The sequence below is a fragment of the Klebsiella sp. JN_Kp122 genome (assembly GCF_040062085.1).
GTDB lineage: Bacteria > Pseudomonadota > Gammaproteobacteria > Enterobacterales > Enterobacteriaceae > Klebsiella > Klebsiella aerogenes.
Genome location: NZ_JBEAHW010000001.1, coordinates 1 through 56,199, shown reverse-complemented (window position 1 = coordinate 56,199; position 56,199 = coordinate 1). Strand labels below are relative to the sequence as shown.

The 56,199-nt window shown below is 54.3% G+C and carries 59 protein-coding genes and 1 tRNA gene (1 of these 60 only partly in view); 39 read left to right on the top strand and 21 right to left on the bottom strand.

The annotated features are described in order from the left end of the window. Positions 1–953: the 5' portion of a class I fumarate hydratase FumA gene (gene fumA, locus ABLU78_RS00300; protein WP_048228710.1), read on the bottom strand. It extends 694 nt beyond the left edge of the window; the window shows 953 of its 1,647 coding nt (coding positions 1–953); the start codon lies at positions 951–953; its stop codon lies beyond the left edge, outside the window. 196 nt (positions 954–1,149) lie between these two features. On the opposite strand from fumA, the gene manA reads away from it, so the two are divergent. Further along, entirely contained in the window at positions 1,150–2,328 is a 1,179-nt protein-coding gene (gene manA / locus ABLU78_RS00295) for a mannose-6-phosphate isomerase (protein ID WP_048228709.1), read from the top strand. Positions 2,329–2,425: 97 nt separating this feature from the next. Further along, complete coding sequence (locus ABLU78_RS00290) at positions 2,426–3,919, top strand: YdgA family protein (protein ID WP_048228708.1); 1,494 nt, start codon at positions 2,426–2,428, stop codon at positions 3,917–3,919. A 58-nt stretch (positions 3,920–3,977) separates the two neighbouring features. Here the strand turns inward: ABLU78_RS00290 and ABLU78_RS00285 are convergent, their stop codons facing one another. Then, positions 3,978–5,006 (bottom strand): Mal regulon transcriptional regulator MalI, encoded by a 1,029-nt coding sequence (locus tag ABLU78_RS00285; protein ID WP_015705245.1) that lies wholly within the window; start codon positions 5,004–5,006, stop codon positions 3,978–3,980. 173 nt (positions 5,007–5,179) lie between these two features. On the opposite strand from ABLU78_RS00285, the gene malX reads away from it, so the two are divergent. The 5 genes from malX (at position 5,180) to yedF (ending at position 9,907) form a co-directional block, all read left to right on the top strand. Beyond that, on the top strand, positions 5,180–6,772 hold the full coding sequence (malX, locus tag ABLU78_RS00280) for a maltose/glucose-specific PTS transporter subunit IIBC (protein WP_015705244.1): 1,593 nt from the start codon (positions 5,180–5,182) through the stop codon (positions 6,770–6,772). A 48-nt stretch (positions 6,773–6,820) separates the two neighbouring features. Next, a complete protein-coding gene (locus ABLU78_RS00275; RefSeq protein WP_348819910.1) occupies positions 6,821–8,005 on the top strand; it encodes a MalY/PatB family protein in 1,185 nt (394 codons plus the stop codon). 92 nt (positions 8,006–8,097) lie between these two features. Beyond that, positions 8,098–8,301 carry a putative selenium delivery protein YdfZ gene (gene ydfZ / locus ABLU78_RS00270; protein ID WP_015366838.1) on the top strand — a complete coding sequence of 68 codons (204 nt, stop codon included), beginning with the start codon at positions 8,098–8,100 and terminating at the stop codon, positions 8,299–8,301. A 164-nt stretch (positions 8,302–8,465) separates the two neighbouring features. Next, positions 8,466–9,677, top strand: a complete 1,212-nt coding sequence (yedE, locus tag ABLU78_RS00265; RefSeq protein ID WP_015366839.1) for a selenium metabolism membrane protein YedE/FdhT — start codon at positions 8,466–8,468, stop codon at positions 9,675–9,677. Continuing rightward, a complete protein-coding gene (gene yedF, locus ABLU78_RS00260) occupies positions 9,674–9,907 on the top strand; it encodes a sulfurtransferase-like selenium metabolism protein YedF (protein ID WP_015366840.1) in 234 nt (77 codons plus the stop codon). The genes yedE and yedF overlap by 4 nt, the downstream gene beginning before the upstream one ends. A gap of 33 nt (positions 9,908–9,940) precedes the next feature. Here yedF and ABLU78_RS00255 read toward each other — a convergent pair whose 3' ends face one another. Further along, positions 9,941–11,167 (bottom strand): NADH:flavin oxidoreductase/NADH oxidase family protein, encoded by a 1,227-nt coding sequence (locus tag ABLU78_RS00255; protein WP_032707914.1) that lies wholly within the window; start codon positions 11,165–11,167, stop codon positions 9,941–9,943. Positions 11,168–11,247: 80 nt separating this feature from the next. On the opposite strand from ABLU78_RS00255, the gene ABLU78_RS00250 reads away from it, so the two are divergent. Then, complete coding sequence (locus tag ABLU78_RS00250; protein ID WP_015366842.1) at positions 11,248–11,676, top strand: MerR family transcriptional regulator; 429 nt, start codon at positions 11,248–11,250, stop codon at positions 11,674–11,676. On the opposite strand, the gene metQ is transcribed toward ABLU78_RS00250, so the two are convergent. Beyond that, the gene (gene metQ / locus ABLU78_RS00245) at positions 11,677–12,492 is read right to left on the bottom strand and encodes a methionine ABC transporter substrate-binding lipoprotein MetQ (RefSeq protein ID WP_020078984.1); all 816 of its coding nucleotides are present in this window, start codon (positions 12,490–12,492) and stop codon (positions 11,677–11,679) included. A 345-nt stretch (positions 12,493–12,837) separates the two neighbouring features. Between metQ and ABLU78_RS00240 the strand changes: the two genes are divergently transcribed. Next, positions 12,838–13,233, top strand: coding sequence for a DUF1398 domain-containing protein (locus ABLU78_RS00240; RefSeq protein WP_020078985.1), 396 nt, complete (start codon positions 12,838–12,840; stop codon positions 13,231–13,233). Positions 13,234–13,468: 235 nt separating this feature from the next. Continuing rightward, a complete protein-coding gene (gene add, locus ABLU78_RS00235) occupies positions 13,469–14,473 on the top strand; it encodes an adenosine deaminase (RefSeq protein ID WP_045360690.1) in 1,005 nt (334 codons plus the stop codon). 33 nt (positions 14,474–14,506) lie between these two features. Here add and ABLU78_RS00230 read toward each other — a convergent pair whose 3' ends face one another. Next, entirely contained in the window at positions 14,507–15,547 is a 1,041-nt protein-coding gene (locus ABLU78_RS00230; RefSeq protein WP_048228706.1) for an oxidoreductase, read from the bottom strand. Positions 15,548–15,717: 170 nt separating this feature from the next. Between ABLU78_RS00230 and blr the strand changes: the two genes are divergently transcribed. From blr to gstA, 13 genes are all read left to right on the top strand, one after another. Continuing rightward, entirely contained in the window at positions 15,718–15,855 is a 138-nt protein-coding gene (blr, locus tag ABLU78_RS00225; RefSeq protein WP_015366847.1) for a division septum protein Blr, read from the top strand. Between the two features lie 110 nt (positions 15,856–15,965). Continuing rightward, positions 15,966–17,336, top strand: a complete 1,371-nt coding sequence (locus tag ABLU78_RS00220) for a GH1 family beta-glucosidase (RefSeq protein ID WP_047053776.1) — start codon at positions 15,966–15,968, stop codon at positions 17,334–17,336. Between the two features lie 214 nt (positions 17,337–17,550). Further along, the gene (gene ydgT, locus ABLU78_RS00215) at positions 17,551–17,766 is read left to right on the top strand and encodes a transcription modulator YdgT (RefSeq protein ID WP_015366849.1); all 216 of its coding nucleotides are present in this window, start codon (positions 17,551–17,553) and stop codon (positions 17,764–17,766) included. 78 nt (positions 17,767–17,844) lie between these two features. Beyond that, complete coding sequence (locus tag ABLU78_RS00210) at positions 17,845–18,285, top strand: DUF2569 domain-containing protein (protein ID WP_015366850.1); 441 nt, start codon at positions 17,845–17,847, stop codon at positions 18,283–18,285. A gap of 78 nt (positions 18,286–18,363) precedes the next feature. Next, positions 18,364–18,945, top strand: coding sequence for an electron transport complex subunit RsxA (gene rsxA, locus ABLU78_RS00205; protein WP_015366851.1), 582 nt, complete (start codon positions 18,364–18,366; stop codon positions 18,943–18,945). Next, a complete protein-coding gene (gene rsxB / locus ABLU78_RS00200) occupies positions 18,945–19,523 on the top strand; it encodes an electron transport complex subunit RsxB (RefSeq protein WP_020078990.1) in 579 nt (192 codons plus the stop codon). The genes rsxA and rsxB overlap by 1 nt, the downstream gene beginning before the upstream one ends. Beyond that, complete coding sequence (gene rsxC, locus ABLU78_RS00195; RefSeq protein ID WP_348819905.1) at positions 19,516–21,612, top strand: electron transport complex subunit RsxC; 2,097 nt, start codon at positions 19,516–19,518, stop codon at positions 21,610–21,612. Before rsxB ends, rsxC begins: the two co-directional genes overlap by 8 nt. Further along, positions 21,613–22,665, top strand: a complete 1,053-nt coding sequence (gene rsxD / locus ABLU78_RS00190; protein WP_015705232.1) for an electron transport complex subunit RsxD — start codon at positions 21,613–21,615, stop codon at positions 22,663–22,665. A 9-nt stretch (positions 22,666–22,674) separates the two neighbouring features. After that, positions 22,675–23,295, top strand: a complete 621-nt coding sequence (gene rsxG / locus ABLU78_RS00185) for an electron transport complex subunit RsxG (RefSeq protein WP_032714373.1) — start codon at positions 22,675–22,677, stop codon at positions 23,293–23,295. A gap of 3 nt (positions 23,296–23,298) precedes the next feature. Then, positions 23,299–23,997 (top strand): electron transport complex subunit E, encoded by a 699-nt coding sequence (locus ABLU78_RS00180; RefSeq protein WP_015366856.1) that lies wholly within the window; start codon positions 23,299–23,301, stop codon positions 23,995–23,997. Between the two features lies 1 nt (position 23,998). Beyond that, the gene (gene nth, locus ABLU78_RS00175; protein ID WP_015705230.1) at positions 23,999–24,634 is read left to right on the top strand and encodes an endonuclease III; all 636 of its coding nucleotides are present in this window, start codon (positions 23,999–24,001) and stop codon (positions 24,632–24,634) included. Positions 24,635–25,290: 656 nt separating this feature from the next. Beyond that, positions 25,291–26,796, top strand: a complete 1,506-nt coding sequence (gene dtpA / locus ABLU78_RS00170) for a dipeptide/tripeptide permease DtpA (RefSeq protein ID WP_348819903.1) — start codon at positions 25,291–25,293, stop codon at positions 26,794–26,796. Between the two features lie 108 nt (positions 26,797–26,904). Then, the gene (gene gstA, locus ABLU78_RS00165; protein ID WP_048228703.1) at positions 26,905–27,510 is read left to right on the top strand and encodes a glutathione transferase GstA; all 606 of its coding nucleotides are present in this window, start codon (positions 26,905–26,907) and stop codon (positions 27,508–27,510) included. 37 nt (positions 27,511–27,547) lie between these two features. Here the strand turns inward: gstA and pdxY are convergent, their stop codons facing one another. The 5 genes from pdxY to anmK form a co-directional block, all read right to left on the bottom strand. Continuing rightward, positions 27,548–28,408 carry a pyridoxal kinase PdxY gene (pdxY, locus tag ABLU78_RS00160; RefSeq protein WP_048228702.1) on the bottom strand — a complete coding sequence of 287 codons (861 nt, stop codon included), beginning with the start codon at positions 28,406–28,408 and terminating at the stop codon, positions 27,548–27,550. A 60-nt stretch (positions 28,409–28,468) separates the two neighbouring features. Continuing rightward, positions 28,469–29,743 (bottom strand): tyrosine--tRNA ligase, encoded by a 1,275-nt coding sequence (tyrS, locus tag ABLU78_RS00155; RefSeq protein ID WP_015366861.1) that lies wholly within the window; start codon positions 29,741–29,743, stop codon positions 28,469–28,471. A 125-nt stretch (positions 29,744–29,868) separates the two neighbouring features. Beyond that, a complete protein-coding gene (gene pdxH, locus ABLU78_RS00150) occupies positions 29,869–30,525 on the bottom strand; it encodes a pyridoxamine 5'-phosphate oxidase (RefSeq protein WP_032706215.1) in 657 nt (218 codons plus the stop codon). A 57-nt stretch (positions 30,526–30,582) separates the two neighbouring features. Continuing rightward, positions 30,583–30,906: a C-type lysozyme inhibitor gene (mliC, locus tag ABLU78_RS00145; protein WP_032711527.1), complete on the bottom strand. Its 324-nt coding sequence runs from the start codon at positions 30,904–30,906 to the stop codon at positions 30,583–30,585. Positions 30,907–30,997: 91 nt separating this feature from the next. Continuing rightward, positions 30,998–32,122 carry an anhydro-N-acetylmuramic acid kinase gene (gene anmK, locus ABLU78_RS00140; RefSeq protein ID WP_015366864.1) on the bottom strand — a complete coding sequence of 375 codons (1,125 nt, stop codon included), beginning with the start codon at positions 32,120–32,122 and terminating at the stop codon, positions 30,998–31,000. A 263-nt stretch (positions 32,123–32,385) separates the two neighbouring features. On the opposite strand from anmK, the gene slyB reads away from it, so the two are divergent. Both slyB and ABLU78_RS00130 read left to right on the top strand, forming a co-directional pair. Then, complete coding sequence (gene slyB / locus ABLU78_RS00135; protein ID WP_015366865.1) at positions 32,386–32,853, top strand: outer membrane lipoprotein SlyB; 468 nt, start codon at positions 32,386–32,388, stop codon at positions 32,851–32,853. Between the two features lie 221 nt (positions 32,854–33,074). After that, a complete protein-coding gene (locus ABLU78_RS00130) occupies positions 33,075–34,433 on the top strand; it encodes a GGDEF domain-containing protein (RefSeq protein ID WP_020078996.1) in 1,359 nt (452 codons plus the stop codon). A gap of 37 nt (positions 34,434–34,470) precedes the next feature. Here the strand turns inward: ABLU78_RS00130 and slyA are convergent, their stop codons facing one another. Then, positions 34,471–34,911: a transcriptional regulator SlyA gene (gene slyA / locus ABLU78_RS00125; RefSeq protein ID WP_020078997.1), complete on the bottom strand. Its 441-nt coding sequence runs from the start codon at positions 34,909–34,911 to the stop codon at positions 34,471–34,473. Between the two features lie 172 nt (positions 34,912–35,083). On the opposite strand from slyA, the gene ABLU78_RS00120 reads away from it, so the two are divergent. Genes ABLU78_RS00120 through ABLU78_RS00110 form a run of 3 tightly spaced genes read left to right on the top strand, consistent with a single transcriptional unit; the run spans position 35,084 to position 38,251 of the window. Next, on the top strand, positions 35,084–35,320 hold the full coding sequence (locus tag ABLU78_RS00120) for a DUF1656 domain-containing protein (RefSeq protein WP_015366868.1): 237 nt from the start codon (positions 35,084–35,086) through the stop codon (positions 35,318–35,320). 10 nt (positions 35,321–35,330) lie between these two features. Beyond that, the gene (locus ABLU78_RS00115) at positions 35,331–36,227 is read left to right on the top strand and encodes an HlyD family secretion protein (RefSeq protein ID WP_020078998.1); all 897 of its coding nucleotides are present in this window, start codon (positions 35,331–35,333) and stop codon (positions 36,225–36,227) included. Next, the gene (locus ABLU78_RS00110) at positions 36,227–38,251 is read left to right on the top strand and encodes an FUSC family protein (protein ID WP_042892339.1); all 2,025 of its coding nucleotides are present in this window, start codon (positions 36,227–36,229) and stop codon (positions 38,249–38,251) included. Before ABLU78_RS00115 ends, ABLU78_RS00110 begins: the two co-directional genes overlap by 1 nt. Here the strand turns inward: ABLU78_RS00110 and sodC are convergent. The 3 genes from sodC to ABLU78_RS00095 all read right to left on the bottom strand — a co-directional run bounded on the left by sodC (position 38,244) and on the right by ABLU78_RS00095 (position 40,023). Beyond that, positions 38,244–38,765 carry a superoxide dismutase [Cu-Zn] SodC gene (sodC, locus tag ABLU78_RS00105; RefSeq protein WP_015366871.1) on the bottom strand — a complete coding sequence of 174 codons (522 nt, stop codon included), beginning with the start codon at positions 38,763–38,765 and terminating at the stop codon, positions 38,244–38,246. The two genes, ABLU78_RS00110 and sodC, sit on opposite strands and share 8 nt — an antisense overlap. 70 nt (positions 38,766–38,835) lie before the next feature. Beyond that, on the bottom strand, positions 38,836–39,732 hold the full coding sequence (locus ABLU78_RS00100; RefSeq protein WP_020079000.1) for an aldo/keto reductase family oxidoreductase: 897 nt from the start codon (positions 39,730–39,732) through the stop codon (positions 38,836–38,838). Between the two features lie 48 nt (positions 39,733–39,780). Further along, positions 39,781–40,023, bottom strand: coding sequence for a DUF1289 domain-containing protein (locus tag ABLU78_RS00095; RefSeq protein WP_161799874.1), 243 nt, complete (start codon positions 40,021–40,023; stop codon positions 39,781–39,783). A gap of 133 nt (positions 40,024–40,156) precedes the next feature. Between ABLU78_RS00095 and ABLU78_RS00090 the strand changes: the two genes are divergently transcribed. The 4 genes from ABLU78_RS00090 to rnt all read left to right on the top strand — a co-directional run bounded on the left by ABLU78_RS00090 (position 40,157) and on the right by rnt (position 43,304). Continuing rightward, positions 40,157–40,756: a TetR/AcrR family transcriptional regulator gene (locus tag ABLU78_RS00090; RefSeq protein WP_015705222.1), complete on the top strand. Its 600-nt coding sequence runs from the start codon at positions 40,157–40,159 to the stop codon at positions 40,754–40,756. A 52-nt stretch (positions 40,757–40,808) separates the two neighbouring features. Continuing rightward, complete coding sequence (locus ABLU78_RS00085) at positions 40,809–41,906, top strand: alkene reductase (RefSeq protein WP_015366875.1); 1,098 nt, start codon at positions 40,809–40,811, stop codon at positions 41,904–41,906. Positions 41,907–41,985: 79 nt separating this feature from the next. Continuing rightward, entirely contained in the window at positions 41,986–42,393 is a 408-nt protein-coding gene (gene gloA / locus ABLU78_RS00080) for a lactoylglutathione lyase (RefSeq protein ID WP_015705221.1), read from the top strand. Between the two features lie 266 nt (positions 42,394–42,659). Further along, positions 42,660–43,304, top strand: a complete 645-nt coding sequence (rnt, locus tag ABLU78_RS00075; RefSeq protein ID WP_015366877.1) for a ribonuclease T — start codon at positions 42,660–42,662, stop codon at positions 43,302–43,304. A gap of 53 nt (positions 43,305–43,357) precedes the next feature. Here rnt and ABLU78_RS00070 read toward each other — a convergent pair whose 3' ends face one another. Continuing rightward, a complete protein-coding gene (locus tag ABLU78_RS00070) occupies positions 43,358–43,705 on the bottom strand; it encodes a Grx4 family monothiol glutaredoxin (RefSeq protein WP_015366878.1) in 348 nt (115 codons plus the stop codon). Between the two features lie 339 nt (positions 43,706–44,044). Between ABLU78_RS00070 and ABLU78_RS00065 the strand changes: the two genes are divergently transcribed. After that, on the top strand, positions 44,045–44,920 hold the full coding sequence (locus ABLU78_RS00065) for a C40 family peptidase (RefSeq protein ID WP_015705220.1): 876 nt from the start codon (positions 44,045–44,047) through the stop codon (positions 44,918–44,920). On the opposite strand, the gene ABLU78_RS00060 is transcribed toward ABLU78_RS00065, so the two are convergent. Next, positions 44,917–45,372, bottom strand: a complete 456-nt coding sequence (locus tag ABLU78_RS00060) for a helix-turn-helix domain-containing protein (RefSeq protein WP_047739827.1) — start codon at positions 45,370–45,372, stop codon at positions 44,917–44,919. The two genes, ABLU78_RS00065 and ABLU78_RS00060, sit on opposite strands and share 4 nt — an antisense overlap. A gap of 478 nt (positions 45,373–45,850) precedes the next feature. Here ABLU78_RS00060 and sodB point away from each other — a divergent pair, with 478 nt between their 5' ends. Continuing rightward, a complete protein-coding gene (sodB, locus tag ABLU78_RS00055) occupies positions 45,851–46,432 on the top strand; it encodes a superoxide dismutase [Fe] (RefSeq protein WP_348819897.1) in 582 nt (193 codons plus the stop codon). A gap of 49 nt (positions 46,433–46,481) precedes the next feature. Here the strand turns inward: sodB and ABLU78_RS00050 are convergent, their stop codons facing one another. Then, a complete protein-coding gene (locus ABLU78_RS00050; RefSeq protein WP_020079003.1) occupies positions 46,482–47,648 on the bottom strand; it encodes an MFS transporter in 1,167 nt (388 codons plus the stop codon). Between the two features lie 159 nt (positions 47,649–47,807). After that, positions 47,808–47,897 (bottom strand): YnhF family membrane protein, encoded by a 90-nt coding sequence (locus ABLU78_RS00045; protein WP_032705726.1) that lies wholly within the window; start codon positions 47,895–47,897, stop codon positions 47,808–47,810. Positions 47,898–48,192: 295 nt separating this feature from the next. Here ABLU78_RS00045 and purR point away from each other — a divergent pair, with 295 nt between their 5' ends. After that, positions 48,193–49,218, top strand: a complete 1,026-nt coding sequence (gene purR / locus ABLU78_RS00040; RefSeq protein ID WP_015366884.1) for an HTH-type transcriptional repressor PurR — start codon at positions 48,193–48,195, stop codon at positions 49,216–49,218. 19 nt (positions 49,219–49,237) lie between these two features. Here purR and punR read toward each other — a convergent pair whose 3' ends face one another. After that, positions 49,238–50,149 (bottom strand): DNA-binding transcriptional activator PunR, encoded by a 912-nt coding sequence (punR, locus tag ABLU78_RS00035; RefSeq protein ID WP_015366885.1) that lies wholly within the window; start codon positions 50,147–50,149, stop codon positions 49,238–49,240. 112 nt (positions 50,150–50,261) lie between these two features. On the opposite strand from punR, the gene punC reads away from it, so the two are divergent. Both punC and cfa read left to right on the top strand, forming a co-directional pair. Continuing rightward, positions 50,262–51,446, top strand: coding sequence for a purine nucleoside transporter PunC (punC, locus tag ABLU78_RS00030; protein ID WP_048228701.1), 1,185 nt, complete (start codon positions 50,262–50,264; stop codon positions 51,444–51,446). A gap of 298 nt (positions 51,447–51,744) precedes the next feature. After that, a complete protein-coding gene (gene cfa, locus ABLU78_RS00025) occupies positions 51,745–52,893 on the top strand; it encodes a cyclopropane fatty acyl phospholipid synthase (protein ID WP_015705219.1) in 1,149 nt (382 codons plus the stop codon). Positions 52,894–52,944: 51 nt separating this feature from the next. On the opposite strand, the gene ABLU78_RS00020 is transcribed toward cfa, so the two are convergent. Then, a complete protein-coding gene (locus ABLU78_RS00020) occupies positions 52,945–53,580 on the bottom strand; it encodes a riboflavin synthase (RefSeq protein WP_015366888.1) in 636 nt (211 codons plus the stop codon). 230 nt (positions 53,581–53,810) lie between these two features. On the opposite strand from ABLU78_RS00020, the gene mdtK reads away from it, so the two are divergent. Further along, positions 53,811–55,184: an MdtK family multidrug efflux MATE transporter gene (gene mdtK, locus ABLU78_RS00015; RefSeq protein ID WP_015366890.1), complete on the top strand. Its 1,374-nt coding sequence runs from the start codon at positions 53,811–53,813 to the stop codon at positions 55,182–55,184. A gap of 55 nt (positions 55,185–55,239) precedes the next feature. On the opposite strand, the gene ABLU78_RS00010 is transcribed toward mdtK, so the two are convergent. After that, positions 55,240–55,809 (bottom strand): TIGR00730 family Rossman fold protein, encoded by a 570-nt coding sequence (locus ABLU78_RS00010; protein WP_015366891.1) that lies wholly within the window; start codon positions 55,807–55,809, stop codon positions 55,240–55,242. Positions 55,810–56,058: 249 nt separating this feature from the next. Here ABLU78_RS00010 and ABLU78_RS00005 point away from each other — a divergent pair. Beyond that, positions 56,059–56,135: transfer RNA gene (locus ABLU78_RS00005), tRNA-Val, on the top strand. The last annotated feature ends 64 nt before the right edge of the window (positions 56,136–56,199 follow it).

Below are 56,199 nucleotides of genomic sequence, written 5' to 3'. Positions count from 1 at the left end.
CAGGAGACCCCCATCCCCACCGGACAAGACGCCCCATGACGCGGCAGGCGGACTACGCGGATATCGTGGGCGAAGTATTTCCCGCCAAACTGCGCGCCGAGGCCGAGGTTCTGCGCTTCCAGCAGCAGCTCTTGCTCCAGCTGCACATCGCGGAACGCCTGGCCATGTTCGTTACCTTCGGTCGGTAGGCCATCGTAGTATTTGGTCGAGGCCAGTTTTACCGTCTTCAGCGTCGCTTCCGCCGAGGTGCCGCCAATCACAAAGGCGATATGGTACGGCGGACAGGCCGCGGTGCCGAGGGTACGCATCTTCTCGACGAGGTAGTTTTTCAGCTTCGCCGGGGTGATTAACGCTTTCGTTTCCTGGTAGAGATACGTTTTGTTAGCGGAGCCGCCGCCCTTGGCGATACAGAGGAATTTATACTCATCGCCATCGGTAGCATAAAGATCGATCTGCGCCGGCAGGTTGGTACCGGTGTTAACCTCTTTATACATATCCAGCGGCGCGTTCTGCGAGTAACGCAGATTGTCCTGGATATAGGTGTTGTACACGCCCTGCGCCAGCGCGGCTTCATCGCCGCCGCCGGTCCATACGCGCTGTCCCTTTTTGCCCATGATGATCGCGGTGCCGGTATCCTGACAGGTCGGCAGAATGCCTTTAGCGGCGATATCGGAGTTACGCAGGAATTGCAGCGCGACGTATTTGTCGTTTTCGCTGGCTTCCGGGTCGTTGAGGATATCCGCAACCTGCTGCTGATGTGCCGGGCGGAGCATAAAGGAGGCATCGTGGAACGCGTGTTGGGCCAGTAAGGTTAGCGCCTGGGGTTCAACCTTCAGAACCTCCTGGCCGGCGAATTCGGCGACGGAGACGTAATCACTGCTGAGGAGATAATACTCGGTGTCATCCTTTTTAAGCGGAAAAGGATCCTGATAAACAAACGGTTTGTTCGACATTGTACTCTCACTTACTGCTTGGCTGATTATGTTTCAGGCAGACACTCCATTTGCCTGTAGAAAAGCGAGTCGATCAATTTTACACAATTTTTTAACAAAAACTGAGACAAGGACGACTTTTTCTTTCAACAGTTGCTTCTCGACGATTTGTTGGTTTAATAGAGCCAACATTTATATGTGGAAACAGGGATTGAGAATGCAGAAGCTCATTAACTCAGTGCAAAACTATGCATGGGGAAGTCACACCGCGTTAACCGACCTTTACGGTATCGCCAATCCGGACAACCTGCCGATGGCGGAACTGTGGATGGGCGCACACCCAAAAAGCAGTTCGCGGATCCTTAACGCCGACGGCCAGCCGCAGTCGCTGCGCGACGTCATTGAGGCCGATAAAAATGCCCTTCTCGGCACTAACGTCGCCGAGCGTTTCGGCGAACTGCCGTTCTTGTTCAAAGTACTGTGCGCCGCCCAGCCGCTCTCCATCCAGGTTCACCCGAATAAACGCGCATCGGAAATTGGCTTTGCCAAAGAGAACGCCGCGGGTATTCCGCTGGATGCCGCCGAGCGCAACTATAAAGATCCCAACCATAAGCCGGAGCTGGTCTTCGCTCTGACGCCGTTCCTCGCCATGAACGCGTTCCGCAAATTTAATGAAATTGTCGCGCTGCTGCAGCCGGTTGCCGGGGCGCATCCTGCCATCGGCGAATTCATCCAACAGCCGGACGCCGGGCGTTTAAGCCAGCTGTTTGCCAGCCTGCTGAATATGAAAGGCGAAGAAAAAGCGCATGCTCTCAGCGTGCTGCAAAAAGCCCTCGACCGCGAACAGGGCGAACCGTGGCAGACCATTCGTTTGATCGCTGAATTCTACCCGGACGACAGCGGCCTCTTCTCCCCGCTGCTGCTCAACGTGGTGAAACTGAACCCTGGCGAAGCGATGTTCCTGTTTGCCGAAACCCCGCACGCCTACCTGCAGGGCGTCGCGCTGGAAGTGATGGCCAACTCAGATAACGTACTGCGCGCCGGTCTGACGCCGAAGTACATCGATATTCCGGAACTGGTGGCAAACGTGAAGTTTGTCGCCAAACCGGCCGCTGAGTTGCTGACCCAGCCGGAACAACACGGCAGCGAGCTGGATTTCCCCATTCCGGTCGACGATTTCGCATTCTCGTTGCACGATCTGACCAGCAATGAAGCCTCTCTGGCGCAAGAGAGCGCCGCGATTCTGTTCTGCGTGGAAGGCGAAGCAACGCTGCGTAAAGGCGAGCAGCGTCTGACCCTGCAGCCGGGTGAATCGGCGTTTATCGCCTGCAACGAATCACCAGTGCAGGTCAGCGGCAACGGTCGTCTGGCGCGCGTGTTCAATAAGCTTAAGTAAGTTACTGAACTTTTAATCCGCAGTTGCTAGACTTCCCCCATCATGACAACACCACCAGGCGGCATGTTCCGCCTGGTTTCATTTATGGACAAATGCTATGAAAAAAACATTGGTCGCTGCGGGAGTTATCGTCGCGCTCGGCGTCGTCTGGACAGGCGGGGCCTGGTTTACCGGTAAGCAACTGGAAAACCGTATTGCCGAAATGGTGCAGCAGGCGAATGCCCAACTACAGAGCAACGCGCCGGAAGCTGGCGTAGAGCTGAGCTATCAGGACTACCAGCGCGGGTTATTCAGCAGCCACCTGCAATTGGTGGTGAAGCCGCAGGCCGGTAAAGAGCACAGCCTGTTGGCCGCCGGTCAGAGCCTGATTTTTGACGAAAAGGTCGATCATGGTCCCTTCCCGCTTGCCTCGTTAAAATCTTTTAACCTGGTACCGGCAATGGCCTCGGTCAACACCACTCTGGTGAATAACGATGCCAGCAAAGCGCTGTTTGATATCGCCAAAGGGCTGTCGCCGTTTAACATCGACACCCGTATTGCCTACAGCGGCGATACCCAGTCGGCCATCTTCCTTAACCCGCTGGATTACGCTAAAGACAATGAAAAAGTTATCTTTAGCGGCGGTCAGTTCCAGCTCAATGCCGATCGCGATGGCAAAACGATCAGCCTGAGCGGCGAAGCGGCCAGCGGGCAGATCAACGCGGTCAACGAATACAACCAGAAAGTCCAGCTCAGTTTCAGCAACCTGAAGGCTGACGGCGCCACCGAAATGACCGCCTTCGAAGAACGTATCGGCAAGCAGAAGATTTCCCTTGATAAACTGGCTATCGGCGTTGAAGGTAAAGAGCTGGCGCTGCTGGAAGGCATGAATATCGACGGCCGCTCGACGCTCTCCGATGACGGCAAACGTATCAATAGCCAGCTTGATTACAACCTTAACAGCCTGAAACTGCAAAACCAGGATATGGGCCGCGGCAAACTCACCGTTAAGCTGGATAATCTCGACGGTCAGGCGTGGCATCAATTCAGTCAGCAGTATAACGCCCAGGCGCAGGCGCTGATGGCGAAGCCCGAGCTGGCGCAGAATCCGGAGCTCTATCAGCAGGCGTTAACCGAGATCTTCTTTAGCTCGCTGCCGATTCTGTTGAAAGGTAATCCGTCGCTGACGATTTCCCCGCTGAGCTGGCAAAACGCTAAAGGCGAAAGCACCCTGAATCTGTCGGTGCTGATGCAGGACCCGGCGCAAACGACCGCTGCGCCGCAGACCGTCGCCGATGAACTGGACCGCAGCGTTAAATCGCTGGACGGCAAACTGGTGATCCCGGTGGATATGGCCACCGCTCTGATGACGCAGATTGTCGGGCTGGAAGGCTATCAGCCGGAGGATGCGGCGAAACTTGCCGATCAGCAGGTTAAAGGGCTGGCGGCGATGGGACAGATGTTCCGTCTGACCACGATGGAAGATAACGCGATTACCTCCAGCCTGCAGTACGCCGACGGCCAGGTAACGCTAAACGGGCAGAAAATGCCGCTGGCTGATTTCGCCGCCATGTTCGGCCTGACGCTCCCCACCGCCGAACCGCAGCAGTAAAAAAGCGTCCCGGGCTGCGGTCAGGTAGCCCGGGAATCACCTTAATCGATGGCGGCCCTTACTTTCTGATAACCAGCCGCGGCGGCATAATCTGATTACGCGCGCTGCCTTGCCCCTCCTCGAGGCGGCGTAAAATACACTCCGCCAGGCTGTTCCCCATCTCACGCGCGGGGGTAGTCACCCAGGTCAAGGGGACATCATCGAGCGCCGCTTCCGGCACTTCGGCAAAGGCCGCCAGCGCGATGCGTTGCTCAAAATAACTTTCCACGCTACCCTCGCCGCTCTGCCGCCCGGCGCGCAGCAGACCGAACCACGCACCGGTGGCGATGACGCTGTTATAGCAAAGTACCGCGCTGATGGTCGGGTTTTGTCGCAGCAGCGCGATCATGGCTTCCGCCGCCTGCTGCTGACTGGAGCCACACTCGACAACCCATTCACTATGAAACGGCAGGCCGTACTTCAATAATGTGGCGCAATAGCCGCCCACCCGTTCGGCGCGGGTCAGGGACGCGCTTTGCCCGCCAAGCCAGGCGATGCGCTGATGACCGCGGCGAATCAGATGTTCCGTTACCATTTGCGCCGCCTGCATGTTATCCGGGCGGATCAGGTCGATATCGTCCAGATAGCTGGCGCGGGAGGCAAAAACCAGCGGCATCCCCACTTCGGCGGCACGATCGCGCAGTTCGCCGCCCTTGTCGATAGCGCCAGCGATAATCACCCCGTCCACGCCCTGTGAGACCAGCGTTTCGAAGCGCTGGAGCATTTTCTCGCCGCGATGCCCGCCCTGGGTGAGAAATACCATTTTACCCTGTGATTCCAGCGCATCGGTCAACCCGGCGGTTAGCTCGGCATAAAACGGCTTCGACAGATCGCTAACGATAAGGCCAATTACCCCGCTTTGCCCGCCGCGTAGCGACGCCGCCTGGCGATTACGCACAAACCCGAGCTGCTCAATGGCCTGATTGACGCGCTCGCCGGTGGCCGAAGAGATGCGCCCTTTACCGCTGAGCACCAGCGATACCGTACTGACCGAGACGCCAGCCGCCAGCGCCACATCATTGATGGTTGTCTTTTTTGCGATAGCCATAACGACTGGCTGACTCCCTTTGCCTTTCGATAAAACGTTTTATCAGTATGTTATCTTTATAAACCTTATTATCGCTTGATTATGTGATTTTTATCGCACTAAAAAATGGTAAAACGTTTTATCTTGCCGCTACGTTACATCCTATCGACCCTTTTCAGAACCAGGATTCGTGTATGACGGCGAAAACAGCACCAAAAATTACCTTATGGGAGTTTTTCCAGCAGTTAGGAAAAACCTTTATGTTGCCCGTGGCGTTGCTCTCGTTTTGCGGGATCATGCTGGGGATCGGCAGCTCGTTAAGCAGCCACGATGTGATTACGCTGCTGCCGTGGCTGAACGTGCCGCTGCTGCAGGCGATTTTTGTCTGGATGAGTAAAGTCGGCTCCTTCGCTTTTAGCTTCCTGCCGGTCATGTTCTGTATCGCAATTCCGCTCGGCCTGGCGCGTGAAAACAAAGGCGTCGCCGCTTTCGCGGGTTTTGTCGGCTACGCGGTAATGAACCTCGCGGTCAACTTCTGGCTGACGGCGAAAGGCATCCTGCCGACTACCGACGCGGCGATCCTCAAGGCCAACAACATCCAGAATATTATCGGTATTCAGTCGATCGACACCGGGATCCTCGGGGCGGTGATCGCCGGGATTATCGTCTGGATGCTGCACGAACGCTTCCACAACATCCGTCTGCCGGATGCGCTGGCCTTCTTTGGCGGCACGCGCTTTGTGCCGATCGTTACCACCGTGGTGTTAGGCCTGGTCGGGCTGGTCATTCCGCTGGTGTGGCCGGTGTTCGCGATGGGTATCAACGGACTGGGCCACGTTATCAATAGCGCCGGCGATTTTGGCCCGATGATCTTCGGTACCGGAGAACGCCTGCTGCTGCCGTTCGGCCTGCATCATATTCTGGTGGCGCTGATCCGCTTTACCGAAGCGGGCGGCACCATGGACGTTTGCGGCCACAGCGTTAGCGGCGCGCTGACCATCTTCCAGGCGCAGCTGAGTTGCCCGACGACGCACGGCTTCTCTGAAAGTGCGACCCGCTTCCTGTCGCAGGGTAAAATGCCCGCCTTCCTCGGCGGCCTGCCCGGCGCGGCGCTGGCGATGTACCACTGCGCTCGTCCGGAAAACCGTCATAAAATTAAAGGGCTGCTCATTTCCGGCGTCATTGCCTGCGTGGTCGGCGGTACCACTGAGCCATTGGAATTCCTGTTCTTGTTCGTCGCGCCGGTACTGTACGTCATCCACGCCCTGCTGACCGGCCTTGGTTTCACTATCATGGCGGTACTTGGCGTCACCATCGGCAACACCGACGGCAACATTATCGACTTCGTGGTGTTTGGCATCCTGCACGGTCTGGCGACCAAGTGGTATATGGTGCCGGTTGTCGCTGCCATCTGGTTCGCGGTGTACTACGGTATCTTCCGTTTCGCCATCACCCGCTTCAATCTGAAAACGCCGGGCCGCGATATAGAAACGGCGGCCAACATCGAAAAAGCGGTTGCCGGAACGATTGGCAAATCAGGTTATAACGTGCCGGCGATTCTGGCCGCGCTCGGCGGTGCTGATAATATTGTCACGCTCGATAACTGTATTACCCGCCTGCGCCTGTCGGTGAACGACATGAGCAAAGTCGATACCGCCGCGTTAAAAGCCAACCGCGCAATCGGCGTGGTCCAGCTTAACGATCACAACCTGCAGGTGGTCATCGGCCCACAGGTTCAGTCGGTAAAAGATGAAATGGCCACCCTGATGAATACCGTTCAGGCCTAAACATACGCCCCCTCTCACCCGGAGGGGGCTCTCGCGAAGGACGTTCAGATGTTTGATTTTGCCACACCAGTTGACCGCCACGGGACCTGGTGCACCCAATGGGACTATGTTGCCGACCGTTTCGGCGCCGCCGACCTGCTGCCGTTCACTATCTCCGATATGGATTTCGCTACCGCCCCTTGCATTATCGACGCCGTCAGCCAGCGACTGGCGCACGGCGTTTTTAGCTATAGCCGCTGGAAAAATGACGAGTTTCTCGGCGCCATCAGCCACTGGTTCGCCAGCCGTTTTCATAGCCCCATTGACCACGAGGCCATCGTTTACGGCCCGTCGGTTATCTATATGGTGGCCGAAATGATTAGGCAATGGTCCATTCCGGGCGACGGCATCGTGGTCCATACCCCGGCTTACGACGCGTTTTACAAAACTATCGACGGCAACCAGCGCCGCATTACCCCGGTGGCGCTCAAGCTTGATGAGGGTGAGTGGCGCTGCGACATGAACGAACTGGAAGCCGCGCTCGCCCGTCCCGACAACCGCATTTTGCTGCTATGCAGCCCGCATAACCCGACGGGCAAAGTCTGGAGCCGCGACGAACTGACCACCATGGCGCAGCTGTGCGCGAAGCATAACGTCCGGGTTATTAGCGATGAAATTCATATGGATATGACCTGGGGCGAACACCGTCATACCCCCTGGTGCGCCGTTGCGCAGGGCCCCTGGGCGCTGTTCACCTCGGGTTCAAAAAGCTTCAATATCCCGGCATTTACCGGCGCCTATGGGCTCATCGCCGATACTGCTTCGCGCGATGGCTATCTGCAAGCGCTGAAAGGTCGCGATGGTCTCTCATCACCTTCGGTTCCGGCGCTGGTCGCGCATATCGCCGCCTATCGTCAGGGCGCGCCCTGGCTGGATGCGTTACGCGATTATCTGCAGGAAAACATGCGCTATATCGCCGGGCAGCTGAATCAGGCCTTCCCGCAGCTACGCTGGCAGCCGCCGCAGGCCACCTATCTGGCATGGATCGATCTGCGCCCGCTCGGCGTCGACGACCGTGCGCTGCAACGCGCGCTAATTGAAGAGCAAAAAGTCGCGATTATGCCGGGTTATACCTATGGCGAAGAGGGTAATGGTTTCATCAGGCTAAATGCCGGCTGCCCGCGGGAGAAGCTTGAGAAAGGGGTGCAAGGATTGATTGCCGCTCTGCGGTCATTACGCCCTGACTTAAAATAATTTTGATATATCTCAAAACTTTTTTAACCACGGAGGAGTATTAAAACAGCGCTGAACTATCACGTCCGAATGACAATGCAGAGGAGGAAATGATGAAAACCTACGATCGTAACCGTAATGCTATTGATGCCGGCAGCCGGGTCATGGTGGCCGACAGCGGCGCGACGGGAGTGATTAAGGCCATTCATGGCGCTAATAAAAACAGCGAACAGCTGCGCCGCAGTAACTGCGTAGAATTAGACGGTAGTCATGAATTGTATTGCCCATTGAATCTTATTCGCCTGGGCTTTAATTAATTCCGGCGTTGTTGATTTAAGGCCGCCCTGACTGGCGGCCTTTTTCATGAGGCATTCTTCCCGCTTTTGATCTCGTCGAGTGATTCTCAAAGCTAAGCGGCGTATTATCGCGGCTCTTCACGCCCTTTCGGGGCGAATTACCTTCTGAGTTCAGAGGCATTTCTATGACATGGCAACAATTCAAACAAGCCTGGTTAATCAAATTTTGGGCGCCTGCGCCCGCGGTGATCGCCGCCGGTATTCTTTCTACTTACTATTTTGGCATTACCGGTACTTTCTGGGCAGTCACCGGCGAATTTACCCGCTGGGGCGGCCAACTACTGCAGTTGATGGGCATCCCGGCCGAAAACTGGGGTTACTATCAATTAATCCATCTCGAAGGCACGCCGTTAACGCGTATCGACGGTATGATGATCCTTGGCATGTTTGGCGGCTGCCTGGCCGCCGCGCTGTGGGCGAATAACGTCAAGTTGCGGATGCCGCGTAGCCGCATCCGCATTTTCCAGGCCCTGGCCGGCGGGATTATTGCCGGCTTCGGCGCCCGGCTGGCAATGGGCTGTAATCTGGCGGCCTTCTTTACCGGGATCCCACAGTTTTCCCTGCACGCATGGTTCTTCGCCATCGCCACCGCCATCGGGACCTGGTTCGGCGCGCGCTTTACGCTGCTGCCTGTTTTCCGTATCCCGGTCAAAATTGAGAAAGTCTCCGCGGCCTCACCGTTAACTCAAAAACCCGCGCAGGCCCGCCGCCGCTTTCGTCTGGGAATGCTGGTATTTTTCGCTATGATCGGTTGGGGGCTACTGACCGCCGCCAATCAGCCTAAATTGGGTCTGGCCCTGCTGTTCGGCGTTGCTTTTGGCCTGCTCATCGAACGGGCGCAAATCTGTTTCACCTCCGCCTTTCGCGATATGTGGGTGACCGGGCGCACCTATATGGCGAAAGCGATCATCTTCGGGATGGCGGCCAGCGCCATCGGTATCTTTAGCTATGTACAGCTCGGCATGGAGCCCAAAATCATGTGGGCCGGGCCGAACGCGGTGATTGGCGGCCTGCTGTTCGGTTTCGGCATCGTGCTGGCCGGTGGCTGTGAAACCGGCTGGATGTATCGCGCCGTTGAAGGTCAGGTTCATTATTGGTGGGTCGGGTTAGGCAACGTTATCGGCTCCACCCTGCTGGCTTACTTCTGGGATGATTTATCGCCGGCGCTTGCCACCCACTGGGATAAGATTAACCTGCTGACGACCTTTGGTCCGTTCGGCGGCCTGCTTATCACCTACCTGCTGCTATTTATCGCGCTGATGTTGGTCATCGCCTGGGAAAAACACTTCTTTCGCCAGAAAAACACTTCGGCGACCCGTATTAAGGAAACCGCATGAAAGAGATCGTTCCTGATTACCGCCTCGATATGGTTGGTGAACCTTGCCCCTACCCGGCCGTGGCCACGCTTGAAGCGATGCCGGCACTAAAAAAAGGGGAAATACTTGAAGTGGTGAGCGACTGTCCGCAGTCAATCAACAACATCCCGCACGATGCTAAAAATCACGGCTATACCGTGCTGGATATTCAGCAGGATGGGCCGACGATCCGCTATCTGATTCAAAAATGACGCGAAGGGCCGGTAGCGCGCTACCGGCTGTCATTACTTGCCCGCCATCCAGCGCCGATAACGTTTAGCCTGCCGTTTTGCTGTCAGTTGCGCCGTCAGCAGCGCCCACAGCGGTGAGACCTGTGGCCGCACCGCGCGGTGGCGGCTTAGCCGCTGCAGCTGATATTTCACCGCCGCCATATGCGCGGTGGCGGCAATAGCCTTGTTCTTCCAGTTACCCTGACGCAGCAGTGGCGCATCGTACTCCCCCTTACGCCAGTACTGCGGCAAGCCGGGGACTATCGCCATTGCCGTAGCGATGCCCACCAACGCAATCCCGCTATTCACTACCCTCTCCGCCACTTCACGCCGCCGCACGCCGCCGGTAACCATTAAAGGAATCGTCGCGACGTCGGCAATTTGCTCGGCAAACTGCAGGAAATAGGCTTCCCGCGCCAGCGTCCGTTCATCGCGCATGGCGCCCATCATCGCCGGCGCTTCGTAGCTGCCGCCGGAAAGTTCGACCAGATCGACGCCGCTTTCCGCCAGCAGTTGCACCACCGTCTTCGCATCGTTAATCGAAAAGCCGCCGCGCTGGAAATCTGCTGAATTGAGTTTAACCACCACGGTAAAACCCGCCGCCACCGTCTCGCGAACGCCGCGCACAATATCCAGCAGTAAACGGGCGCGATTTTCAATGCTCCCGCCATACCGATCGGTGCGCTGGTTACTGAGCGGCGAGAGGAACTGGCTCAGCAAATAGCCGTGGGCGGCATGGATTTCGACGCCGTGAAATCCGGCGCGCTCCGCTAACCGGGAAGTGGTGATGAACCGTCGTGTCACGTCGGCGATATCCTTATCATTCATCGCCCGCGGCAGGCGAAAGCGTGAAGACTGCGAGCCAAGATCCAGCGCCAGCGCCGAAGGGGCCAGCGTCTCCTGCCCAAGGCCACCGGGCATCTGCCGCCCAGGATGGTTTATCTGCATCCACACCTGTGCACCCTTCGAGCGCGCCGCCTGCGACCAGGCGCGGAACTTATCCAGATGCCGTTCATCTTCCAGCACCACGCCTGCCGGGCCGGTCATCGCCCGGGCGTCCACCATCACATTACCGGTAATAATCACCCCGGCGCCGCCCTGCGCCCAGGCCTGATAAAGGGTGAGTAATTCCGTTGACGGCGCATGATCGGCATCGGCCATATTTTCTTCCATCGCCGCTTTAACGATGCGGTTGTTAATGACGACGCCAGAGGCCAGTCGCAGAGGGGTAAAGAGGGTCATGTCAGGGCTCCAGTCAGTGAACTGGACAAACCATAACCTTAAAGTTAAGTTTAAGGTCAAGCAGCTTATGAGGAATAAAAATGAACATCGGAACTCTGGCAAAACGCAGCGGCCTGGCGCCTTCGCGGATCCGTTATTACGAGCGCGCGGGGATCCTCAAAACCGTGCAGCGTAAAGCCAATGGCTATCGCAGCTATCCGGAAGAAACGCTGGTGGTGCTGGGGCTAATTACCACCGCTCAGGCAGCGGGTTTCAGCCTCGAAGAGATATCATCCCTATTGCCGTCAGACCTCAATCACTGGGATCGACAAACGCTACTCACCACCCTGCAACAAAAAGTGGCGGATATCGAAAAGCTGGAACAGAAACTCGCGCACAGTAAAGCGCAACTGGTCAACGTTATCCATGAGATACAACAGAAGCCGGATGACATTGACTGCGCCGCGAATGCGCGGCGCGTATTAACTGAGGTGCTGGATGTACAGCACCAGACGGGGAAGGAAGAATAACTACCAGCCTTTCACCGCATCGCCTTTATACAATTCGGCGGCGGCGTTGGCGACTTCGTCGGTCTGGTATGCTTTCACCAAATTCTTCACTTTTTCGCTGTCTTTATTATCTTCGCGGCTGGCGAAAATATTGACGTACGGCGAATTTTTATCCTCAATGAACAGACCATTGCGCGTCGGCGACAGGCCAATCTGGCTGGAGAACGTGGTATTTATAATAGCCATGGTCACTTGTTTATCATCCAGTGCACGGGTCAGCTGCGGTGCTTCAATCTCGACGATTTTCAGCTTCTTCGGGTTATTCACGATATCCAGCACGGTTGGCAGCAGGCCAACCCCCTCTTTCAGAGTGATCAGCCCCTGCTGCTCCAGCAATAACAGAGAACGCCCAAGGTTGGTTGGGTCATTAGGCACCGCTACCTGGGCGCCGTCCGGAAGCTGTGAAATGGCGGTGATTTTCTTTGAATAAGCGGCAATCGGATAGACAAAAGTAGTACCAACATCCACCAGCTTATAGCCGCGCTCCTGGATCTGTTTATCAAGATAGGGTTTATGCTGGAAAGCATTGATATCGAGATCGCCATTATTCAGCGCCTCATTGGGCAGAACGAAATCATTAAAAGTCACCACTTCAACATCAAGGTTATATTTCTGTTTAGCGACTTTTTGCACCACCGCCCAGACTTGCTGATCGATACCCGCGCTAATCCCCACCTTAATATGATTAGGATCCTGATCTTTTGGCCCACAGCCCGCTAGCAGCAACGCGCTAACGAGGGCCAATGAATGAGTTAAACCTTTAAGTGAAAAAGCCATTTTCCCGGCGTCCTTTTAATATAGCCTGCTAACGATGGCAGGAATGTCAGTCCGGGACACTATATAAAAGCATCTTTCTAAGATTAAATACTGATTCACTATGACTAATAGCGAAACGCTATTGATAAGTCGCCACGCTGCTTATACTCACCCGCCAGTGGAACTGCTGATTTCTTGCGCTAAAGCAATACTTTGTAACACTTGAAACACTGTTCCAATACCATTACACACATTAAAATTAAGATTATATTATTAGCATTATAATAAATAGATAAGTGAACGTTTCGTATACATCAGCTGTATAGGAAGCCGTTTCGCACGCACACACAACCCACAAGGAAAACCATGGAGCTTCTGGATTTGCTCAGAACCATTTTTGAGCGAGTACGCACTGATGCGGATTTTATTTCATTTACTGAAGTACTTCTGGAGAACAATGTCTCTTATTACATCTATTTTGTCGCTACAGGGAATGTAAATTTTGTTATGTCATCAGATACTTTCGTTTCCCTGAAAAGCAACAGAAAGTTGTTGCGGGTTAATTCCCAGTCCTGCAGAGCGCTCACCCGAGATGCCGCCCGGCGCCACTTTAGCGGTATTACCACTTTTGATAACTATTGCGCCGAACTGGCAAATGCCGGGGTATTCAAGTGGGTGGTTGATCTCAATGAAAAAACGCGACACTACTGGTCAAAAGACAATACGTTATTGCATATGGAAAATATGATTCTGCCCGTTTGATTGCAGAAATTATTACACGCGGTTCAAGATATTCAGGCGGCCCGCCGTTGGTTTTGTTTCGGGCTGCTCATCGCCTGCAATTGCGCAACAAAATGAAAAATTGGCTCTTTTATTGCGCAAGTACAAACTTTTCACTGGTCAACTCTCTGTATCCACAGGATTTTTTCCGTACTTTTAAACGGTTACGCTGCTGATGTATAATATCGTGCACTTCAACTAAAAAATGAGTGCGACCATGATTGATTCAACTTTGCCTTTAACAGACATTCACCGCCATCTTGACGGCAACATCCGTGCCCAAACCATTCTCGATCTTGGCCGCCAGTTCAATATTACTCTCCCGGCAGATACTCTTGAAACGCTGCGTCCGCATGTGCAGGTCACCAGCAATGAACCAGACCTGGTTAGCTTCCTGGCGAAACTTGATTGGGGCGTGAAGGTGCTGGCTTCTCTGGAAGCCTGCCGCCGTGTTGCCTGGGAAAACGTTGAAGACGCCGCGCGCAACGGCCTGCACTACGTTGAGCTGCGTTTTTCTCCGCGTTATATGGCGATGACCCATCAATTACCGGTCGCTGGCGTCGTCGAAGCGGTGATTGCCGGGGTACGCGAGGGCTGCCGTGATTTCGGCGTCGAAGCGCGTCTGATTGGCATCATGAGCCGCACCTTCGGCGAGGCGGCCTGTGAAGAGGAACTCGACGCCCTGCTGGCCCATCGCGATGGGATCACCGCGCTGGATCTGGCTGGCGACGAGCTGGGATTCCCCGGCGCGCTGTTTATGGATCATTTCCGTCGCGCGCGTGACGCGGGTTGGCGTATCACCGTCCACGCTGGTGAAGCCGCCGGGCCGGAAAGTATCTGGCAGGCCATTCGTGAACTGGGCGCCGAACGCATCGGTCACGGGGTGAAAGCCGTGCAGGATCCGAAGTTAATGGACTTCCTCGCCGCTGAACGTATTGGCATTGAATCCTGCCTGACGTCAAACATCCAGACCAGCACCGTCGCTTCACTGGCGCAGCACCCGCTGAAGACTTTCCTCGATCACGGCGTTTTGGCGTGCATTAACACCGATGATCCGGCGGTACAGGGGGTGGATATTATTCACGAGTACAATGTCGCCGCGCCGGCGGCGGGCCTCAGCCGTGAGCAGATCCGTCAGGCGCAAATTAACGGTCTGGAACTGGCGTTCCTCAGCCGTCAGGAAAAAGAGGCGCTGATCCAACGCGTTCTAAAGGCTAATTAAGCCAAAGCTCCGCCGCGCAGGCGGAGCATGCTGTTAAATCAGGCACAGCGCCGTCCGGTGCCGTGCCGATTCAATCCCCAGTTCAATCAGCTCCATAATCTGAATCGCCTGGCTTGCGGGTACCGGGTTTTCTCCGCTGCCGTTGAGCGCATCGCGAATCGCCGCATAATAAGCGGGATAGTTCCCGGGCAGCGTCAGCCAGGTTTCCTCGACGCGCTCTTCGCCTTCAACGCGGGTCAATATGCCGTCGCGCATATCGTAGCCCCAATCCTCCTGCGGCAGTCGCTCGCCGCTTTTCAAACGCTCTTCCTGCGGATCGAGACCATATTTTACATAGCTTCCTCGTGAACCATGGACGATATAACGCGCCGTTTCCGCCGCCGCCAGCAGCGTACTGTGCAAAATCACTCTCCGTTGCGGATAAACTAACACCGCGTGGAAATAATCCGTCGCCTGCGCACCGGGGCGCTGCTGCGCCAGATCGACGGCAATACTTACCGGTAGGCCAAACAGGTTGACCGCCTGATCCAGCAAATGGGGGCCTAAGTCATACCAGATACCGCTGCCAGGGCCGCCCTGCTCACGCCAGCGGTCACGAACCTGCGGGCGAAAACGATCGAAATGTGATTCAAAATAACTGACCTCCCCCAAATCCCCTGCGGCAATCAAGGCCTTCAGCGTGAGAAAATCGCTATCCCAACGGCGATTATGGAACACCGATAACAGCCGCCCGCGGCTTCTGGCGATAGCATCCAACTCACGCGCCTGTGACAGTGTCACGGTAAAAGGTTTGTCAACAATGACATGTTTGCCCGCCTCCAGCGCCGCTCGCGCCAGCGGGAAATGAGTATCGTTGGGAGTTGGAATAACAATCAGATCGATATCAGGGTCCGCATTTAGCGAATTCGCTGAAGCCACCACCTGGGTCGCCGGCCAGTCCGCCAGCACTTTCTGCGCATCGCTACTGACCACGGTCGACAGCTCCATGCCCGGCGTACCGGAAATCAATGGCGCGTGAAATGTCTTGCTTGCATAACCATAACCTATCAGCCCTACCCGTATAGCATCACTCATGACCTCATCCTCGTGCGCAACCATGACTTCAACTATAAACCGCAATCTTTCGATTATCCGTGCACGCTGTTCATCTTTGCGCCAGTTGCGCAATGCGTGGGCAGTAATACTTGCGTTGTTTCCGCGGTTTAGTAACATTTCAATCCATTTTAACTTTCCGCTTTAGAATTATGACGACTGTTTTTACCCGCATTGTAGAACTTATTGGCTGGGTTGTTTTTGGCGTTTCGGCTGTGCTGTTGGTGGTTGCGCATCAAATTGATGATTACCAGTCCCCGCCTCCGGCCAGCACTGTACAGGCGAAATAACGGCAAAGAGTGATGCTCGCCGCAAATCTGCAACCGGTTTCAGAAACCGGTTGCAGATTTGTCGCGCCATTCAATACACTCTCTTTATCACTTGATAAGGAGTTTTTTTGATGGCCGCATTTCCGCAAGATTTTCTCTGGGGGGCAGCAACGGCCGCCTACCAGGTTGAAGGCGGGCACGATGCCGATGGCAAAGGCCCTTCTATTTGGGATATCTACTCGCACCAGCCGGGAACCACCTTTCAGGGCACCAATGGCGATATCGCCGTCGATCACTATCACCGCTTTCGTGAAGATGTCGCCCTGATGGCTGAAATGGGGCTACAAAGCTACCGCTTTTCTATCTCCTGGCCTCGGTTATTGCCTCGTGGCCGTGGCGAAGTCAATGAACCAGGCGTGCAGTTTTACAGCGATCTGATCGACGAACTGCTGGCGCACAATATTGAACCGATGATCACCCTTTATCACTGGGATTTGCCCCAGGCATTGCAGGACGAAGGGGGTTGGGAGGCTCGCAGCACAGCGGAAGCCTTCGCCGAATACGCGCGACTGTGCTATCAGCGCTTCGGTTCCAGGGTCAAGCTGTGGGCAACCTTTAACGAAACCATTGTATTTATTGGCCACGGTTATATTAATGGCTGCCATCCACCGGCGGTACGCGACCCGGCTCGCGCCATCCAGGCTTGTCACCATGTCTTTATCGCCCACGCGCTGGCCGTTAAGACCTTCCGTGACATGAACATTAACGGCCAGATTGGTTTCGTTAACGTACTGCAGCCCCATACGCCGTTGACGCAAAGCGCCGAGGACATTGAGGCCACCGCGTTGGCCGATGCTATCCATACCCACTGGCTATACGATCCGGTACTCAAAGGCGCCTATCCAGACGCTTTACTTCAACAGGCTCAGGCGCTGTGGAACGTACCGCGCTTCGCACCGGGCGACGACGCGCTGCTCAGGGAAAACCGCTGCGATTTTATCGGCCTGAATTATTATCGTCGGGAGACGGTCTCCGCCACGCCGCAGGATGGTCCAGGCGTTGGCGAGTCCGGCGTGGATGGATTATTTTATTTTGTCCGCAATCCGCAAAGTACTTATACCGAATGGGGTTGGGAAATTTGGCCGCAGGGATTAACCGACGGCATCATGATGATAAAAGAGCGTTACGGCGATATCCCAATCTATATCACCGAAAATGGTTTGGGGGCGAAAGATCCGATTATTGACGGTGAAATAGTCGACGATCCGCGAATTGACTATCTGAGTAGCCACATTAATGCGCTGGAAAAGGCAATAGCATTAGGTGCGGATGTCCGCGGTTTTTACCCATGGTCCTTTATTGACCTGCTAAGCTGGCTCAACGGCTATCAGAAGCAGTATGGCTTTGTCTACGTCGATCACCAGCAGAACCGCGCTCGCAAACGAAAAAAGAGTTATTTCTGGTACCAAAACGTTATTGCCAGCCGAGGCGAACAGCGTTAATCTTCCTCCCTCAGGCGCCGTCCGGCGCCTGATCTGGTTGTAGAATATTCTTAAATTTCTTTTTACGATGCCAGGATCCTAATCAGTTCTTGTTTTTAGTATTGGCAACCGAAATAATTCCGCCGGCCCATCAAGAAGGCGCTGTTAGTTGAAACACGGTTTACAGAAAATTGGTAATATTCGACTTAATTCCGATTATTAAATGGATACACAAATGACCGTACAGGATTATTTATTAAAATTCCGCAAAATTAGTTCGCTGGAAAGCCTGGAAAAACTTTTTGATCATCTTAACTATTCTCTCTCTGACACCAATGAAATCGTCAACATGTATCGCGCCGCCGATCACCGCCGCGCCGAGTTAGTCTCTGGCGGAAAACTGTTCGATGTAGGCCAGGTGCCGAAGTCGGTGTGGCGTTACGTGCAATAAAGACTGTTATCATTCACGCCAGTTGCTTATACTTCCCGCCCTGAAATTAACTAACTGGCGTTGAATCCGGGGGTTAGGATGTCCTCTCAATCTGCAGAACGTATCGGCGGATGGCTACTGGCGCCGCTGGCGTGGTTACTGCTCGCGTTGCTCAGCACCTCCTTATCATTAATACTGTACGCGAATGCGCTGATGGCGCCGCAGACCTGGGCATTGCTGAAAGCCATGAGCTTTGGCCATCTGGCGCTCTGGCTGGCTTCGCTGCTGTTCGCCGTCGCGATGTGGTATTATACCCTGTGGCTGACGATAGCGTTTTTCAAACGCCGCGCGGTGGTACCCAAACACTACATTATCTGGCTGCTTATTTCTCTGCTGCTGGCGATTAAGGCGTTCGCTTTTTCGCCGATTTCGGATCTTCTGGCCATGCGCCAGCTGCTGTTTCCGTTGCTCGCTGCGGCACTGTTTGCGCCCTATTTTCGACGCTCTGCGCGGGTTAAGCGGACCTTCGTCAATCCGTAATAACCACACAGTTCACCTGTTGTCGCCGGTATCGATTTATTCGATAATAGGCGGCTTTTTTTCGTTTCAGGTCCAATAATGGCTGATTATTTACTGCTCTTTGTCGGTACTGTCCTTGTTAATAACTTCGTGCTGGTGAAGTTTCTTGGATTGTGCCCGTTTATGGGGGTTTCCAAAAAGCTGGAAACCGCTATGGGGATGGGACTGGCCACCACCTTTGTGATGACGCTGGCCTCAATTTGCGCCTGGTTGATTGATACCTGGATCCTTATCCCGCTGAACCTTGTTTATCTGCGCACCCTGGCCTTTATCCTGGTCATCGCGGTGGTGGTGCAATTTACCGAGATGGTGGTACGTAAAACCAGTCCGGCGCTGTATCGCCTGCTGGGGATCTTCCTGCCGTTAATCACCACCAACTGCGCGGTGCTGGGCGTGGCATTGCTGAATATTAACCTCGGGCATAATTTCCTGCAGTCCGCGCTGTACGGTTTCGCCGCCGCCGTTGGTTTCTCGCTGGTGATGGTGTTATTCGCCGCGATTCGCGAACGTCTGGTGGTTGCCGATGTTCCCGCGCCGTTTCGCGGTAACGCGATTGCGCTGGTGACCGCTGGATTAATGTCGCTGGCATTTATGGGCTTTAGTGGTTTGGTGAAGTTGTAATGAGCGCTGTCTGGATAGCCGTGATCGCCATCAGCCTGCTCGGGCTGATTTTCGGCTTAATACTGGGGTACGCGTCGCGCCGTTTTGCGGTGGAAGACGACCCGGTGGTAGAAAAAATTGATGAGTTGCTGCCGCAAAGTCAATGCGGCCAGTGCGGCTTTCCTGGCTGCCGTCCCTACGCGGAAGCCGTGGGCACTCAGGGTGAAAAAATCAACCGCTGCGCCCCCGGCGGTGAAGCGGTCATGTTAAAAATCGCCGCATTATTGAACGTCGACCCGCAGCCTATTGACGGCGATGAGCAGCAGCAAGAGCCGGTTCGCATGTTGGCGGTGATTGATGAAGCCAACTGCATTGGCTGCACCAAATGTATTCAGGCCTGCCCGGTTGATGCCATCGTTGGCGCGACCCGAGCCATGCATACGGTGATGAGCGACCTGTGCACCGGCTGTAATCTCTGCGTTGCCCCCTGCCCGACTCAGTGTATTGACCTGCGTCCAGTCGCTCAGACCACCGAAACCTGGAAATGGGACCTGCAGGCCATCCCGGTACGCAATATTCCTGTGGAACAACATGTTTAAGTTATTTTCCGCTTTCCGAAAAGACAAGATCTGGGACTTCAACGGCGGTATTCATCCGCCGGAAATGAAAACTCAGTCCAACGGCACGCCGCTGCGTCAGGTTCCTCTGCCGCAGCGTTTTGTCATTCCGCTGAAGCAGCATATCGGTGCTGAAGGCGAACTGTGCGTACAACCGGGCGACAAAGTTTTGCGCGGTCAGCCGTTAACCCGCGGCTTTGGCAGGATGCTGCCGGTTCATGCCCCGACTTCCGGAACGGTGACGGCTATTGCCCCCCATTCCACCGCCCACCCTTCCGCGCTGGCGGAACTCAGCGTTATTATCGACGCCGATGGCGAAGACTGCTGGATCGAGCGCGACGGCTGGAGCGACTACCACAACAAGTCGCGTGAAGAGCTGATCGAGCGTATTCACCAGTTTGGCGTCGCCGGACTCGGCGGCGCCGGCTTCCCCACGGGAACAAAACTGCGCGGCGGCGGCGATAAAATCGATACCCTGATTATCAATGCTGCAGAATGCGAACCCTATATCACCGCAGACGATCGCCTGATGCAGGATTGCGCGGCGCAGGTTGTTGAAGGGATCCGCATCCTTGCGCATATTCTGCAACCCAAACAGGTGCTGATTGGTATCGAAGATAACAAACCGCAGGCCATTTCGATGCTGCGCGCGGTGTTATCCGATGCCCACGGCATAGCGCTGCGGGTGATTCCAACCAAATATCCCTCCGGCGGCGCGAAGCAACTTACGCAAATTCTCACTGGTAAGCAGGTGCCGCATGGCGGCCGCTCCTCCGATATTGGCGTCCTGATGCAGAACGTTGGCACCGCTTATGCTGTTAAACGCGCGGTGATCGACGGCGAGCCGTTAACCGAGCGCGTCGTCACGTTGACTGGCGAAGCAATTAGCCGGCCGGGCAACGTTTGGGCGCGCCTGGGTACGCCGGTGCGCCATCTTCTGAGCGATGCCGGTTTCTGCGCCAGCGCAGAGCCGATGGTCATCATGGGCGGCCCGTTGATGGGCTTCACTCTGCCCTGGCTCGACGTTCCGGTCGTGAAAATCACTAACTGTCTGCTGGCTCCGTCGGTAACTGAGATGGGCGAAACACAGGAAGAGCAAGGCTGTATCCGCTGTAGCGCCTGCGCTGATGCCTGCCCGGCAGATCTCCTCCCCCAGCAGCTGTATTGGTTCAGTAAAGGCCAGCAGCACGACAAAGCCACTACCCATAACTTAGCCGACTGCATCGAATGCGGCGCCTGCGCCTGGGTCTGTCCGAGTAATATTCCGCTGGTGCAATATTTCCGCCAGGAAAAAGCGGAAATTGCCGCCATCCGTCAGGAAGAACAGCGCGCCGCCGAGGCGAAAGCTCGGTTTGAAGCGCGACAGGCGCGTCTTGAACGTGAAAAAGCCGCGCGCCAGGAGCGGCACAAAAAAGCAGCCGTACAACCGGCGGCGAAAGATCAGGATGCCATTAACGCCGCGTTGGCCCGCGTGCGTGATAAGCAGCGTGATGCGGCGCAGCCGATTGTCATTCAATCCGGCAGCAAACCAGACAACAGCGAAGCGATTGCCGCCCGCGAAGCGCGTAAAGCCGAGGCCAGGGCGCGCAAAGCTGAACAGCAAGCCGCTGTTGAATCGACAACCGATGCAAGCGATCCGCGTAAAGCCGCCGTTGAGGCCGCTATCGCCCGCGCCAAAGCGCGTAAAGCCGCACAGCAGGTTGAAAACGCCGCTCCCTCTGCCGAAAGTGAAACCACCGCTGAAGCTGCGCCCGCGGTCGATCCGCGTAAAGCCGCCGTTGAGGCCGCTATCGCTCGCGCCAAAGCGCGTAAAGCCGCGCAGCAGGTTGAAAACGCCGCTCCCTCTGCCAAAAGTGAAACCACGGTTGAGGCTGCGCCCGCGGTCGATCCGCGTAAAGCCGCCGTTGAGGCCGCTATCGCCCGCGCCAAGGCGCGTAAAGCCGCCCAACAAGCAGAACAACAAACCGCGCCGGACGCCGCCAATGACGACCCGCGTAAAGCGGCCGTAGCGGCAGCTATCGCTCGCGTTCAGGCACGTAAAGCAACACAGCAGGCAGTTAACGAGGAATAAATGGTTTTCAGAATCGCAAGCTCCCCTTATACCCACAACCAGCGCCAGACCTCGCGAATTATGCTCCTGGTGCTGCTGGCGGCGATCCCTGGTATTGTCGTCCAGAGCTGGTTTTTCGGCTGGGGTACCCTGTTGCAGATTATCCTCGCGGCCTTCACCGCATGGGGAACCGAAGCGGCTATTCTCAAGTTGCGCAAACAGAATATCGCGGCAACCCTTGCGGATAACTCTGCCCTGCTGACCGGGCTGTTGTTGGCCGTCAGTATCCCGCCGCTGGCGCCGTGGTGGATGGTGGTGTTGGGCACCGCCTTTGCGGTGGTGATTGCCAAGCAACTGTACGGCGGATTAGGACATAACCCCTTTAACCCGGCAATGATCGGCTATGTCGTTCTGCTAATCTCTTTCCCGGTGCAGATGACCTCCTGGTTACCGCCGCACGAAATTGCCGCTCAGGTTCCTGGCTTTATGGATGCGCTGCAGGTCATTTTCAGCGGCCATACCGCTAGCGGCGGCGATATGAACAGCCTGCGCATGGGAATCGACGGTATCAGCCAGGCCACGCCGCTGGATACATTTAAGACTTCGCTTCATGCCGGGCACAGCGCAAAAGAGATCCTGCAGTATCCAATTTACGGCGGCCAACTGGCTGGCCTTGGCTGGCAATGGGTTAACCTCGCCTGGCTGGCTGGCGGTCTGTTCCTGCTTTGGCAAAAAACCATTCGCTGGCATATCCCGGTGAGCTTCCTGCTAAGCCTTGCCGTCTGCGCCACTCTCGGTTGGATTTTCTCGCCGGAAAGCCTGGCATCGCCGCAGATGCATCTGCTTTCCGGCGCCACCATGCTTGGAGCGTTCTTTATCCTTACCGATCCGGTGACGGCATCCACTACCAACCGCGGACGCCTGATTTTCGGCGCGCTAGCCGGTTTACTGGTGTGGCTGATCCGCAGCTTCGGCGGTTATCCGGACGGCGTCGCCTTTGCCGTGCTGCTGGCGAATATAACTGTCCCATTGATTGACTACTACACGCGTCCGCGCGTGTATGGCCACCGTTAAGGAGTCGTCATGTTAAAAAGCATGCGTAAACACGGCATCACGCTGGCGCTCTTTGCCGCTGGCTCTACCGGACTAACGGCCGCCATCAATGAGTTAACCAAAAACACCATCGAGCAGCAGGCCGCGCTGCAGCAAAAGGCCCTGTTCGATCAGGTCCTGCCAGCGGAGAGTTATAATAACGACCTGCTGCAAAGCTGTTATCTGGTGACCGCGCCGCAGTTAGGCAAAGGTCAGCATAAAGTATGGATTGCAAAGAATAACAATGCGCCGGTCGGCGCGGTGATGGAAGCCACGGCGCCAGATGGTTATTCCGGGGCGATTCAACTGCTGGTAGCAGCCGACTTTAAAGGCACCGTTCTCGGTTCACGTGTCACCGAGCATCATGAAACACCTGGGCTCGGTGATAAGATCGAACTGCGTATTTCTGACTGGATCACCCACTTCAGCGGCAAGGTTATCCATGGTCAAAATGATAGCCACTGGGCGGTGAAAAAAGACGGTGGCGATTTCGACCAATTCACCGGCGCGACCATTACCCCGCGCGCGGTGGTAAATGCCGTTAAACGCGCGGGTCTGTATGCGCAAACGCTGCCCGCGCAGATCCCTGAATTCACCGCCTGCGGAGACTAAGCCATGAGCGAAGTAAAAGACGTCATTGTTCAAGGGTTGTGGAAGAATAACTCGGCGCTGGTTCAGCTGTTGGGTATGTGTCCCCTGCTTGCGGTTACCTCAACGGCTACCAATGCCCTGGGCCTCGGCCTGGCGACCACGCTGGTACTGACGCTAACCAACCTCACCATCTCCAGCCTGCGCCGCTGGACGCCGGCGGAGATCCGTATTCCGATCTACGTGATGATCATCGCCTCGGTAGTCAGCGTGGTACAAATGCTTATCAACGCCTACGCTTTCGGCCTGTATCAATCGCTGGGTATCTTCATTCCGCTTATCGTCACCAACTGTATCGTGGTGGGGCGCGCCGAAGCGTTCGCCGCCAAAAAAGGGCCGGCGCTGTCGGCGCTCGATGGTTTTTCCATTGGTATGGGCGCGACCTGTGCCATGTTTGTGCTGGGGTCGCTGCGCGAAATAATCGGCAATGGCACACTGTTTGATGGCGCCGATAGCTTATTAGGCAGTTGGGCGAAAGTCCTGCGCATCGAAGTTTTCCATACCGATACGCCGTTCCTGCTGGCGATGCTACCGCCGGGCGCTTTCATTGGCCTCGGTATGATGCTGGCGGTAAAATACCTCATTGATGAGCGTACTAAGCAGCGTAAGGCGAAAGCGGCGCAGGCCGTCTCCGTCGCCCCAACTGATGTGACAGGGAAAGCGTAAGATGAATAAAGCCAAACGCCTGGAGATCCTGACCAGGCTGCGGGACAACGACCCGCACCCAACCACCGAACTCAATTTCACCTCACCGTTCGAGCTACTTATAGCGGTGCTGCTGTCGGCGCAGGCCACCGATGTGAGCGTCAACAAAGCGACGGCGAAGCTCTATCCGGTCGCCAATACGCCGGCGGCGATGCTGGAGCTTGGTGTTGACGGCGTGAAGTCCTATATCAAAACCATTGGCTTGTTTAATAGTAAAGCCGAAAACGTCATTAAGACCTGCCGCATCTTACTGGAGAAACATAACGGTGAGGTGCCAGAGGACCGGGCGGCGCTGGAGGCATTACCGGGGGTCGGACGTAAAACCGCTAATGTCGTGCTGAATACCGCCTTTGGCTGGCCGACTATCGCCGTCGACACCCATATCTTCCGCGTTTGCAATCGGACACAATTTGCTCCCGGCAAGAACGTTGAACAAGTCGAAGAAAAGTTGTTAAAGGTGGTGCCGGCGGAGTTTAAAGTTGACTGCCACCACTGGCTTATTCTTCACGGCCGTTACACTTGCATCGCGCGAAAACCGCGCTGTGGTTCCTGCCTGATTGAAGATTTGTGCGAGTATAAAGAGAAGGTAGAGTCCTGATTTCTGCATATCTTGTGAATATGACCGCTCCCCCCCGTAGACGCCTTTTTCATCATCGCCAGCCTGGAGTCATAACCTAACCTGTGGTTATGGCTCTATGTTTTACCAGCCACACCGATAATCACTCCATAGTTTTGCCATTTAGATGGATAATTATGCGGTTATATAACGAACGATCAGCGCATTCGTTTTTTACCGTCGAAAATTTTCTATGTATTTGTGATCAAGATCATCCATGCAACTCATCGTTAAATAACTGTTGCGAAAATGATGCAAAAAGCCAGCAATTTCAATATCAGAGCCTTAGACAACAGGACAATAGCCTGCTTATTTTTCGGAATATAGGCCATCCCACTACCTTCAAGGTCAAAAAGCAGAATATATCGCCTTTATCCCCTCAGTGGCCGCCCGCCACAGATTAAAATATCAGGTTTAACGAATAGGTGAAATTTAACTCTGTATAACATTTGCATGACTGGCTAATTATAGTGGCTTAGTTATGTGTAACAGAGTATTACAAAGCTATTGCCTGATGGGGCAGGATAGTGAACATTACTTGCCGTTTTCCCTCCAAGAATAACTATAAAGGCGGCGGTCCTTCGCGATTGCGCCCCAAACAGCCCCCGTTAATATGGGATGTAAAAAAAGAGGTATATGTGTCAACTGCAAACAATAAACCAGCAGAAAGCGTGAGTCTGAACGCTTTCAAACAACCAAGAGCGTTTTATCTCATTTTCTCCATTGAGTTATGGGAGCGTTTTGGTTATTACGGCCTGCAAGGGATCATGGCCGTTTACCTGGTAAAACAGCTGGGTATGTCGGAAGCGGATTCTATCACCCTGTTCTCTTCCTTTAGTGCACTGGTTTATGGCCTGGTCGCTATCGGCGGATGGCTCGGCGACAAGGTACTTGGCACCAAACGCGTCATCATGCTTGGCGCGATTGTCCTGGCTATCGGCTATGCGCTGGTTGCCTGGTCCGGTCACGATGCCGCCATCGTCTATATGGGTATGGCGACTATCGCCGTCGGTAACGGCCTGTTCAAAGCTAACCCGTCCTCCCTGCTCTCTACCTGCTACGACAAGAACGACCCGCGTCTGGACGGTGCATTCACCATGTACTACATGTCCGTCAATATCGGTTCCTTCTTCTCTATGCTGGCTACACCGTGGCTGGCAGCGAAGTTCGGCTGGAGCGTGGCGTTCGCGCTGAGCGTCGTGGGCATGCTGATTACCGTGGTTAACTTTGCCTTCTGCCAGAAGTGGGTTAAACAGTACGGTTCCAAACCTGACTTCGCACCGGTGCATGTCGGCAAACTGCTGGCGACTATCGTCGGCGTAGTCGTGCTGGTCGCGATTGCCACCTGGCTGCTGCACAACCAAGGCATCGCACGTATGGCGCTGGGCGTCATCGCACTGGGTATTGTTATCATCTTCGCTAAAGAAGCCATGGCGCTGCAGGGCGCGGCGCGTCGTAAAATGATCGTTGCTTTCCTGCTGATGGTTGAAGCGATTGTCTTCTTCGTACTGTACAGCCAGATGCCAACCTCGCTGAACTTCTTCGCGATCCGTAACGTTGAGCACTCGATTCTGGGTATCGCGTTCGAACCGGAGCAGTATCAGGCGTTGAACCCGTTCTGGATTATGATTGGTAGCCCGATTCTGGCGGCGATTTATAACAAGATGGGTGATCGCCTGCCGATGCCGCATAAATTCGCCATCGGTATGGTACTGTGCTCCGGCGCTTTCCTGGTGCTGCCGCTGGGTACCAAATTCGCCAGCGATGCTGGTATCGTCTCCGTCAACTGGTTGATCCTCAGCTACGCGCTGCAGAGTATTGGCGAACTGATGATTTCCGGCCTCGGCCTGGCGATGGTGGCTCAACTGGTACCGCAACGTCTGATGGGCTTCATCATGGGTAGCTGGTTCCTGACCACCGCAGGCGCCGCCATCATTGCAGGTAAAATCGCTAACCTGATGGCAGTACCGGAAAACGTGACCGACCCGCTGGTTTCTCTGGATGTTTACGGCCACGTGTTCATGCAGATTGGTATCGCTACCGCAGTCATCGCCTTCCTGATGCTGCTGACCGCGCCGAAGCTGAACCGCATGACGCTGGACGACGACGCTGTCGCCAAAGCGCGCGAAACCGCAACCGCTTAAATGCTCCGGGAAAACCAATAAATTTAGGCCGCTAACGTTTGTTAGCGGCTTTTTTTTTGTCCCTGGGCGGACTAACATACAGAAAACTGCAGCCACGAGGAGTTACTGATGAAACTGTTCTACAAGCCCGGCGCCTGTTCCCTTGCCTCTCATATCGCCCTGCGCGAAAGCGGCCTCGACTTTACCATCGATAGCGTCGACCTGGCGAAGAAACGCCTCGAAAATGGCGATGACTACCTGCTGATTAACCCTAAGGGTCAGGTTCCCGCGCTGCTGCTTGACGACGAAGTGCTGCTGACCGAGGGCGTGGCCATCATGCAGTACATTGCCGACCGTGTACCCGACCGTCAGCTGCTGGCGCCAGTGGGTACCATTGCCCGCTACCAGACGCTGGAATGGCTGAATTACGTCGCCACCGAATTACATAAAGGCTTCACCCCGCTGTTCCGCCCGGATACGCCGAATGACTACAAGCCAACGGTGCGTGCCCTGCTGGAGAAAAAGCTGCAGTATGTCGATGAGGCGCTGAAAGATAAACAGTGGCTGAATGGGCATCGCTTTACCATAGCTGATGGCTATCTGTTCACGGTACTGCGCTGGGGCTATGCGGTGAAACTGAATATGGAAGCCTACGCAAATATTGGCGCCTGGATGGCGCATGTCGCGGCGCGTCCGTCCGTTGCGGCGGCGCTGTCGGCGGAAGGTCTGAAGTAAACCATTGGCATGCCCGCAAGCGGGCATGCCATCGCGCTTACAGTTGCGTAGCGCTGAAATAATGCTCCGGTTTGGCGATGCGGTCCTGTGCCGCCACCACCTGCAGTTCATACTCGTGCATATTTTTGGTTGCCAGCATGATTTCATACACTGCGGCAGTAACGTGTTCAAGGGCATCGCGCAGGCTGGCGCCCTGCAGTAGCTTAACCAGCAGCAGGCCGCTGGTTACATCGCCCACGCCGACCGGCTGACGGCTGCCAAAATCGACCAGCGGGCGACTGATATGCCAGGCTTCATCCGCTGTCACCAGCAACATCTCAAAGCGATCCATACTCATCCCCGCCCGCGCCAGATGCTTCACCAGCACGACCTGCGGCCCTTGCGCTATCAGCTCACGCGCCGCGCTAACGGCTTCGTCAACGTTAGCAACCGGATGGCCGCACAGGATCTCCAGCTCGACAAGATTCGGCGCGATGATATCGCTGGCCGGCAGCGCATAGCGTACGTGGAATTCAGCCACCCCAGGGGCGACGATGCAGCCTTTTTCCGGGTGGCCCATCACTGGATCGCAAAAATATTTCGCTGCCGGATTCGCCGCTTTAACCTGACGCACGATGCCGAGAATATGTTCACCCTGCTCGGCGGAGCCAAGGTAACCGCTCAGTACCGCATCACAGCTCTGCAGCTTATCGATGTCGGCAATCCCCTGCACGATTTCGGTCAAATGCGAAGGCGGCATGACGCAGCCGGTCCATTTGCCGTACTGCGTATGGTTGGAGAACTGAACGGTATTGAGGGGCCAGACGTTGGCGCCGAGACGGCGCATCGGAAATTCAGCGGCGCTGTTGCCCGCATGGCCAAACACAACGTGAGACTGAATGGCGAGGATGTTCTTCATTTTCTTACCACAACCCTAAAAAGAAAAAGGGCGTGGTTTCCCACGCCCTGGTTTTATTTTTTATTTCCAGCAGATCAGGCAGTAATTCTTCTTACCGCGACGCAGTAAGGTATAGCGGCCGAACAGGCGGTCGCTATCGCTGAATACATATTCCGGATCGGACTGTTTTTCACCGTTAATGGTCACCGCGTTGGAGGCTACGGTTTTACGCGCCTGGCCGCGGGACGGCTGCAGCTCGGAATCTACCAGCGCTTGCAGAAGATCGGCGCCCTTTTCCATTTCGATCATCGGCACGCCGTCTTGCGCCAGCTGTTCAAAATCCGCTTCGCTCAGGTCGCTCAGATTGCCGTTGAACAGGCTTTCAGTAATACGTTTCGCTGCTTCCAGGCCTTCTTCGCCGTGGACCAGACGCGTCACCTGCTCTGCCAGCACGTACTGCGCGCGCGGCGCCTTACCGCTGTTCTTATCTTCTTCTTCCAGCGCATTGATCTCGGCAATGTCCATGAAGGTGAAGAACTTCAGGAAGCGATAAACGTCCGCATCCGCGGTGTTGATCCAGAACTGGTAGAATTTGTACGGGCTGGTTTTCTTCGGATCCAGCCATACCGCGCCGCCTTCGGTTTTACCGAACTTGGTGCCATCGGCCTTGGTGATCAGCGGAACGGTCAAACCGAAGACCTGATTCTGGTGCAAACGACGAGTCAGGTCGATGCCAGATGTGATGTTGCCCCACTGGTCGGAGCCGCCGATTTGTAGCGCCACGCCGTGCAGTTTATTCAGGCAGGCAAAGTCATAACCCTGCAGCAGGTTATAGGAAAACTCGGTGAAAGAGATACCCTGATCGTCACGGTTCAGACGCTGCTTCACCGCTTCTTTGTTGATCATCTGGTTCACAGAGAAGTGCTTACCGATGTCACGCAGGAAGGTCAGCACGTTCATGCCGCCGAACCAGTCGTAGTTATTCGCGGCAATCGCCGAGTTGTCGCCGCAGTTGAAATCGAGGAATGGCGCAACCTGTTTACGGATTTTGTCCACCCACTGCTGCACGGTATCTTCGGTATTGAGTTTACGCTCAGCGGCTTTGAAGCTCGGGTCGCCAATCAGACCGGTCGCGCCGCCCACCAGCGCCACAGGCTTGTGGCCTGCCTGCTGGAAGCGTTTCAGGCATAACAATGGAACAAGATGCCCCAAGTGCAAGCTGTCAGCGGTAGGATCGAAGCCGCAATAGAGCGCGATCGGGCCTTGCGCCAGTCGCTCTGCTAACGCTTCTTCGTCCGTCACCTGGGCTACCAGCCCCCGCTCTTGCAATTGTTTAATCAAGTTACTGCTTGCCATCAAATTCTCCATGTATAAACGACTGCACCTTTGCCGGTACACGACTTTTCGCCAGACGCGAAAGGTACATAGAATAAAGCGCCGGAGCACGTAGCACCAGCGCTTAAAACAACATTTTGCGTCCTTTATGGCGCCAGACGGTCGATTTGCCAGCCATCATTTTGCCGCTGGTATAAAAAGCGGTCGTGTAGACGATGTTCGCCGCCCTGCCAGAACTCCATCTGTTCGATGCTGACGCGGAAGCCGCCCCAGAAACTCGGCAACGGCACTTCGCCTTGCTGGAATTTCTGTTTCAACTCGAGGAATTTACTTTCCAGGATCCCACGAGCGGAGATACGGCTGGACTGTTGGGAGACCCAGGCGCCGATCTGGCTATCGCGCGGTCGGCTGTGGAAATACTTCACCACTTCCAGCGTCGACAGACGCTCTGCCTGACCTATTACCATCACCTGCCGCTCCAGCATATGCCAGGGAAACAGCAGGCTGATATGGGGATTTTTTTCGATTTGATGTGCTTTGCGACTACCCAGGTTGGTATAAAACACCAACCCTTTTTCGTCATAGTGCTTTAACAATACGATGCGTTGATAGGGCTGGCCGTTTTCATCAACGGTCGCGACCACCATTGCCGTCGGGTCGGCAAGCTTAGCGTCGCAGGCCTGACGCAACCAACGTTCAAATAACGTCAGGGGTTCAGCGGGAAGATCGTGGCGACGAAGGCCGCCACGGGTGTATTCACGGCGCAGATGCGCGATTTGCTGCAATTCGTCGTTATCAGACATAACCATTGAGATCGTTGTCATAGGGTGGCGTTATTGTGCTCCCCCGCTACGGAAATCTCAACGTTTCGCGGTCTGCAACTGGCAGTTGTCCAGTACGACGCGGTCGCGCTTATAAACGGTGGCGCTGTCGCCCTTCGACCAGAAGACATAAACGCCATCAGTATAACGCGAACCGGAAGCCGAGAGCCCCTGGGTCAGGTTTAATTGCTGATTATCATAGATAAAACTAACCTGCTGACGCGCGTTGTTCAAATGGACGGTCAACGGTTTTTGATCGCACTGATATTCAAGGGTGTCGGTCTGCATCCGTTCAACGAATTGGTTGTAATAGCTACACCCTGCCAGCATGAAAGGGACTACCGCAATAAGAATTTTTTTCATGAGTATGCCTTCGACTTTCCCGGTCAGGAGAGCAAACCGCCCTCCCGGAATTTCGTCCAGTTTACCGGTAAATAAAAAATAGCGACTTCAGTTAACTCTGATTCTGCGCTCGATTCGCGGGATAGATGGCACCAAGAATGGTCGCTTCGCTGGCGCCGGTAACGGAAGGAAGATTACCCGGCAGGCCAGCAAGCGTACGCCATGCCAGCCACGCAAAGGCCAACGCTTCCATATCGTCGCCGCTGATGCCGGCGTCATCGGTGGTCGTGACTTCAGTACCTGGCAGCAGCGCCGCCAGACGCGCCATCAACAGCGGATTTCGCGCCCCGCCGCCGCAAACTAACAAACGCTCGCAGCCGCCGCTTAACAAAACCTGCTCACTGATGGTCACTGCGGTCAGTTCTGTCAGCGTGGCCTGAACATCCTGCCCTCGCAGATTGGCGTAGCGCGCCAGATGTTTTTCCAGCCAACCATAATTGAAATACTCGCGACCGGTGCTCTTCGGCGCGGGTAACGCGAACCACGGGTCGCTAAGCATATCCTGCAGCAGCGGTAGCAAGACTTTGCCTTCACTGGCCCATTGCGCGTCTTTATCGTAGGGTTTACCACACTGGCGCCAGATCCAGGCGTCCATCAGCATATTCCCCGGCCCGGTGTCGTAACCGCGTACCGGCTGCCCCGGAACCAGCAAGGAAAGGTTGGCTATGCCGCCGATGTTAAGCACCATGCGCCTTTCAACCGGGTGCGCCAACAGAGCCTGATGGAAGGCAGGGACTAGCGGCGCGCCCTGGCCGCCAAGCGCCATATCGCGGCGGCGGAAATCCCCCACCACGGTCACGCCGGTATGCGCTGCGATCTGATTGTTATCGCCTATTTGCATCGTGTGCGGCGCATCGCCGGTCGGCTCATGCCACACCGTCTGGCCATGGCAACCGATAGCGACGATATCCTCAGGTTGAAGGTTCTGCTGGCGCATCAGCGCTAATACTGCGTCAGAAAATAGCCGGCCCAAACGGGTATCGAGTCGCCCCAGTTGCGACAAGGTCAGCTGCTGCCCCTGGCAAATCGCTAAAATATCTTCTTTCAGATTGACCGGGATGGGGTACGAGAGGCTCGCCTGCTGCGCCACTATGTTTTCATTTATTGCCGCCAGAACAACATCTACGCCATCAAGGCTGGTGCCAGACATTACGCCAATAAAACGACCTGATTTCATACGCCTACCCTCGTTCCATGACTTTTGCAGTACCATCAGTGCATCATAAAGCAGCGTTCAATGCTATGGCGCACTAATACTTTTTAACAATAGTTCTGCCGCAAGAATTTGTTAGGTAAAGTACTTACGTTTATCCGTCGTTAAAGCGAACCTTATTATTTTTAAACGGTCCATAAGGAAGCTATGCCAGCGAACGCTTAAATGCCATATAATTGACCACATGGAAGTTCACTGGAACATTTTGGTACACAGGAGATTCATAGATGATTTTACGTGTTTTGGCTGTCTCGATGATTGGCTTAACCCTGGCGGGTTGCGTCAGCAGCAGTGGCCTATCCGGCGATGTTTACACAGCCTCAGAAGCCAAGCAGGTGCAAAGCGTGACCTACGGTACCATCGTACATACCCGTGCGGTCCAGATCCAAAGCGGCGATGACAGCAATGCCATCGGCGCGATTGGCGGCGCGGTACTCGGTGGCTTCCTTGGTAATACCATCGGCGGCGGTACTGGTCGTTCTCTTGCAACCGCTGCAGGCGCGGTTGCCGGTGGCGTAGCCGGTCAGGGCGTACAGGGCGCGATGAACAAAACGCAGGGCGTTGAGCTGGAAATCCGTAAAGATGACGGTAACACCATCATGGTGGTTCAGAAACAGGGTAACACCCCATTCTCCGTCGGCCAGCGCGTAGCCATTGCCGGCAGCGGCAGTCAAGTGACGGTTTCCCCGCGTTAAGCCTCTCTAATGCGGCCTTTATTGGCCGCATTAATCCCTCATAATTATTATTTAGCTCCAAATAATTTATCATACATATATCAATTTTATTGATATTTCTCTGCGACAACTTGCGTTTGCGCAATATTTCCCGTTGATTAATTCGTTAGCCTGAAGTGGTCTTTTTCATTTAGCGACCTGCACGTCGTTTTTATCCGCCCTTTTATCGCGGGAGTTTGCCTGTGCCTCTGAAACTAAACCGGTTATCACACCGCTTATTTGCTTATATTATTGCCTGCAGCCTGGCAATTATTACGATCGATTTATTATCTAATTCAGTTGTTAATCGTATCCCTACGACTTCATCACCACTTTTCCCTTTACTGACAATAATATTAATGATTTTTCACATTACTATTTCTTGTTTTATGAGCATGAAGTATTGGTGTGATAAAAACCGGCTGTATCTGATGCCCATCGCCTTCGCTTTTGCCAGCTCTGCCCTGTTGATGCTAGGCACTCTGAGCAGCTATCCCGGCTGGCTACTGTGCAACAGCGAATATATTGTTAAACAAAATGACGCGCTGATCTTTTATTCGTTCCGCAATATTCTGATGGCCGTGTTATTTATCACTGCCATTATAATATATCGTTTTCGCCAACATCTTAACCAGGCTGCTGGCGCACATGCTATAATACTGACGGTATGCTTTCTATTCAGTGCCGCCATTCTTATTTTATCCTGGCTACACTCCAGTAATAGTCCGTTACTAAGCATCGATTTTATCGACGATATCACCAGCACTTTTACTCCGTTATGGCATTACTGGATGGGCTGGCTGCTATTTTTAGCCTGGGTATGTACGTTGATATTATTGATTATGCTAACCCGGCTACGTAATATCTTCTGGTACAGCGGCGCATTTTTCTGTGCCGCCTATATATTTACGCTAAACGTATTACTCACAGCGACAGGTAGTCAGCATATTATCGCCTGGAATCAGGCGCGCCTGTTCGAAACCTTAAGTACCTTATTTATGCTGTTCGTCCTGTTAAGCGACGTTTTTCTTCTCTATCGCGACTCTAACAACAAATACATCAATTCATATCAGAACTCTATCCGTGACCCGTTAACCGGACTGTACAACCGCAGCTACTTTTACGACACGCTGAATGGACTATTGCCGCATACTTCAGCAGCACAACCGCTTTCCGTCATCGTCAGCGATCTCGATCACTTTAAGCGTATCAACGACAACTACGGTCATGTCCAGGGTGACAAGGTGATTCAGTTTGCCGCCAGCGTATTACAAACCCATGTCCGTCGTGAGGATATTGCCGCGCGCATCGGCGGCGAAGAGTTTGCCCTGTTGTTGGTAAATACTGATGCTGATGATGCGCTGGCGATAGCCGAGCGAATTCGCCAGATGGTCAGCGCCGGGCAGGATTCACTGCCGGAACAAATGACCATTAGTATGGGTGTCTACACGGCGACAAGCTCGCTCATTGAGGCTGAAGAATGCGTTAAGCGCGCGGATACGGCTATGTACGCGGCGAAAAACGGTGGCCGCAATCGCGTGGTGGTCTGGCAGAATAAATAATTGAAAGGGCTCTGCAAGCGCAGAGCCCTGTTCCTGGCTAGTCTTTAGCCTGAAGATCGAGGATATTGTTTTCAAGTTTACGGATTAAGTTGAGCAACGTTTCGACTTCCTGCTTTGATACACCTGCAAGGATTTCATCACGCGTTTTGCCGATCACGTCTTCCATTTGGTTGATCAGCGGTTCAGCCTTTTCCGTTAGCTTGATACGTTTCGCCCGGCGATCGTTTGCACAAGTCTGGCGAGAAATAAGCCCTTTCTCCTCCAGTTGATCCAGCGTGCGCACCAAAGAGGGCTGTTCAATACCAATTGCCTTGGCCAACTGGATTTGCGACTGCTCAGGAGGTAGCTGATGAATGTTATGCAGCGTGACCCAGTGCGTCTGCGTTAACTCCAGAGGTTTCAGGCGATGGTCGATCAGCGCGCGCCAAACGCGTACCAAACGTGCCAGATCAGAACCAAGTGGCGATTCCAATTTCATCTCCTTATAATTAGCTTGCTAAGTTATTATACTGCTTTTAGAATAGTGTGCAGCATTTAAATTACCAAAACAAATGAATTACTTGATTCACTAAATTCAAAACAATGATTTACAATGTGAACTAATTCATCACCAAGAACATTATCCCTGCAACGGCAAAGGATTTTTGCTTGTGAAACTGAGTCTTAACACTCCCGGATTGTCGCTACAGGACCTGGTGTTCGGCGCTTCTATCTATTTTCCCCCGTTATTTAAAGCCGTCGTGCTTGGTTTCTTTATTTGGCTAATAGTTCATCGTCAGTTGCGCGACTGGATGTACGCCGGCGAAATCTGGCATCCCCTGCTGATGGACCTTTCCCTGTTTGCGCTGGCCGTTTGCCTGGCGCTGGTTCTCCTGACTCTCTTGTGATGCTCATTTCATGAAGAAACTAAAATATCTCTCAACCTTAATTATCGCCGCCTGCGCAATCATCGCCGCCTGGCTGGTCTGGAACTACTACACTCAGTCGCCATGGACCCGCGACGGTAAAATCCGCGCCGAACAGGTCGGCATCACCCCGCAGGTCTCCGGCAGTATTTTGCAGTTGAATGTTAAAGATAACCAATTGGTCAACGCCGGCGACGTGCTGTTCCGTATTGACGATACGCCTTATCGCATTGCGGTATTAAACGCTCAGGCTCAGTTGGCAAAAGCCAAAGCGGAACTGGCAAAAGCCAAAGCCGAGCAAACCAAGGCCGCCAGCGACGTTACTCGCCGCCGCAGTCTGTCGCAAAACTTCATCTCCGCTGAAGATATGGAAACCGTCAATACCGCGCTGAATACCGCCAATACGACTTATGAGGCGGCTAAAGCGGTCGTTGGCGTGGCGCAAGCCGCGCTGGAGCATGCGCAGTGGCAGCTGACGCAAACCGTGGTTAAAGCCCCGGTTGATGGCTGGATAACTAATTTGTCAACGCGGGTCGGGGACTATGCCTCCGTCGGCCATCCCGTCTTTGCCCTTGTCGACAGCCACTCATTCTATGTGCTGGGTTATTTTGAAGAGACCAAACTACGTCACATCCGCGAAGGTGATAGCGCCCAGGTCGTTCTTTACAGCAGCAAACAAACGTTACAGGGTCACGTTTCCAGCATTGGCCGCGCTATCGTCGACCAGAGCGTCGAAGGCGGTTCGGCACTGGTCGCTAATATTAAACCCAATATTCCGTGGGTGCGCCTCGCGCAACGCGTACCGGTACGTATCGAGTTCGATAAACTCCCTGCGGATGTCACATTGGTTTCAGGTACCACCTGTACCGTGTCAATTGGCGGACAATAATGAAGCTGCAGGCTCTGCGCTGGCAATCACTGCCGTGGTTTAAAGCCAGCCGCCCGCAATGGCGCTACGCATTGCGCAATGGGATAGCCATGTGTCTGGCGCTTAGCATCGCCTATGCGCTGGATCTTGATGAACCCTACTGGGCAATGACATCAGCCGCAGTCGTGAGCTTCCCGACCGTCGGCGGCGTTATCAGTAAGAGTTTTGGCCGTATCGCCGGCAGCCTGCTCGGCGCCTGCGCCGCCCTGCTACTGGCGGGCCATACCCTTAACGACCCGTGGCTATTCTTATTCAGTATCTCAGCCTGGATTGCGCTCTGTACCTGGGCCTGCGCGATGTTTACCAATAACGTCGCCTACGCTTTTCAACTGGCGGGCTATACCTGCGCAATCATCGCCTTCCCGGTTATAAATGTTACCGACGCGAATGAACTGTGGACTATCGCTCAGTCGCGGGTCTGTGAAGTGATTGTGGGGATATTGTCCGGCGGATTCATGATGATGATCCTGCCCAGTACCTCAGATGGCGTCACGCTGCTGACGGCGTTGAAGAATATGCACTCACGGTTATTAGAGCATGCCAGCCTGCTGTGGGTGCCGGAAACCACCGATGCGATTCGTAGCGCTCATGAAAGCGTCATCGGTCAGATCCTGACTATGAATCTACTGCGTATCCAGGCCTTCTGGAGCCATTATCGTTTCAGACGGCAGAATCCCTTGCTGAATTATCTGCTGCATCAGCAGTTGCGAATGACCAGCGTCATCTCCAGCCTGCGGCGAATGTTATTGAACTGGCCGGATGCGCCTGGTAATACGCGGGCGGTGCTGGAAACGTTACTTAGCGAGCTCGCCAATCCGCACGCAAATGTTTATAGCGTGGCGCGAATTTTGGTGCCGCTAGCCCCCGGCCCTAACGCCGACTATCGCCATCTGGCGTTCTGGAAACGGCTGCGCTATTTCTGTCGTATCTATCTCGAAAGCAGCCGCTGGATCCGACGCATCGAGAACGCCAGCGCTATCACGGTGTTCAATGTCCCTTCGGCGCCCGCGCTGTCGCGCCATACCGATCAGGCGGAAGCGTTATGGAACGGCTTACGGACCTTCTGCGCGCTGGTGGCCGTGGGCGCCTGGGGTATCAGCACCCAATGGCAGGCCTGCGCCGCCGCGCTCACCCTCGCCGCCATTAGCTGCGTACTCTACTCGATATCGCCTTCGCCCTTTAAATCGCTCACCTTATTGATGCGTACGCTGGTGCTGTTGTCGCTGTTCAGCTTTATGGTGAAGTTTGGCCTAATGGTGCAGATAACCGACCTGTGGCAGTTTTTACTGTTTCTGTTCCCGCTGCTCACCACCATGCAGTTATTGAAACTCCAGATGCCGAAGCTCGCAGGGCTGTGGGGGCAGTTAATCGTCTTTATGGGATCGTTTATTTCGGTCACCAACCCTCCGGTTTACGACTTTGCCTCGTTCCTTAATGATAACCTCGGCAAAATCATTGGTGTCGGTCTTGCGTGGCTTGCCTTTGCGATTATCAGCCCCGGCTCGGATGCGCGCAAAAGCCGCCGCCATATTCGTGCGTTACGGCGTCACTTTGTCGATCAGTTGAGTCGACGCCCGCAGCACAGCGAGCATGAATTTGAGTCACTGGTGTACCACCACATTAGCCAGTTAAGCAGCAGCCAGGACGCGCTGGCGCGACGTTGGCTGCTGCGCTGGGGCGTGGTGCTGCTCAACTGTTCGCATGTCGTGTGGCAACTACGCGACTGGGAGACACGCTCCGATCCACTTTCACAGGTGCGCGACTTGTGTATCAGCCTGCTACGCGACGTCATGAGTGAACGCGGCGTCCAGCAACGCCCACTTGCCTCGACGTTGCTGGAGCTGCAGCGGATATGCGATACCCTTAACCACCATCATCAGCCGGCGGCTAAAGAGCTGGCGGCGATTATCTGGCGGTTATACTGCTCGCTATCGCAGTTAGAACAGGCGCCGATTGCCGGCACCATTACCGAACGGACTACTTAATCACCCCGCAGGCAAAACGCTCGCCGCCGCCGCCCAGCGGCTGCGGGCTATCGGCCATATTATCGCCGCCGACATGCACCATCAGCGCTTTGCCCTTCACTTCCGCGAGCGTTTTCAGGCGCGGGGCAATAACCGGTTGGTTAGCCACGCCATCGTCGTTCACCACCAGCAAAGGAAGATCGCCGAGATGCCCTGCCCCTAATGGCCCTTCATGTTTGCCGGTATGTTGTGGGTCGAAATGACCGCCCGCCGCGCCAGCGGCGACCGCTTTACCGTCTTTTATCGCCGGTTGGCAGCTCCCTTCTGCGTGGATATGAAAGCCGTGTTTGCCCGGCGGAAGCGCGCGTAAATCAGGCGTAAACTCAAGGCCTCTGTCGGTTTCAGTGATTTTAACGCTGCCGACGGCCTGGCCAACGCTCTGGCTGGTGACAAGATTGAGGGAGACATCTTCACTGGCGGCCTGAGCGCCAGCGCAAAATGCGAGAGTGAAAATAGCGAGTAAACATCGTTGCATAACACCTCCGGATTAGCCGTATCCCTGATAAGTGTAAACCAGGTAGCGGCATCCGGAGGCGTAATCAGGCTTACGGGACGTCGTAACCCAGCGCCGCTTTACGAATGCGGAACCACTGCTGGCGCGTCATATGCAGTTTTTCCGCCACAATAGCTGAGCGCACGCGCTCGATTTTCCCCGAGCCAATAATCGGCAGCGGTTTCGACGGCAAGCGCAATACCCAGGCGTAAACCACCTGCTCAATGCTTTCTGCGTTGAGCTCCTGGGCAATTTGCGCCAGCTCGTCGCGCAGCGGCTGGAAGCTTTCGTCGTTGAACAGGCGTCCGCCGCCGAGGCAGGACCAGGCCATCGGGCGAATGCGCAACTGCTGGAGTTGATCGAGGGTGCCGTCAAGCAGCAGCGGCTGATGTACCGGCGAGAGCTCGACCTGGTTAGTGGCCAGGGTAAAAGGCAGGCGCGATTGTAAAAGCGTAAACTGCGCCGGCGTAAAGTTAGATACCCCAAAGTGGCGCACTTTCCCACTATGATGTAACGCGAGGAAAGCCTCAGCGACCTCATCGGCATCCATCAGCGGATCCGGGCGGTGAATCAGCAGTAAATCGAGATGATCGGTCGCCAGATTACGCAGGGATTGCTCGGCGCTGAGAATGATATGGTCGCGGTCAGTAATATAGTGGCCAATAGTATTTTCCGCGCGCGCCTTGGTCGCAATACCGCATTTGCTGACGATTTCCATACGGTTACGCAGGTGCGGGGCTCGTTTAAGCGCTTCGCCAAACGCGGCTTCACACTGATAATCGCCGTAGATATCGGCGTGGTCGACGGTCGTAACCCCCAGATCCAGGTGCTGCTCAATAAAGCCAACCAAAGCGTCGGTGGACATCTTCCAGTCCATGAGACGCCAGTAGCCCATTACAAAACGTGAAAATTCCGGCCCCTGCGGAGCCATAGCAATACGCTGAACCATAAACGCTTCCTCGACAAAAAAGTGTTCTGAGTATACGCATATTTGTCGTCAAAACAGTGAGGGTTGCTGCGGTTCTTCCGCCGGTTCCTGCTTAGTCGCGCGAATTTTACGCAGCAGACGCTGGCGGCACAGACGCAGAACCTCCTGTTTTTGCGCGTCGCTCAGCTTTTGCCAGTTAAAGCGCTCATCCCGGCTACGAAAACAGCCGCGGCAATATCCGCGTTCATCGGACTGACATATTCCCCGGCACGGACTTTGTACCGGGAAAAACTCCAGCTGCTCTGCCACCACCGCTCTCCTGTATTTTCTCTCTGTCTCTCATTGAAGACGTTCCACCGCCAGTGCGCAACTTTTGTTGTCTTCGTATTCGCGCTAACGATCATTTTGCTTGCATTAGACCAATCGGTCTACTACAGTGTGCTCCATGAACAGACACAGCGAATGCGATACCCGAGAACACATCCTCATCACCGGCGAGCAACTATGCATGCATCGTGGTTTTACCGGCATGGGCTTAAGTGAACTTCTGAAAACGGCGGAAGTGCCGAAAGGCTCTTTCTATCACTACTTTCGCTCAAAAGAAGCCTTCGGCGTCGCGCTGCTTGAACATCACTACACCGGCTATCTGCAGCGCCTGGTTGATCACTTTGACCATGGCGAAGGCAACTACCGCGACCGACTGCTGGCCTACTATCAGCACACGCTGAATCAGTTTTGCCAACAGGGCATTATCAGCGGTTGCTTAACCGTGAAGCTGTCGGCGGAGGTGTGCGACCTGTCGGAAGATATGCGTACTGCCATGGATAAAGGCGCCAGCCAGATTATCGCCCTATTGGGCGAAGCGCTGGAAAAGGGCCGTCTGGAGGGTAGCCTGTTGTTTGAGGGGGAAGCTATCACCCTTTCACAGGTGCTGTACTCGTTGTGGTTGGGAGCCAATTTACAGGCCAAAATTACGCGTAGCGCAACGCCGCTGGAAAGCGCCCTTGCTCACGCCAAACAAATCATTGCAGCGCCTGCGGTTTAACAGGCGTTTTATTTAACCAGTTACAAGACGACCGGTCTACTCAGGAGTCATTATGTCAGAATCTAAATTGTTCAGCCCGTTAAAAGTCGGTGCGGTGACCGTACCTAACCGCGTATTTATGGCTCCGCTGACCCGTCTGCGCAGCATCGAACCAGGCGACATCCCTACTCCGCTGATGGCTGAGTATTATCGTCAGCGCGCCAGCTCCGGCCTGATTATCACCGAAGCGACGCAAATTTCCGCCCAGGCGAAAGGCTATGCCGGCGCGCCGGGCCTACATAGCGCAGAGCAAATGGCCGCATGGCAAAAAATCACCGCTGGCGTTCATGCTGAAAACGGTCATATCGCCGTGCAACTGTGGCACACCGGCCGCATTTCCCATAATAGCCTGCAGCCGGGAGGCGCGGCGCCGGTTGCGCCATCGGCGCTGAGCGCAGGTACGCGTACTTCGCTGCGTGATGAAAACGGTCATGCCATTCGCGTCGATACGTCGATGCCGCGCGCGCTGGAAACAGACGAAATCCCAGGGATCGTGGATGACTTCCGTCAGGCGGTAGGCAATGCCCGCGATGTCGGCTTCGACCTGGTAGAGCTGCACTCCGCGCATGGCTATCTGCTGCACCAGTTCCTGTCGCCTTCTTCTAACCAGCGTACCGACCAGTACGGCGGCAGCGTTGAGAATCGCGCCCGCCTGGTGCTGGAAGTGGTCGATGCCGTCAGTAAAGAGTGGAGCGCCGATCGTATCGGCATTCGCGTGTCGCCAATCGGTAGTTTCCAGAACGTCGATAACGGCCCGAACGAAGAAGCCGATGCGCTCTATCTTATTGAGCAGCTGGCAAAACGCGGTATCGCTTATCTGCACATGTCCGAACCAGACTGGGCCGGCGGCCAGCCGTACAGCGACGAATTCCGTCAGAAAGTTCGCGATCGCTTCCCGGGCGCGATTATCGGCGCTGGCGCCTATACGGTGGAGAAAGCCAACGACCTTATCAATAAAGGACTGATCGATGCCGTGGCCTTTGGCCGCGATTACATCGCTAACCCGGATCTGGTGGCGCGTCTGCAGAAGAAAGCGGCGCTTAACCCGCAGCGCCCGGAAAGCTTCTACGGCGGCGGCGCGGAAGGTTATACCGATTATCCAACCCTGTAATCCCTCCATTGATAGCGGCGTACTAACGCCGCTATACTCAAGACTCTGATGTATCAAAACAAACTGCATAGGGGAAATTATGCGCTTACTTCACACCATGCTGCGCGTTGGCGACCTGCAACGTTCTATTGAGTTTTACACCAACGTGCTGGGCATGAAGCTGCTGCGTACCAGCGAAAACCCTGAATATAAATACTCGCTGGCTTTCGTCGGCTACGGCGAAGAGAGCGATACCGCGGTTATCGAACTGACCTATAACTGGGGCGTGGATAGCTACGAACTCGGTACCGCCTATGGCCATATTGCGCTGAGCGTCGACAACGCGGCGCAAGCGTGCGAGCGTATTCGCCAGAATGGCGGCAATGTCACTCGCGAAGCTGGCCCGGTTAAAGGCGGCAGCACGGTTATCGCCTTTGTTGAAGATCCGGACGGCTACAAAATTGAGCTGATCGAAGAGAAAGATGCCGGAAAAGGTCTCGGCAACTAAGTTAATTCGGGCGCGTTCGCGCCCGTCAGGCTGCTGACAAAGAAGGAAAAAGCGTGGTTTTTCCTTCTTTGTAGTTATCAGCCGAAAATCAATAAATTGATTTTCCTTGTTATTTGTCTAATGCAATCTGAAATCCTACTGATTGCATGACGTTTATCATCAATCTCATCGGGCGCGTTCGCACCCGATGTTTTCTCCCTTCCTGCTGCAAGCCGCGGCAAAATTTGCCATAATGCGCGCTACTTTTTTCCAGCTAAGAGAATCTGATGTCCGAGAACGCTCAACTTAATGGTCTGTGCGGCCGTTTTCGCGGTTTTTATCCTGTGGTAATTGATGTTGAAACCGCCGGGTTTAATGCCAAAACCGACGCCCTGCTGGAGATCGCCGCTATTACGTTGAAGATGGATGAGCAGGGCTGGCTGATGCCGGACGAAACGCTGCATTTTCACGTGGCTCCCTTCGAAGGGGCCAACCTGCAGCCGGAAGCGCTGGCTTTCAATGGAATTAACCCAAACGATCCGGAGCGCGGCGCGATAAGTGAATACGATGCGCTGCACGCCATTTTTAAAATGGTTCGCAAAGGAATGAAAGAGAGCGATTGTAGCCGCGCGATTATGGTGGCGCATAACGCGACTTTCGATCACAGCTTTACGATGGCCGCCGCCGAGCGCGCCGGGTTGAAACGCAACCCGTTCCATCCTTTCGTGACCTTCGATACCGCCGCGTTGAGCGGGTTGGCCTTAGGGCAAACGGTATTGTCTAAAGCCTGCATCGCCGCCGGCATGGAGTTTGATGGCAGCAAGGCCCATTCTGCGTTGTACGATACCGAGCAAACCGCCCAGCTATTCTGCGAAATCGTCAACCGCTGGAAGCGCCTTGGCGGCTGGCCGTTACCTGTACCTGAAGCGTAAGCGATAAAAAAAGCGACTTCCGGAGAAGTCGCTTTTTCTTTTGCAGCAAAGAATTACTCTGCTTTCGGCTCGTCAGCGTTGTGCTTTGCAGCCGTTTCTTTGATCAGCTGCTGCAGTTCGCCGCGCTGATACATTTCGATGATGATGTCGCAACCGCCAACCAGTTCACCGTCAACCCACAGCTGCGGGAAGGTCGGCCAGTTAGCGTATTTCGGCAGTTCAGCGCGAATATCCGGGTTCTGCAGGATATCTACGTAGGCAAAACGTTCGCCGCAAGCGGAAAGCGCCTGCACTGCCTGAGCGGAGAAACCGCAGCTCGGCAGCTTCGGAGAGCCTTTCATGTACAGCAGGATCGGGTTTTCAGCGATTTGACGTTGGATCGTTTCTAGAGTGGTGCTCATTGTCGTGCTTCCTTAAACATCTTTACGGCAGTAATTTGTCATTGTAGCGTCCTGGACGCAGGACCGATAATAACATTTTTTTCACTCGCCACATTTTATCTTCTGTCGTCTGAAGTTGCCTTAAAAATATCACTTTGTAACGTCACCGCGGGGCGAGTTGCGCACTTTCTGTACGAGGCGGTGATTGTCTGACTCATTTTTTTGCAATCGTTAACCAAACGACATTTTAGATACAAAAGAGTATTAACTTTCTGGCTTTTTATGCTTTAGAATCATTCCGGTTTGTCATTCACCGTCAGGCATTAGTATATGTCTGTAATTTAATCAGGGGATTGCTCAGTGGCGCGGCTCAATAAAATCGCGATATCGCTCTGTGCATTACTGTTTACATCTATCTCGCTTACGCCATTGGCGCATGCTTCAGGGCATACGCACGCTTCGGCTACGCCGAAGGCGCACCCGGCGAAAGGCTCCACCGCCGAGCGTAAGAAGAAAGCAACGCAAAATAAATCCAAATCCACCGCTAAAACTACCCGTAAAAAAACCTCAAGCGCGAAGTCCCCTACTCGTACTACCGCAGCAAGCCAAACCGCGCTTAATCGTCAAGTCGCCGGCGCCACTAAAAAATGCGTGTTGCGTAAAGGCTATAAAAAGCAGTGTGCGAAAACGGTAAAATCCAGCGAAGCATCGACGCTGGCGTTGAACAGCGTGAAAAGCAAATGCGTGGTGCGTAAAGGCTACAAAAAACGTTGTAAACCTGTCGCTGATGAACCGAATCTGACGATTGCCGATGCGCACAAAGCCCGAGTGCAAAAAGCGCAAAGCACTGCCATGAATAAACTCATGGATCAGCTAGGCAAACCTTATCGCTGGGGAGGCTCCTCACCGCGTACCGGTTTCGACTGCAGCGGGCTGGTTTATTACGCCTATAAAGATCTGGTAAAAATTCATATTCCGCGCACCGCTAACGAAATGTACCACCTGCGCGATGCCCGCCCGGTTGACCGCGATGAACTGCAAAGCGGCGATCTGGTCTTCTTCCGCACCCGCGGACGCGGCACCGCCGACCACGTAGGCGTTTACGTTGGAAACGGTAAGTTTATCCAGTCGCCGCGTACCGGCCGTGATATTCAGATAACCTCCCTGAGCGAAGATTATTGGGTTCGCCACTACGTCGGCGCGCGCCGCGTAATGACGCCAAAAACCATTCGTTAAGAGGCGCAGACCCCGGTTTGCCGCTGCGCCGGCAAACCGCTCTTCTGTACATTCCCCACCTCTTCCAGATTCAGCGGATACTGCATTCGTTCCTCCAGTTGCGCGGGGTGACGGCGGTAGCTGGTCGGCGACATACCAAAATGACGACGGAAAGTACGGCAAAATGTCGCCTGGCCTTCAAACCCGAGCAGCAATGAGATACTCAACGCCGAATCCTGCGTCTGTTTGAGAATACCGGCGGCAATGGTCATTTTGCGTCGGCTAACATATGTTCCCAGCGTATAACCGGTAATCAGCGCGAACTGGCGCTGAAAGTACCAGTGCGAATAACCCGATTTCCTTGAGATTGCGGTGACGGGTAGCGCGGTAAAAATGTTGTCTTCGATCCACTCGATGATATCTATGACGATCGGAATAATATGTCCGCTGACCATTTCATGTTTATGCGCCATCTCTTCTCATCCATCAATTATGAGCTTTATGCTTGTTCAATAACGATTTTTTGCTCCGAGGTTCGTTGCCTGCAGAGATAATTATATTTGTCATACAATTAAAATTAATCCCAATGATTATTGGGCATGAAAGTCATTCCCATTACGCATAATGCCCGCAAGCTAATGTTTTATATCGTTCTAAAAAGATAACAGGCGATGAAAATACGCAGCGTTTTAGTCGTAGGCAGGAGCGTCGATGGGGAATTTGCGAATCATATCGCTCGCCATGCGCCAGACTGGCGAAGGCTTAATCAGTCGCGTTAGCAATGAATAACCTTTGTTGTTGTAAGTCTTTTAACTGACTTCAGCAAATGTTAACATTCTCAACACAATAACATGTAACACTCGCGACAGCGTTACACAGTAAATACGATATTCAGGTGAACATTCACCTAATTAATGTGAGAAAAAACAAAAAGTTATAAGGAGAGTAGCAATGTCGTTCGAATTACCTGCATTACCATATGCAATAGACGCCCTGGCGCCGCACATTTCCGCAGAAACCCTGGAATACCATTACGGTAAACATCACCAGGCCTACGTGACCAACCTCAACAACCTGATCAAAGGCACTGCTTTTGAAGGCAAATCTCTGGAAGAGATCGTTCGCTCTTCTGAAGGCGGCGTCTTCAACAACGCAGCGCAGGTCTGGAACCACACTTTCTACTGGAACTGCCTGGCGCCGAACGCCGGCGGTGAGCCGGAAGGCGAACTGGCCGCAGCGATTAACAAATCTTTCGGTAGCTTCGCTGATTTTAAAGCGAAATTCACCGATGCCGCGGCGAAAAACTTCGGCGCAGGCTGGACCTGGCTTGTTAAAAACGCTGACGGCAGCCTGGCTATCGTCTCCACCAGCAACGCCGGCACTCCGCTGACTACCGATGCGACGCCGCTGTTGACCGTTGATGTCTGGGAACACGCCTACTACATCGACTACCGCAATGCCCGTCCAAATTATCTGGAACACTTCTGGGCGCTGGTAAACTGGAAATTTGTTGCCGCCAACCTGGCAGCATAAAATAAAACCGCAGCGGGGTTACCCCGCTGCGGTTTTTTCTTAGTGCGACTTAGTTATTCGCTAATGCTTCTTCTGGTTGTGAACGCCCGCCAAACAGCACCACCGCTAATGCCAGCCCGGCAATAATCGCCCCCATCACCGGCACAAAAGCATAACCGAGACCGCCGGATATCACCGCGCCGCCCGCCGCCGCACCCAACGCATTACCGAGATTGAAAGCGCCAATGTTAACCGACGATGACAGGCCCGGCGCTTCGTGCGCCACGCGCATTACCCGCATCTGCAGCGGTGGAACCACCGCGAAGGTTGCCGCGCCCCAAACGACCATGCTGACGGCAGCACCCAGTTGCGATTGCGCCAGCAACGGAATGGCCAACATGATGGCAATCAGTAACAACAGGAACCCTTTCAGCGTTCCGGAGACTGAACGGTCGGCAAATTTACCACCCAGATAGTTGCCAAGCGAGAAACCGACGCCGATCAACACCAGCATGGCGGTAACAAACAGCGGTGAAGCGTGGGTGATGGTATGCAGTACCGGAGAAATATAGGTATACAGCGTGAACATCGCCCCGGCGCCCAGCACGGTAGTCAACAGCGCAGAGAGTACCTGAGGACGCATCAACACCGACAGCTCGCGCTTCACGTTCGGACGCTCGCCGGCGCTACCCTTCGGCAGGGAGAACCACAGACTGACCATCGCAATTAACCCCAGACCCGCCGTGGCGAGGAAAGACATTCGCCAACCGATGGTTTCGCCAAGCCAGGTGGCAGCCGGTACGCCGCCGATATTGGCAATGGTCAGCCCCATAAACATGGTCGCGACCGCGCTGGCCTGTTTGTGTTTTGGCACCACGCTTGCGGCAACGACTGAGCCAAGGCCGAAGAACGCGCCATGATTGAGGCTGGTGATAATACGCGACAGCAGTAGCGTCGTGTAATCTGGCGCAATAGAAGAGAGCACGTTGCCGAGGGTGAAGATCCCCATCAGGAAGATCAATGCATTGCGGCGAGCGCGATGCGATAGCAGCAACGTCATTAACGGCGCGCCGACCATCACGCCAATGGCATAGGCGCTAATCAGCATCCCCGCGGCCGGAATAGAAACATCGACGCCTTTGGCGATAACCGGCAGTAATCCCATCGGGGAAAACTCGGTGGTACCGATACCAAAGGCACCGATCGCCAACGCGAGTAAGGGAAAGTTGATTTTCATTCAGAGACTCCATCAGGCCGATTCAGGACACGGCATTACATCAGAAGCCAAAAGCATGACATCAATCACAGAAAAACAGAAGTAAACGAAATGACAAAAGATTTTTGCAGATTTGCTAATAATGGCGGGATGGGAGGGGAAGCCCCCTCCCTGCTGGAATCAGTGCAGTACCGCGGTCAACGCGGCGGCGACGATCAGACCCAAAACAATAACCGTCGTTGTCAGCGAAAACTTTAAATTTGTGTCCATCAATTTTCTCCCCTGATTATCCCCACATAGAAAGTGAGCTTGCTCATTTTTGCACAAAAATATGCAAAAATCTTCCCGGATTTAGAGTGATGCACATTTTTGCTCTTCCCCTTTGCCGCGAGATAGGACAAAATCCCACGCTAATTTGAAAGCGTATCGGCCATTGACCCCTTCCTGTCGTTCTGTGTCGTTTTCCCAGGTGTTGCAATGTTGAGCATTGTATACAGGGTGTGTATAGGCAAACGTTTACGTATCGATAATCAGACGATCAGGTCAAGGTCTGGAGTGAGAAGTAATGGCAACTATTAAAGATGTAGCGAAACGCGCAAACGTTTCCACTACAACTGTATCACATGTGATTAACAAAACCCGTTTCGTGGCGGAAGAGACGCGCAATGCGGTGTGGGCGGCAATTAAAGAACTCCACTATTCGCCAAGCGCCGTGGCTCGCAGCCTGAAAGTCAATCACACTAAATCGATCGGTCTGCTGGCCACCAGCAGCGAAGCGGCCTATTTCGCTGAAATTATCGAATCCGTAGAAAAGAGCTGCTTCCAGAAAGGCTATACCCTGATTCTGGGCAACGCCTGGAACGATCCGGAAAAACAGCGCGCCTACTTGTCGATGATGGCGCAAAAGCGCGTTGACGGCCTGCTGGTGATGTGTTCCGAGTACCCGGAGTCCGTACTCAGTATGCTTGAAGAGTATCGTCATATTCCGATGGTGGTGATGGACTGGGGCGAAGCCAAAGCGGACTTTACCGACTCGGTTATTGATAATGCCTTTGAAGGCGGCTACATTGCCGGCCGTTACCTGATTGAACGCGGCCATCGTGAAATTGGCGTTATTCCGGGCCCGCTTGAGCGCAACACTGGCGCCGGGCGCCTTGCCGGCTTCATGCAGGCGATGAAAGAAGCGCATATCAATGTGCCGGAAAACTGGATTGTTCAGGGCGACTTTGAACCGGAATCCGGCTACCGCGCCATGCAGCAGATCCTTAATCAGCAGCATCGCCCAACCGCCGTGTTCTGCGGCGGCGACATCATGGCGATGGGCGCTATCTGCGCCGCCGACGAAATGGGCCTGCGCGTGCCGCAGGACATTTCGCTGATCGGATATGATAATGTGCGCAACGCCCGCTACTTCAGCCCGGCGCTGACCACCATTCACCAGCCGAAAGACTCGCTCGGGGAAGCGGCATTCAATATGCTGCTCGATCGTATCGTTAATAAACGTGAAGAGTCGCAGTCCATCGAGGTGCATCCACGTCTTATCGAGCGCCGCTCGGTAGCCGACGGCCCGTTCGTCGATTATCGCCGCTAACACCTTCCTCCGGCGCCGGTTATTCCGGCGCCCGCAACCACTCCCGATTCAACGTTTCGCTGTCGCCAAGATAGTCAAGCAGCCAACTTAAAGCGGGTGAAGCATCGCTTTGTTGCCAGGTCAAGCAGCAGGCGGCATCCGGGAATGGGTTTTCCAGCGTCAAGGCCGTCCACTCCCCGCTATCGATATGCGGGCGGGCGAAATGGCCTGGCACCATCCCGACGCACAATCCTGCCGAAAGACAGGTGGCTGAAGATTCCCAATCCGGCACCACCACCCGCTTCTGGTTATCCAGCAGCCAGGTTGTGCGCTTCGGCAGCGAGCGTGAGGTATCTTCGCGCACCAGGGACGGCCAGTTGCGCAACACGTCATCACTGAGCGGCCCTTCCATCTGTGCCAGCGGATGACTGCTGGCGACGACACAGTGCCAGTTCAGCATCCCCATATCGCGAAAAGCGTAACGCCCTCCCACCGGTATCGAACGCGTCGCGCCGATAGCGAGTTCTACCCGCCCATCGGCTAACGCATCCCAGACGCCGTTGAAAACTTCCTGAAAAACGATCAGTTCGACATCGCTAAAATGGCGATAAAAATCAACGATCATCTGGCGCATCCGCGCCGGTTTAACGATATCGTCCACCGCAATGGACAGCTGGCCGCGCCAGCCGTTAGCAATTTGCTGGCACTGCTGGCGGGTGATCTGCATTTTTTTGATAACAGAACGCCCTTCCTGCAAAAACCAGTGCCCGGCGGGGGTCAATTCAACATCACGATGGCGACGTTCAAAAAGCGGAACCGCCAGCCACTCCTCCAGCTGTCGCACCGTATAGCTCACCGCCGAAGGTACGCGGTGTAGCTCCTGCGCCGCGGCGCTGAAACTCCCGTTACGCGCTACAGCATCAACCACTTCTAAGGAATATTCAGACCACATATTCTGCCTGCAAAATTTTTGAATGCATGTGACAAATAATAGCGTTTCACAAGGCGGATTACACTCCCTACACTCTGCGGCATCGTACCTGCATCAGTAGAAAGAGAACGTTATGCAACAACCTGGGAAAGGATTTTTAGTGTGGCTGGGCGGCCTGAGCGTGCTTGGCTTTCTGGCCACCGACATGTATCTACCGGCCTTTGCCGCCATTCAGCAAGACCTCAACACTTCTGCCGCATCGGTTAGCGCCAGCCTGAGCTTATTCCTCGCTGGCTTCGCGCTCGGCCAGTTGTTCTGGGGGCCACTGTCGGACCGCTATGGCCGGAAACCGATTCTGCTCGCCGGGCTGGCTATCTTCGCTCTTGGCTGCCTTGGGATGCTGTGGGTACGCGACGCGACGCTGATGCTGGTACTGCGTTTTGTCCAGGCGATCGGCGTATGCGCCGCCGCGGTGACCTGGCAGGCGATGGTGACCGACTACTATCCGGCCCAGCGCACCAACCGCATTTTCGCAACGATCATGCCGCTGGTCGGGCTCTCTCCGGCGCTGGCGCCGTTACTCGGCAGCTGGCTGTTAGTTCATCTGGAATGGCAGGCTATCTTCGCCACCCTGTTCGCTATCACCTTACTGTTGATGCTGCCGGCTTTTCGTCTGAAGGCGGTCGTCAAACCTGCTGGCGAAACCCAGCAGAAACTTACCTTTATGTCCCTGCTGCGTTCACGTGAATATAGCGGTAACGTGCTCATTTATGCGGCGTGTTCCGCCAGCTTCTTCGCCTGGCTCACCGGTTCGCCGTTTATCCTCCATGAAATGGGCTATGGCCCAACGGTGATTGGTCTTAGCTACGTGCCGCAAACTATCGCCTTCCTGATCGGCGGTTACGGCTGCCGCGCGGCGCTGCAAAAATGGCAGGGTCATCAGATGCTGCCCTGGCTGCTGGTTGTTTTTGCGCTGAGCGTGGCGGCGACCTGGCTTGCCGGGATACAGAATCATCCGTCACTGGTTGCGCTAATGGTTCCGTTTTGCATCATGGCGATTGTGAATGGCGGGATTTACCCTATCGTCGTCGCCCAGGCGCTGAAACCTTTTCCACAGGCAACCGGGCGCGCCGCCGCCCTGCAGAATACGCTGCAGCTTGGCCTCTGTTTCCTGGCAAGCCTGCTGGTCTCAAGCCTTATCGCCACTCCGCTTCTGACCACCACCAGCGTGATGCTGATTTCCATCGTTCTGGCAGGCATCGGTTTCTGGATGCAGCAACGACGCGTGCAGTTAGTGAACGAATCGTCTCACGCTTGATGATTTTTTAAAGCATCTCCCGGACCAGTAATTAGCCTGCTAATATATTTTTATTGAAAGGCGGTTTTTAGCGGCCTATACTGAATCCGGCATCACATAAATAGAAAGTTTTTTAGATATTAACGGGGGCAGGAAGCAGCCCGTTTCACCATGGAAGGCCTTTCGGCAAGGGTTATCTCCCTTCCTCTGTTCTACGTCGGATAGCACCCTCACGATTTTTTCGTGAGATTTCTCACAAAGCCAAAAAAGCGTCTACGCTGTTTTAAGGTTCTGATCACTTGGGCGTGATGGAGAAGCTATGAGTTCATCGTGTATAGAAGAAGTAAGTGTACCAAACGATGATTGGTACCGGATTGCAGCTGAATTATTGGGCCGTGCCGGAATTGAGATCAATGGTTCCGCACCCTCCGATATCCGGGTAAAAAACCCGCTCTTTTTTAAACGCGTGTTACAAGAAGGGTCTCTCGGATTAGGCGAAAGCTATATGGACGGCTGGTGGGAATGCGAACGCCTGGATATATTCTTTCACAAGGTATTGCGCGCCGGGCTGGATAAGCAACTCCCCCACCACTTCAAAGATACGCTACGTATCGCTGGCGCTCGCCTGTTTAATCTGCAAAGCAAAAAACGCGCCTGGATTGTTGGTAAAGAACACTACGATTTAGGCAACGACCTTTTCCACCGCATGCTCGATCCCTATATGCAATATTCCTGCGGATACTGGAAAGAGGCCGAAAATCTGGAACAGGCGCAGCAGGATAAATTAGATCTTATCTGTCGCAAACTGCAGCTTGAGCCAGGAATGAAAGTGCTGGATATCGGTTGCGGTTGGGGCGGACTGGCCTATTACATGGCCAAAAACTATAACGTCAGTGTGACGGGCGTGACCATTTCGGCCGAACAACAAAAAATGGCACAGGAGCGCTGTGCAGGATTAGATGTCAATATTCTGCTGCAGGACTATCGCGATCTTCACGAAAGTTTTGACCGTATCGTCTCCGTCGGGATGTTCGAGCACGTTGGGCCTAAAAATTACGCCACTTATTTTGAAGTTGTCGATCGTAATTTAAAACCAAACGGTCGTTTTCTGCTACACACCATTGGTTCAAAGATTACCGATCACAACGTCGACCCGTGGATTAATAAATATATATTCCCTAACGGTTGCCTGCCGTCGGTACGCCATATCGCCGATGCCAGCGAGAAGCATTTTGTGATGGAAGATTGGCATAACTTTGGTGCCGATTATGACACCACCTTGATGGCCTGGTACGAGCGTTTTCTTGCCAGTTGGCCGGATATTGCCGATAACTATTCAGACCGTTTCAAACGCATGTTTACCTATTACCTGAATGCCTGCGCGGGTGCTTTCCGCGCCCGCGACATTCAGCTCTGGCAAGTCGTCTTCTCGCGCGGTGTTGAACATGGCCTGCGCGTAGCCCGCTAGACTCGCTAAAAAAAGCCCCCGTAGAAATGTATTTCTGCGGGGGCTTTTTTATTATTCTTCCGCGCTTTTTTGCGCCGCTTCTTTTGCCGCCAGCACGCGTTCCACGGTATCCACCACCGCCTGAGTTTGCGGATCGATTTCGATATTTACTTTATCGCCGAGTTTTTTCACCCCAAGCGTGGTGCGCTGCAGCGTTTCCGGAATAAGATGCACGCAGAAACGAGTCGGGGTCACTTCACCAACCGTCAGGCTAATACCGTCCACGCCAATGAACCCTTTATACAGGATATATTTCATCAGCGCCGGGTCCTGTACCTTAAACCAAATCTGGCGATTGTTTTCCGAGGTGAGGATTTTAACGACTTCGGCGGTGGTCATAATATGGCCGGACATCAAATGGCCGCCGATTTCATCACTGAATTTCGCTGCTCGCTCGACGTTGACCATATCGCCTTCATGGATAGCGCCAAGATTAGTGATACGCAGCGTCTCTTTCATCAAGTCAAAGCTGATTCGCGGGCCGTCAATTTCGGTAACGGTCAGGCAACAGCCATTGTGCGCCACCGAAGCACCGGTCTCCAGGCCATCGAGCATATGCGCCGGCAGCTCCACCACGTGGGTGCGGAAATTCGGTTTCTCATCGATGGACACCACTTTCGCAGTCCCCTGTACAATACCAGTAAACATACTTTGCTCCTGTTGAGAATCGTGACGGTATCATTACCGTTATATATACGCGGAACAATAACAGTTGGCCAAACAGGTTGCCAGCGCGCATCGTGCCCCCACCATTTTTTCACTGGCTTAATGGCTAATCCTCGCTACAATAGACTGGAAATTCCTCCTGTTTTTTCTTCTTGCTGCCATTTAAGGCGGCTTTTTTAGTCTCAAAATAACAACAATATAAAGGTGTTCACGTGCAGAAGTACTTTATAGAAGCGCGTCAGTTATTAGCATTGGCTATCCCGGTCATTCTGGCGCAGGTCGCCCAGACGGCGATGGGCTTTGTCGATACGGTGATGGCCGGCGGCTACAGCGCAACCGATATGGCCGCCGTGGCTATCGGCACCTCGATCTGGCTACCTGCCATCCTGTTTGGCCACGGTCTGCTGCTGGCGCTAACGCCGGTTATCGCCCAACTTAATGGCTCCGGTCGCCGCGATCGTATCGCCCAGCAGGTACGCCAGGGCTTTTGGCTGGCGGGCTTTGTCTCCGTACTGGTGATGGTGGTGCTGTGGAACGCAGGCTATATCATCAGCTCGATGCACAACATCGACCCACAGCTTGCCGACAAAGCGGTGGGGTATCTGCGTGCGCTGCTATGGGGCGCGCCAGGCTATCTGTTCTTCCAGGTCGCGCGTAACCAGTGCGAAGGGCTGGCAAAAACTAAGCCCGGTATGGTGATGGGTTTTATCGGCCTGCTGGTCAACATTCCAGTGAACTACATTTTTATCTATGGTCATTTCGGTATGCCGGAACTTGGCGGCATCGGCTGCGGGGTCGCGACCGCCTCGGTCTACTGGGTCATGTTTGCCAGCATGCTGACCTGGGTGCGCCGCGCGCGCTCAATGCGCGATATCCGCTGCGCTGAGCGTTTCAGTAAACCTGATTTTTCGGTATTAAAACGGCTGGTACAGCTGGGGTTGCCAATCGCGCTGGCGCTGTTTTTTGAAGTCACGCTGTTCGCGGTTGTGGCGCTGCTGGTTTCGCCATTGGGGATTATCGATGTCGCAGGGCATCAAATCGCCCTTAACTTCAGTTCGCTGATGTTCGTTCTTCCGCTCTCGCTGGCGGCGGCGGTAACAATACGCGTTGGTTTTCGTCTCGGCCAGGGCTCGACGCTGGATGCACAGACCTCCGCGCGTACCGGGGTCGGCGTGGGCGTCTGCATGGCAATGATCACCGCGATTTTCACGATCCTGATGCGTAAGCAGATTGCCCTGCTGTACAACGATAACCCTGAGGTGGTGCTACTGGCCTCACAGCTGATGCTGCTGGCGGCGATTTATCAGATTTCCGACTCCATTCAGGTGATCGGCAGCGGTATTCTGCGCGGTTATAAAGATACGCGGTCGATCTTCTTTATTACATTCACCGCTTACTGGGTACTTGGCCTGCCAAGCGGTTATCTGCTGGCGCTGACGGATATTGTGGTGCCGCGGATGGGGCCTGCGGGCTTCTGGTGCGGCTTTATCATCGGCCTGACCTCCGCTGCCATCATGATGATGCTGCGCATGCGCTTCCTGCAACGTCAGCCGTCAAGCGTGATCCTGCAGCGCGCCGCGCGCTAACCAGAAACGCTAAAGAAAAGGGCAAGCCGTTAAAACGGTTTGCCCTTTAATAGCGCTACTTCGCAAGCCATTTGCGCTGCGGCGGCGTATAGCGATGGAATGCGGTTAAAATCTCCTGTACATCATCGCTAAAAGTCAGCATCTCAGCATAGCGGCGATGCATAAACCCTTCGGCGGCCATTTTTTCCGCCATCGCCTGCAGCGGGTTGTAATAGCCGTTCACGTTCAGGAAAGCACAGGGCTTTTCATGAATACCGAGCTGCGCCCAGGTCCACTGTTCAAAAATCTCTTCCAGCGTTCCGGCTCCACCCGGCATGGCAATGAAGCCGTCCGCCAGCAGCGACATCTTGTTTTTGCGCTCATGCATATTCTCAACGACATGCAGCTCGCTTAATCCGCTATGCGCAATCTCACGCTCCACCAGCCCGCGCGGCATCACGCCAATGACCCGCCCGCCGTGTTCTAATGCAGCATCTGCCACGGCGCCCATGAGTCCTACTTTACCGCCGCCATACACAAGCTCCACCCCGGCTTGCGCCAGCGCCTTGCCAACCTGTTGCGCGTAAACCTGATAAATCGGGTTTTCCCCGGTAGAAGAACCACAAAAAATGCCAATTGCTTTCATTACTGCGCTCCGTCGTTTATTTGCCGCACACTCTAGCATAAAGTCGGTGAGCGTCTCCCCTGCCAATCCGGGCAGAAAAACGCAACGGAGCAGGACATTGTTGAAGAAATATCCTTTATCATCAGTAAAATATGGGCGATATGGATAAAAGTTCTGCAAACGCGTCTATTCTGCAAGAAAAGTGACGTTTGCCTCTTGCCACACGGCCTCCCTGCCGTTAATATGCGTCCCCGTTGTCACCACAACATTGCGTTCATAGCTCAGTTGGTTAGAGCACCACCTTGACATGGTGGGGGTCGTTGGTTCGAGTCCAATTGAACGCACCATTCGCGTTTATAGCTCAGTTGGTTAGAGCACCACCTTGACATGGTGGGGGTCGTTGGTTCGAGT

Bases quoted from the DNA above. Each gene is read 5' to 3' on its own strand.
- ABLU78_RS00090 (WP_015705222.1), top strand. From the start codon at position 40,157: ATGAACAGACACAGCGAATGCGATACCCGAGAACACATCCTCATCACC.
- mliC (WP_032711527.1), bottom strand. From the start codon at position 30,906: ATGAAAAAAATTCTTATTGCGGTAGTCCCTTTCATGCTGGCAGGGTGT.
- ydfZ (WP_015366838.1), top strand. From the start codon at position 8,098: ATGAAAACCTACGATCGTAACCGTAATGCTATTGATGCCGGCAGCCGG.
- ABLU78_RS00045 (WP_032705726.1), bottom strand. From the start codon at position 47,897: ATGGACACAAATTTAAAGTTTTCGCTGACAACGACGGTTATTGTTTTG.
- ABLU78_RS00110 (WP_042892339.1), top strand. From the start codon at position 36,227: ATGAAGCTGCAGGCTCTGCGCTGGCAATCACTGCCGTGGTTTAAAGCC.
- ABLU78_RS00250 (WP_015366842.1), top strand. From the start codon at position 11,248: ATGAACATCGGAACTCTGGCAAAACGCAGCGGCCTGGCGCCTTCGCGG.
- ABLU78_RS00290 (WP_048228708.1), top strand. From the start codon at position 2,426: ATGAAAAAAACATTGGTCGCTGCGGGAGTTATCGTCGCGCTCGGCGTC.
- punR (WP_015366885.1), bottom strand. From the start codon at position 50,149: ATGTGGTCTGAATATTCCTTAGAAGTGGTTGATGCTGTAGCGCGTAAC.
- metQ (WP_020078984.1), bottom strand. From the start codon at position 12,492: ATGGCTTTTTCACTTAAAGGTTTAACTCATTCATTGGCCCTCGTTAGC.
- rnt (WP_015366877.1), top strand. From the start codon at position 42,660: ATGTCCGAGAACGCTCAACTTAATGGTCTGTGCGGCCGTTTTCGCGGT.
- yedF (WP_015366840.1), top strand. From the start codon at position 9,674: ATGAAAGAGATCGTTCCTGATTACCGCCTCGATATGGTTGGTGAACCT.
- slyA (WP_020078997.1), bottom strand. From the start codon at position 34,911: ATGAAATTGGAATCGCCACTTGGTTCTGATCTGGCACGTTTGGTACGC.
- rsxD (WP_015705232.1), top strand. From the start codon at position 21,613: ATGGTTTTCAGAATCGCAAGCTCCCCTTATACCCACAACCAGCGCCAG.
- ABLU78_RS00060 (WP_047739827.1), bottom strand. From the start codon at position 45,372: ATGGCGCATAAACATGAAATGGTCAGCGGACATATTATTCCGATCGTC.
- tyrS (WP_015366861.1), bottom strand. From the start codon at position 29,743: ATGGCAAGCAGTAACTTGATTAAACAATTGCAAGAGCGGGGGCTGGTA.
- ABLU78_RS00230 (WP_048228706.1), bottom strand. From the start codon at position 15,547: ATGAGTGATGCTATACGGGTAGGGCTGATAGGTTATGGTTATGCAAGC.
- anmK (WP_015366864.1), bottom strand. From the start codon at position 32,122: ATGAAATCAGGTCGTTTTATTGGCGTAATGTCTGGCACCAGCCTTGAT.
- pdxH (WP_032706215.1), bottom strand. From the start codon at position 30,525: ATGTCTGATAACGACGAATTGCAGCAAATCGCGCATCTGCGCCGTGAA.
- ABLU78_RS00210 (WP_015366850.1), top strand. From the start codon at position 17,845: ATGTCCTCTCAATCTGCAGAACGTATCGGCGGATGGCTACTGGCGCCG.
- rsxA (WP_015366851.1), top strand. From the start codon at position 18,364: ATGGCTGATTATTTACTGCTCTTTGTCGGTACTGTCCTTGTTAATAAC.
- ABLU78_RS00220 (WP_047053776.1), top strand. From the start codon at position 15,966: ATGGCCGCATTTCCGCAAGATTTTCTCTGGGGGGCAGCAACGGCCGCC.
- nth (WP_015705230.1), top strand. From the start codon at position 23,999: ATGAATAAAGCCAAACGCCTGGAGATCCTGACCAGGCTGCGGGACAAC.
- rsxC (WP_348819905.1), top strand. From the start codon at position 19,516: ATGTTTAAGTTATTTTCCGCTTTCCGAAAAGACAAGATCTGGGACTTC.
- sodB (WP_348819897.1), top strand. From the start codon at position 45,851: ATGTCGTTCGAATTACCTGCATTACCATATGCAATAGACGCCCTGGCG.
- manA (WP_048228709.1), top strand. From the start codon at position 1,150: ATGCAGAAGCTCATTAACTCAGTGCAAAACTATGCATGGGGAAGTCAC.
- sodC (WP_015366871.1), bottom strand. From the start codon at position 38,765: ATGCAACGATGTTTACTCGCTATTTTCACTCTCGCATTTTGCGCTGGC.
- yedE (WP_015366839.1), top strand. From the start codon at position 8,466: ATGACATGGCAACAATTCAAACAAGCCTGGTTAATCAAATTTTGGGCG.
- slyB (WP_015366865.1), top strand. From the start codon at position 32,386: ATGATTTTACGTGTTTTGGCTGTCTCGATGATTGGCTTAACCCTGGCG.
- blr (WP_015366847.1), top strand. From the start codon at position 15,718: ATGACGACTGTTTTTACCCGCATTGTAGAACTTATTGGCTGGGTTGTT.
- purR (WP_015366884.1), top strand. From the start codon at position 48,193: ATGGCAACTATTAAAGATGTAGCGAAACGCGCAAACGTTTCCACTACA.
- gstA (WP_048228703.1), top strand. From the start codon at position 26,905: ATGAAACTGTTCTACAAGCCCGGCGCCTGTTCCCTTGCCTCTCATATC.
- ABLU78_RS00010 (WP_015366891.1), bottom strand. From the start codon at position 55,809: ATGAAAGCAATTGGCATTTTTTGTGGTTCTTCTACCGGGGAAAACCCG.
- ABLU78_RS00050 (WP_020079003.1), bottom strand. From the start codon at position 47,648: ATGAAAATCAACTTTCCCTTACTCGCGTTGGCGATCGGTGCCTTTGGT.
- ABLU78_RS00255 (WP_032707914.1), bottom strand. From the start codon at position 11,167: ATGACCCTCTTTACCCCTCTGCGACTGGCCTCTGGCGTCGTCATTAAC.
- ABLU78_RS00020 (WP_015366888.1), bottom strand. From the start codon at position 53,580: ATGTTTACTGGTATTGTACAGGGGACTGCGAAAGTGGTGTCCATCGAT.
- punC (WP_048228701.1), top strand. From the start codon at position 50,262: ATGCAACAACCTGGGAAAGGATTTTTAGTGTGGCTGGGCGGCCTGAGC.
- rsxB (WP_020078990.1), top strand. From the start codon at position 18,945: ATGAGCGCTGTCTGGATAGCCGTGATCGCCATCAGCCTGCTCGGGCTG.
- ABLU78_RS00115 (WP_020078998.1), top strand. From the start codon at position 35,331: ATGAAGAAACTAAAATATCTCTCAACCTTAATTATCGCCGCCTGCGCA.
- rsxG (WP_032714373.1), top strand. From the start codon at position 22,675: ATGTTAAAAAGCATGCGTAAACACGGCATCACGCTGGCGCTCTTTGCC.
- ABLU78_RS00070 (WP_015366878.1), bottom strand. From the start codon at position 43,705: ATGAGCACCACTCTAGAAACGATCCAACGTCAAATCGCTGAAAACCCG.
- ydgT (WP_015366849.1), top strand. From the start codon at position 17,551: ATGACCGTACAGGATTATTTATTAAAATTCCGCAAAATTAGTTCGCTG.
- add (WP_045360690.1), top strand. From the start codon at position 13,469: ATGATTGATTCAACTTTGCCTTTAACAGACATTCACCGCCATCTTGAC.
- pdxY (WP_048228702.1), bottom strand. From the start codon at position 28,408: ATGAAGAACATCCTCGCCATTCAGTCTCACGTTGTGTTTGGCCATGCG.
- malX (WP_015705244.1), top strand. From the start codon at position 5,180: ATGACGGCGAAAACAGCACCAAAAATTACCTTATGGGAGTTTTTCCAG.
- ABLU78_RS00085 (WP_015366875.1), top strand. From the start codon at position 40,809: ATGTCAGAATCTAAATTGTTCAGCCCGTTAAAAGTCGGTGCGGTGACC.
- ABLU78_RS00180 (WP_015366856.1), top strand. From the start codon at position 23,299: ATGAGCGAAGTAAAAGACGTCATTGTTCAAGGGTTGTGGAAGAATAAC.
- ABLU78_RS00100 (WP_020079000.1), bottom strand. From the start codon at position 39,732: ATGGTTCAGCGTATTGCTATGGCTCCGCAGGGGCCGGAATTTTCACGT.
- ABLU78_RS00240 (WP_020078985.1), top strand. From the start codon at position 12,838: ATGGAGCTTCTGGATTTGCTCAGAACCATTTTTGAGCGAGTACGCACT.
- ABLU78_RS00275 (WP_348819910.1), top strand. From the start codon at position 6,821: ATGTTTGATTTTGCCACACCAGTTGACCGCCACGGGACCTGGTGCACC.
- ABLU78_RS00285 (WP_015705245.1), bottom strand. From the start codon at position 5,006: ATGGCTATCGCAAAAAAGACAACCATCAATGATGTGGCGCTGGCGGCT.
- gloA (WP_015705221.1), top strand. From the start codon at position 41,986: ATGCGCTTACTTCACACCATGCTGCGCGTTGGCGACCTGCAACGTTCT.
- cfa (WP_015705219.1), top strand. From the start codon at position 51,745: ATGAGTTCATCGTGTATAGAAGAAGTAAGTGTACCAAACGATGATTGG.